The organism is Sporolactobacillus sp. CQH2019, from assembly GCF_028765345.1.
Lineage (GTDB): Bacteria > Bacillota > Bacilli > Bacillales > Sporolactobacillaceae > Sporolactobacillus.
The window spans coordinates 57,672-115,342 of record NZ_JARAJZ010000003.1 but is presented as its reverse complement, the minus strand read 5'-3'; the positions used below and the strand labels follow the sequence as shown (position 1 = coordinate 115,342).

The 57,671-nt window shown below is 48.1% G+C and carries 39 protein-coding genes and 1 other annotated feature; of the genes, 11 read left to right on the top strand and 28 right to left on the bottom strand.

Annotated features, from left to right (window positions below):
- Positions 1 to 395 precede the first annotated feature (395 nt).
- From OYT88_RS05445 to OYT88_RS05430, 4 genes are all read right to left on the bottom strand, one after another.
- Positions 396 to 1,178 carry a glycyl-radical enzyme activating protein gene (locus OYT88_RS05445; RefSeq protein ID WP_274398437.1) on the bottom strand — a complete coding sequence of 261 codons (783 nt, stop codon included), beginning with the start codon at positions 1,176 to 1,178 and terminating at the stop codon, positions 396 to 398.
- A 202-nt stretch (positions 1,179 to 1,380) separates the two neighbouring features.
- Positions 1,381 to 3,678, bottom strand: a complete 2,298-nt coding sequence (locus tag OYT88_RS05440) for a pyruvate formate lyase family protein (protein WP_274398436.1) — start codon at positions 3,676 to 3,678, stop codon at positions 1,381 to 1,383.
- A gap of 143 nt (positions 3,679 to 3,821) precedes the next feature.
- Positions 3,822 to 4,619: a DeoR/GlpR family DNA-binding transcription regulator gene (locus tag OYT88_RS05435; protein WP_274398434.1), complete on the bottom strand. Its 798-nt coding sequence runs from the start codon at positions 4,617 to 4,619 to the stop codon at positions 3,822 to 3,824.
- Between the two features lie 787 nt (positions 4,620 to 5,406).
- A complete protein-coding gene (locus OYT88_RS05430; protein ID WP_274398432.1) occupies positions 5,407 to 7,371 on the bottom strand; it encodes a PTS fructose transporter subunit IIABC in 1,965 nt (654 codons plus the stop codon).
- Positions 7,372 to 7,554: 183 nt separating this feature from the next.
- On the opposite strand from OYT88_RS05430, the gene OYT88_RS05425 reads away from it, so the two are divergent.
- A complete protein-coding gene (locus OYT88_RS05425) occupies positions 7,555 to 9,435 on the top strand; it encodes a BglG family transcription antiterminator (RefSeq protein ID WP_274398430.1) in 1,881 nt (626 codons plus the stop codon).
- Positions 9,436 to 10,238: 803 nt separating this feature from the next.
- Here OYT88_RS05425 and OYT88_RS05420 read toward each other — a convergent pair.
- The 4 genes from OYT88_RS05420 to OYT88_RS05405 form a co-directional block, all read right to left on the bottom strand.
- Positions 10,239 to 11,375: a glycosyltransferase gene (locus OYT88_RS05420; protein WP_274398429.1), complete on the bottom strand. Its 1,137-nt coding sequence runs from the start codon at positions 11,373 to 11,375 to the stop codon at positions 10,239 to 10,241.
- Positions 11,356 to 12,558 (bottom strand): glycosyltransferase family 4 protein, encoded by a 1,203-nt coding sequence (locus OYT88_RS05415; RefSeq protein ID WP_274398428.1) that lies wholly within the window; start codon positions 12,556 to 12,558, stop codon positions 11,356 to 11,358. Before OYT88_RS05415 ends, OYT88_RS05420 begins: the two co-directional genes overlap by 20 nt.
- 333 nt (positions 12,559 to 12,891) lie before the next feature.
- Positions 12,892 to 14,115 (bottom strand): peptidase U32 family protein, encoded by a 1,224-nt coding sequence (locus OYT88_RS05410; protein ID WP_274398427.1) that lies wholly within the window; start codon positions 14,113 to 14,115, stop codon positions 12,892 to 12,894.
- Positions 14,116 to 14,201: 86 nt separating this feature from the next.
- Entirely contained in the window at positions 14,202 to 15,110 is a 909-nt protein-coding gene (locus OYT88_RS05405; RefSeq protein WP_274398750.1) for a peptidase U32 family protein, read from the bottom strand.
- A 174-nt stretch (positions 15,111 to 15,284) separates the two neighbouring features.
- Here OYT88_RS05405 and OYT88_RS05400 point away from each other — a divergent pair, with 174 nt between their 5' ends.
- The 5 genes from OYT88_RS05400 (at position 15,285) to OYT88_RS05380 (ending at position 22,312) form a co-directional block, all read left to right on the top strand.
- Positions 15,285 to 16,157: an NAD(P)-dependent oxidoreductase gene (locus OYT88_RS05400; protein ID WP_274398426.1), complete on the top strand. Its 873-nt coding sequence runs from the start codon at positions 15,285 to 15,287 to the stop codon at positions 16,155 to 16,157.
- 765 nt (positions 16,158 to 16,922) lie between these two features.
- Complete coding sequence (gene gntK, locus OYT88_RS05395; protein ID WP_274398425.1) at positions 16,923 to 18,467, top strand: gluconokinase; 1,545 nt, start codon at positions 16,923 to 16,925, stop codon at positions 18,465 to 18,467.
- Positions 18,468 to 18,537: 70 nt separating this feature from the next.
- Positions 18,538 to 20,175 (top strand): dihydroxy-acid dehydratase, encoded by a 1,638-nt coding sequence (gene ilvD, locus OYT88_RS05390; protein ID WP_274398423.1) that lies wholly within the window; start codon positions 18,538 to 18,540, stop codon positions 20,173 to 20,175.
- Between the two features lie 17 nt (positions 20,176 to 20,192).
- Positions 20,193 to 20,831 (top strand): bifunctional 2-keto-4-hydroxyglutarate aldolase/2-keto-3-deoxy-6-phosphogluconate aldolase, encoded by a 639-nt coding sequence (locus OYT88_RS05385; RefSeq protein ID WP_274398422.1) that lies wholly within the window; start codon positions 20,193 to 20,195, stop codon positions 20,829 to 20,831.
- 152 nt (positions 20,832 to 20,983) lie between these two features.
- Positions 20,984 to 22,312, top strand: a complete 1,329-nt coding sequence (locus OYT88_RS05380) for a GntT/GntP/DsdX family permease (RefSeq protein ID WP_274398421.1) — start codon at positions 20,984 to 20,986, stop codon at positions 22,310 to 22,312.
- A 233-nt stretch (positions 22,313 to 22,545) separates the two neighbouring features.
- On the opposite strand, the gene OYT88_RS05375 is transcribed toward OYT88_RS05380, so the two are convergent.
- The 3 genes from OYT88_RS05375 to manA form a co-directional block, all read right to left on the bottom strand.
- On the bottom strand, positions 22,546 to 22,791 hold the full coding sequence (locus OYT88_RS05375) for a hypothetical protein (RefSeq protein WP_274398418.1): 246 nt from the start codon (positions 22,789 to 22,791) through the stop codon (positions 22,546 to 22,548).
- A gap of 758 nt (positions 22,792 to 23,549) precedes the next feature.
- Entirely contained in the window at positions 23,550 to 24,029 is a 480-nt protein-coding gene (locus OYT88_RS05370) for a carbohydrate kinase family protein (RefSeq protein ID WP_274398417.1), read from the bottom strand.
- A 2-nt stretch (positions 24,030 to 24,031) separates the two neighbouring features.
- Positions 24,032 to 24,988 (bottom strand): mannose-6-phosphate isomerase, class I, encoded by a 957-nt coding sequence (manA, locus tag OYT88_RS05365; protein WP_274398416.1) that lies wholly within the window; start codon positions 24,986 to 24,988, stop codon positions 24,032 to 24,034.
- A gap of 285 nt (positions 24,989 to 25,273) precedes the next feature.
- Here manA and OYT88_RS05360 point away from each other — a divergent pair, with 285 nt between their 5' ends.
- Positions 25,274 to 26,449, top strand: a complete 1,176-nt coding sequence (locus tag OYT88_RS05360; RefSeq protein ID WP_443217492.1) for an amidohydrolase — start codon at positions 25,274 to 25,276, stop codon at positions 26,447 to 26,449.
- A 561-nt stretch (positions 26,450 to 27,010) separates the two neighbouring features.
- On the opposite strand, the gene OYT88_RS05355 is transcribed toward OYT88_RS05360, so the two are convergent.
- From OYT88_RS05355 to OYT88_RS05340, 4 genes are all read right to left on the bottom strand, one after another.
- Positions 27,011 to 27,904: an ROK family protein gene (locus OYT88_RS05355; RefSeq protein WP_274398412.1), complete on the bottom strand. Its 894-nt coding sequence runs from the start codon at positions 27,902 to 27,904 to the stop codon at positions 27,011 to 27,013.
- A gap of 236 nt (positions 27,905 to 28,140) precedes the next feature.
- A complete protein-coding gene (locus OYT88_RS05350) occupies positions 28,141 to 29,430 on the bottom strand; it encodes an MDR family MFS transporter (protein ID WP_274398410.1) in 1,290 nt (429 codons plus the stop codon).
- A 381-nt stretch (positions 29,431 to 29,811) separates the two neighbouring features.
- Entirely contained in the window at positions 29,812 to 30,873 is a 1,062-nt protein-coding gene (locus OYT88_RS05345; protein WP_274398408.1) for an iron-containing alcohol dehydrogenase family protein, read from the bottom strand.
- Positions 30,860 to 31,531 carry an MtnX-like HAD-IB family phosphatase gene (locus OYT88_RS05340; protein ID WP_274398406.1) on the bottom strand — a complete coding sequence of 224 codons (672 nt, stop codon included), beginning with the start codon at positions 31,529 to 31,531 and terminating at the stop codon, positions 30,860 to 30,862. The genes OYT88_RS05345 and OYT88_RS05340 overlap by 14 nt, the downstream gene beginning before the upstream one ends.
- Positions 31,532 to 31,728: 197 nt before the next feature.
- Here OYT88_RS05340 and OYT88_RS05335 point away from each other — a divergent pair, with 197 nt between their 5' ends.
- Complete coding sequence (locus tag OYT88_RS05335) at positions 31,729 to 32,346, top strand: ribosomal eL19 family protein (RefSeq protein ID WP_274398404.1); 618 nt, start codon at positions 31,729 to 31,731, stop codon at positions 32,344 to 32,346.
- 493 nt (positions 32,347 to 32,839) lie between these two features.
- On the opposite strand, the gene OYT88_RS05330 is transcribed toward OYT88_RS05335, so the two are convergent.
- Both OYT88_RS05330 and OYT88_RS05325 read right to left on the bottom strand, forming a co-directional pair.
- Positions 32,840 to 33,409 carry a competence protein ComK gene (locus tag OYT88_RS05330; protein ID WP_274398401.1) on the bottom strand — a complete coding sequence of 190 codons (570 nt, stop codon included), beginning with the start codon at positions 33,407 to 33,409 and terminating at the stop codon, positions 32,840 to 32,842.
- A 361-nt stretch (positions 33,410 to 33,770) separates the two neighbouring features.
- A complete protein-coding gene (locus OYT88_RS05325; protein ID WP_274398400.1) occupies positions 33,771 to 36,125 on the bottom strand; it encodes a YfhO family protein in 2,355 nt (784 codons plus the stop codon).
- A 286-nt stretch (positions 36,126 to 36,411) separates the two neighbouring features.
- On the opposite strand from OYT88_RS05325, the gene OYT88_RS05320 reads away from it, so the two are divergent.
- Together OYT88_RS05320 and OYT88_RS05315 are read left to right on the top strand one after the other, a co-directional pair.
- Positions 36,412 to 37,299, top strand: coding sequence for an aldo/keto reductase (locus tag OYT88_RS05320; RefSeq protein ID WP_274398398.1), 888 nt, complete (start codon positions 36,412 to 36,414; stop codon positions 37,297 to 37,299).
- A gap of 113 nt (positions 37,300 to 37,412) precedes the next feature.
- Positions 37,413 to 38,150: a YdcF family protein gene (locus OYT88_RS05315; RefSeq protein WP_274398397.1), complete on the top strand. Its 738-nt coding sequence runs from the start codon at positions 37,413 to 37,415 to the stop codon at positions 38,148 to 38,150.
- A 140-nt stretch (positions 38,151 to 38,290) separates the two neighbouring features.
- Here OYT88_RS05315 and OYT88_RS05310 read toward each other — a convergent pair whose 3' ends face one another.
- The 9 genes from OYT88_RS05310 to OYT88_RS05270 all read right to left on the bottom strand — a co-directional run bounded on the left by OYT88_RS05310 (position 38,291) and on the right by OYT88_RS05270 (position 51,642).
- Positions 38,291 to 39,121 carry an energy-coupling factor transporter transmembrane component T family protein gene (locus tag OYT88_RS05310; RefSeq protein WP_274398395.1) on the bottom strand — a complete coding sequence of 277 codons (831 nt, stop codon included), beginning with the start codon at positions 39,119 to 39,121 and terminating at the stop codon, positions 38,291 to 38,293.
- On the bottom strand, positions 39,093 to 40,826 hold the full coding sequence (locus OYT88_RS05305; RefSeq protein ID WP_274398394.1) for an ABC transporter ATP-binding protein: 1,734 nt from the start codon (positions 40,824 to 40,826) through the stop codon (positions 39,093 to 39,095). Before OYT88_RS05305 ends, OYT88_RS05310 begins: the two co-directional genes overlap by 29 nt.
- A gap of 42 nt (positions 40,827 to 40,868) precedes the next feature.
- Entirely contained in the window at positions 40,869 to 41,441 is a 573-nt protein-coding gene (locus OYT88_RS05300) for an ECF-type riboflavin transporter substrate-binding protein (protein ID WP_274398393.1), read from the bottom strand.
- Between the two features lie 354 nt (positions 41,442 to 41,795).
- A complete protein-coding gene (locus OYT88_RS05295) occupies positions 41,796 to 42,647 on the bottom strand; it encodes an SAM hydrolase/SAM-dependent halogenase family protein (RefSeq protein ID WP_274398391.1) in 852 nt (283 codons plus the stop codon).
- A 121-nt stretch (positions 42,648 to 42,768) separates the two neighbouring features.
- Positions 42,769 to 43,045 (bottom strand) — a binding site (T-box leader).
- A 115-nt stretch (positions 43,046 to 43,160) separates the two neighbouring features.
- A complete protein-coding gene (locus OYT88_RS05290) occupies positions 43,161 to 43,835 on the bottom strand; it encodes a YczE/YyaS/YitT family protein (protein ID WP_274398389.1) in 675 nt (224 codons plus the stop codon).
- A 460-nt stretch (positions 43,836 to 44,295) separates the two neighbouring features.
- Positions 44,296 to 45,036: a gamma-glutamyl-gamma-aminobutyrate hydrolase family protein gene (locus OYT88_RS05285; RefSeq protein ID WP_274398387.1), complete on the bottom strand. Its 741-nt coding sequence runs from the start codon at positions 45,034 to 45,036 to the stop codon at positions 44,296 to 44,298.
- Positions 45,037 to 45,159: 123 nt separating this feature from the next.
- Positions 45,160 to 46,572 (bottom strand): dipeptidase PepV, encoded by a 1,413-nt coding sequence (gene pepV / locus OYT88_RS05280; protein ID WP_274398386.1) that lies wholly within the window; start codon positions 46,570 to 46,572, stop codon positions 45,160 to 45,162.
- Between the two features lie 915 nt (positions 46,573 to 47,487).
- Complete coding sequence (locus OYT88_RS05275) at positions 47,488 to 48,864, bottom strand: sugar phosphate nucleotidyltransferase (RefSeq protein WP_274398385.1); 1,377 nt, start codon at positions 48,862 to 48,864, stop codon at positions 47,488 to 47,490.
- A 780-nt stretch (positions 48,865 to 49,644) separates the two neighbouring features.
- Entirely contained in the window at positions 49,645 to 51,642 is a 1,998-nt protein-coding gene (locus OYT88_RS05270; RefSeq protein ID WP_274398384.1) for a beta-galactosidase, read from the bottom strand.
- Between the two features lie 244 nt (positions 51,643 to 51,886).
- Between OYT88_RS05270 and OYT88_RS05265 the strand changes: the two genes are divergently transcribed.
- Positions 51,887 to 52,822, top strand: coding sequence for an alpha/beta hydrolase (locus OYT88_RS05265; RefSeq protein WP_274398382.1), 936 nt, complete (start codon positions 51,887 to 51,889; stop codon positions 52,820 to 52,822).
- Between the two features lie 9 nt (positions 52,823 to 52,831).
- On the opposite strand, the gene OYT88_RS05260 is transcribed toward OYT88_RS05265, so the two are convergent.
- A complete protein-coding gene (locus tag OYT88_RS05260) occupies positions 52,832 to 55,318 on the bottom strand; it encodes an excinuclease ABC subunit UvrA (protein WP_274398381.1) in 2,487 nt (828 codons plus the stop codon).
- Positions 55,319 to 56,178: 860 nt separating this feature from the next.
- Positions 56,179 to 57,519, bottom strand: coding sequence for an MFS transporter (locus OYT88_RS05255; RefSeq protein WP_274398380.1), 1,341 nt, complete (start codon positions 57,517 to 57,519; stop codon positions 56,179 to 56,181).
- Positions 57,520 to 57,671: the final 152 nt, after the last annotated feature.

The window sequence follows — 57,671 nt, the reverse complement described above, 5'->3', positions numbered from 1 at the left end:
AATGCGTGTGATCTTTAAATTGGAATAAAGGCCCAATTATTATGTATGCGTTCGCGACAGAATAAGAAACGTTCCTTTATTCAACTATTCAACTAAAAAAAGCATCGGAACAGCCTTTCGTAAATAAGTGAAAAATTCAATGCTTATCAAATCGGCCTCTTGACTCACTTATTCATTAAATTAGTGGTTGAGGACTTGCTGTCGAACGTGGGAATTGAATCTATGCGACAGTTGGCAGTGACTGACGCCTTGTCAACTTCTCTCCATAAATTGTGCTTTTTTAACTACAAAAAAAATACGGTTCAATTCCTGGTAAAGGAACCGAATCCGCTTCTTATTTGTATATTTTATATAACTACTTGCACACAGTAATTTTTTCACAGACACATAAATTCTTATCCAATGTTGCACTCAATACCCATACTTTTAACAATGTCTCTAAATGCGATAAGGTTATCGGGATGTAAAGCCTTAACATTTTTATACTTATACTGACGATTTAAAAATTTATATTTATTTTTGCCGAATTGATGAAAGGGTAAAAGTTCCACAGCATCTACTTTGTGTTCTCTCAAAAACAATGAAAAATGACGAGCATCATTGACTGAATCATTAAAACCAGGAATGATTGGAATTCTCAATATCATATTTTTAAACTGAGATATTGCATAATCTAAATTCTGAATAATTATTTTATTACCAACACCGATTTCTGATCTGTGTTTTTCACTATCATAATGCTTTAAATCCATAATGAGTAAATCAACGTTTCCCAGTAATTTCTTAAAAAGTGGTAATGAGGCATATGCCGATGTCTCACAGGCTGTTGATATGTTATTTTTTTTACATTCTCTTAAAAGATTTACTACAAATGGTGTTTGTAAGAGTACCTCCCCACCAGTTACAGTAACTCCACCCCCGGATTCGTGATAGTAGTCTACATCTTTTAATATGGGAACCATTATTTCAGCGATCGTCAAATATTCTCCAGTAGTAAAATAGGAGTTTTTTGAGTTATCCCACATTTTTTCAGGATGAAGATTTTGAGACTCCGGATTTGCACACCATGAACATCTTAGCGGGCAGCCTTTAAAGAAAACGGATGTTCTGATTCCGGGCCCATCGTGAATGCTGAAGCGCTGGATATTAAAAACACAACCTTTCATAAGGTTCGACATAAGATCCTTCCTAACTCTATGGAGTTAATTATTTTTCGAAATATTCAGTACTCAGGGCAACCAATCCATCTTGCGAAAAGGATTCTGAAATCCCATTAAGCCAATAGTTTGAACTTTGGAAACCGGTCAATTAAAGCAAGCAGAGCGATTCAGTAAGGCGGATCCGTCCCTAACGGGTAAATCGGCTAATCTGCTCTTGTATTTAGGAAATTTCGTCGTCATAAAGCATCCTGCTTAACAGTTCATCCTGAACATCTTTTTCTAGATTTACAAATACCGCGCTAAAACCACTTACTCTAACAATTAAATTAGGATATTTTTCAGGATGCTTTTGCGCATCCTCTAAAACGCCTCTATCAACGACAGTGACCATCAGATGGCAACCTCCCTTCTTAAAATAGGCGTTAAAAAGGCATTGAATAATTTGACGATCCTTATTAAACATGCGCGGTGTAAATTTAATATTTTGTACCGAACCACCATGATATTTTGCATTAAATCGTGATATTGAATTTAGCATCGCTGTCGGGCCGCTTTTATCAGCGCCACCTTGCGGATTGTTGGCAGGATTCATGAATTGTCCGGCGTGGCGTCCATCTAACGATGCTGAAGTTCTTCTTCCCCATTCTGTATTTGTTTGATTATTGCTAATGACAATCAAATAGTACTGCATTCCGTATTCAATACCTCTTTGACGGATTCCTTTAGCAACAAAATCAAATAAATCATTAGCTAAATTATCAGCATCATCCAAATCATTTCCATACTTTTCAACATTCCATAAATCTTGTTGAATATTTTCATAGCCTTTAAAATTATGCACCGCAGCGTTATTTAGTTCTTCCAGCGTATATTTGTGATCTTCAAAGACTAGCTTCTTTATAGCCATTAATGAATCACTGGCATTAATATTGCCATACGTCTCATTTGTCCCGCCTAAATAGCGGATACCGCCGCCCAAGATGGATTTTCCACGATCTATACAATCATCCATAAGAATGCTTGCAAATATAAATGAAACTTCTTTATCCATTGAATCATAACTATAATATTGTGCTTTAATTGATAAATCAAAATAATAATTCAGTACTTGTTTATATTGATCATAAAATTCAATAAAAGTCTTAAATTCCGATAGATTCTTTATCTTAATCGGGCCAGATTTTTTTATACCATCCATCGGATCAATACCTTTATTTAATGTTAAATTCAAGAGCTTTAACAAATTGATTAACGTATTGGGCGTCCCAACACTTTGTCCTTGAATAACAAATTCACCACAGCCGAACGGTACGTATTGTTCGGCTGTTTGACGATCAACACGCATTCCATACATCACCGCCGGAACGTTTACTTCATCATTATACAGTGTAGGGTACGTTGCTCCATCACCAATACTATCGTAAGCAGCGTCAATAATATCTTCAGGTGTATTTTTAGTTATCCTCAGTGTAAATTGAGGTTCGACAAATTTACAATCCCTGGTGACCTGAATTGCAAGACGAGTAAATATATCTGCTGCTTCTGGATGTTTCCGACCATAACCTCCGACAATAATCCGTCCGTTAACGGTTGTACGGCGATTTTCAATCAATGTCCAAAGTGATTTCATATAATTATAGGCATCTTTCATTGTAATCACGCCATTGTCTAAATCATGCTTGAGATATGGCCCTAAGTAATCATCAAGTCGACCATAATTAATGCAGCCAGCTAATAACGCATAGATCCAAATCATTTGCATTGCCTGGTGAAACGTTTTCGGAGGATCACTTCTGATAGCTGCTAAATCTGCCTCGATTAATTTCAATTGGTTCATTCGATGTTTATCGGTACCGACCATCGCATTTTGAACCGATTTCCGCTCATAATCTATGACTTTTTTATAAAGTTTAAATGCTTCAATACAAGCCTTTAAAAATTCATTATTAGAATCAGCCAAAAGCTTTTGACTGACAATATTCTCTAGTCCATTAATTCCATTACTTAGTAATCTCGGATAATCAAGCATCATGCCGCTTAAACGAGCAGTCGCCATTAGCGGAAAATTACAATCAATAAATCGGCCAGTTGTATCCTCCGTTAAAATGTCCCGACAGTATAAGGCCTTAACATCATGATCCTCCCAATACTTATACAATTGATCAACACGTGCCTTTTGCTCTTCAGTTTGCAATTGGTCACGGAACTTTTCCAGTTTATCAAAAACACAATAATGACCGACGCCCCCCAATGAAGTAACGCAGCCAAACCCAATTGGTAAGAAGTCTAATCTTCCGGCAATTAAATCTTGATCCTCAATTCTTCTAAATAGTTGAGGATAAATTACGTTAAGACAGTTAATTTCACGCTTTTCCTTAGAAAGATTCAATGAATCTCGGTGCACTTGAGTATATTGTTCCATGATTTCCAATTGTTCCAGTAAAGATTTTTCACAAGGTAATTTGATACTGACCTCTACGTTTTGAGCACCAACAACATTTTCAACTTTAGTTTTCATATCAACTTCGCTCCTCCTTAACATGATTTAGATACAACCAAAATAATCACTATTATCGGCACATTATTCCAACAATTCGAAATATATTAATCGACAAGTGATTTAATTTTTCAGGAAAAATTTTTCAAAAACGGGCTTTTTTATTAGTTGAAATCCGCAGTTTGATCCGTCGTTTTTATTTCTTTGTTTACTTCAACTATATTCCTGCTTTTTTTAATCCCCTTTGGAAACCGATCAACATATATCGCATCAAATTGTTTGAAATATCCAAATGTACATAATCCAGTCAGATCAAATTTTGATGAATCCACTAACAGATAGGAACATACACTTCTTTCCATTGCAGCCTTTTTTAAAGCTCCCATTTCAAATTCACTTGTATAAACCTCTTGTAATTTTGTGTCGACTCCATTTGCGCCAATAAAAGCATGATCAAATCTAAATTGTTTAATTTGTTCAACTGTAATTGGTCCATAACAAACTTCATATTTAGGATTGTATTCACCGCCAAGCATATAAACATCTGAATTAGTACCGGCAGTTTTCGACAATATCAAGAGATTGTAGGTTACAATTTTAATCTTCTTATTTTGAAGATACTGAATTAAGTAGCTTGGTGTTGTACCAGAATCAATAAAAATTAAATCACCATCATGAACAGCCCCTGCAGCAACACTACAAATGGCTTTTTTTGTTTCAATGTTTTCGTTAATTTTACTAAGAACCGGAGCATCAGTTAAATCGCTCATCGTTTTTTCGAATTTTTTTGCCACGGCACCGCCTCGTTCTCTGGTGATTCTTTTTTTATTTTCCAATATTCTCAAATCTCTTTGGACAGTTGATTTAGAAACCGAGAGTTCTTTTGCTAAATCAATAACACTAATGGAGGGTTGGATTTGTAATCTTTTTAAAATATATAATAGTCGTTCCTTAGCAAGCATAGAGCTTCTTCTCCTTCATTCCCCCCAAAATTGTTTTAAGGAAATTTAAGGCATGGGGATGAGTTTCAAATGATAATTTTTAATTTGCGAAACAAAAATGGTAAAGTTTCTTCTCTTCACTTAGATCATAAACCTTTTATGGCAATACTTCAATTCATTTTACATCATTATTATTCAATTTTAGTCGTTTTTAATCATTTTAATTCATCCCGACTTAGGATCCAGTATAATGATCACGAAAAAGGCGTAGACATTCTAAATTGTGTACTCTTTTTCCGGAGGCCTTTAGAGATTCCGCCATCACCGATTGTTATTTTACCCAAAAGCTTGACTAAAGGCAGAAAAGAATCCCAGCCTCGGCGTGGATAATTGCGGATTCCATAATTCATTGCACTATGTCTTGACAAGTGAACCATAAATGGCAATTTGTAATTCAACATTTGAGAAGTCGATCGTAAAAAGATGACTCGCTATAATAACCATAAAGAGCCTAGATTTCTGAAAAACTACAATAAGATGACCAAAGACTCACTTCAATAAAACTTTTTTAGCTTAGCCAATCTCTTCTATTGATATAATTATGCAAATCGCATCGATCAAAAAATCCAATAATATCAATTTGGGGGATCTTAGTATAAAGGAAAATGAGAATAAAGCGGGAGATCCACGTACGGCTCAGTTAGAGTCTGTTGGTGAACCTCCTTTTAACCACTTAACTGGGAGGTCGGTTCTCATACTTAATCTCAAGATTTTTTATATTTCCTCATTCTATAATGGAGATCCATTCTTATTGAACCTGTTCCAACCCACTCTGCTTAATTGCTGAACTAGTATTAATATCATTAACAGTTTGTTTTTTATGAGACGTAAATAGACGTTTTAGTATTAGATAGGTGCCTGCAGTAACTATCGTTCCCATAAGCATTGCAAACAATGCAAGAAGGGGTTTGTTTACTGCTCCTAAAAGAACAACAATGGGACCACCATGTGCAACTGCATCTGTAATCCCGAACAAAAAGCCTAAAACACATGCAACCACACTGCCAATCATATTCGATGGAATAACAATTAATGGATCAGACGCCGCAAATGGGATTGCGCCTTCCGAGATACCAACAAGACCCATGGCTAATGCAGACTTACCATTCGCAATCGATTCTTTATCAAAATATTTTTTTGCAATGAAGGTCGCTAAACCCATGCCAAGCGGTGCTACAGGGATAGCACATGCCTGAGCGCCCATAAATTGTGTCTGTCCTTCTGCAATGAGACCCACACTAAATAGAAATGCAACTTTTCCAAAGGGGCCACCCATATCAAATCCTTGCATCAATCCGATAACAATACCAAGGATAACGACGCTACCGCCTGATAATCCCGTTAATACTTTATATAGCTCGTTCATAAGTGATGAGATCGGAGCACCAATGATGAAGATAAAGATTGATGCTATAAATAACGTCGCTAAAATTGGAATGATCATAATTGGCATGAGCGGCTCCAAAATTTTCGGAATTGGGGCTTTCTTAATCAACAAAACAAAATAACCAACTAATAAGCCGGCAATAATAGCTCCAATAAAACCGGCCCCTGCCTGTGCATGATAGAAAGAACCATTATTTGCGATCCATCCGCCAATCATACCGGGAGCTAATGCCGCTCGGTCACCAATTGCATATGCGATAAAACCTGCCAAGATAGGAATCATTAATGTGAATCCTGTAACACCAACCTGGTTTACTTCCGCCCAGAAACTCCCTTTTGGGATTTGTAACCCCGCAGGAGTTGGCTTGCCACCAATGGCTAATGAAAGAGCGATAAGCAACCCGCCGACAACCACAAACGGAATCATGTACGAAACGCCGTTCATTAGATATTTATATAAATTAGAGCCACCTTTAACTTTCTCTGTTCTTTGTTTTGGTTGATGTTTATTATTAGCTTTATAAATAGGTGCATCTGGATCCATTGCCTGCTTAAATAAACGATCCGCATGGTCGATTGCATCTTTTGTACCTGCAAAAACTACGTGTTTTCCCTGAAATCGTTCAAGTTCAACCTTTTTATCACTTGCAATAATAATTGCATCCGCAAGTGCTATTTCGTCCGGAGTCGGTTCGTTTTGTACCCCAATTGAGCCATTAGTTTCGACTTTAATGGCAACGCCTAATTCTTTAGCGGTCTTTTTTAACGAACTCTCAGCTAAATACGTATGGGCAATACCAACGGGGCAGCCTGTCACACCAATAAAAAATCGTTGATCTTTGGTTTTTTTTATGTCGATGTTCGTGGGTTCTTTTTTTTCAATTGTTAATAACTGGTAAAGCTCTTTATTAGACTTGGCCGTTAACAAAGATTTTCTGAATTCTTCATCGAGTAGTTTAGCTGTTACCAGAGAAAGTGCTTGTATATGTTCATTATTTGAAAGTTTTTTTGATGCAATTAATACAAAAATAGTTATCGGTTGTTGGTCCGTCTTTTTTGAATCATAGATTCCCCTTCTGCTAATACCAATAGCAATACTTGTCTGTTTCACTGTGTCTGATTTGGCATGAGGCAATGCAACTCCGTGTTCAAATGTTGTTGATAATTCATTTTCTCTTGAGAATACAGCCTTAACAAATTTATCAATGTCGCTAATCCTGTCCTGCTGATAAAGCAGATTTGCTAACTCAGTAATGGCACCTTCCTTCGTGTTCGAATGTAAATCGATTGTTACGAGTTTTTCTGAAAACAAATGTTCTATATTCATTATTTTATCCTCCTACAATCAATTTGTTATCTATTTCACAAATAATATACGTCACAAGCGTAACCGTTTCCATTCAATTATTCTGATTAGTAAATGGCAAAAATATATAATCAGATTTCTAATAGCATCAGCTATAATTAAAGTGGTAGTTCTAATGGCACTGCAAGGGGGATGTAGGAAAAAATGTCAGAAAAGTTGAATAAAGCATTACTCGCGATCTATAAAAAAATAGCTAGTCATCCTAATGCGACTCTAAGAGAGTTAGGTTACACATTTCATAAATCGTCAAGGACGATTCGCCTTTATATTAGAGAAATCAATAACACGATTGATGAACCAGTTCATCAAGTAAAATATTCAAAAAAAAGCGGGTGTTACTATATTAGCAGGCCCATTATCTCAACTAGTCAAAAAGAACAAAAGTCTCTCTTACCAGAAAGAGTTGATGAACGGATTAGTTATTTAACCTACTTCTTTTTAACGAGAAACAACTACGTTAAAGTAAACGACATTGCCGAGATGCTACATGTTAGTCCACAGACAATCACTAATGATTTAAGAAAAGTGAAAAAAGGTCTAAAGAAATATCAATTACATTTCAATAACAAACCTTATTATGGAATTATGATTAGCGGTGATGAAGCGAACATTCGAGAGGCATTAATGGATCTTCTATATTCTGACAGAAGTGAGAATCATTATCTTATACCCCTTATTCCAAAAACTGAAATTACGGCGCTGCGAAGAATCATCGTAGGGAATTTGACGCGAACGCACATTACCGTTCCAGAATGTCAATACGATGCACTTATCTGTCATTTGTGGATTATGGTTCTGCGAACAAAGAATGGAAATTTTTTAGAGAACACTTTCCCGTATGCATCTAATGAAATTAGTGATGCTGCAAAAAATATTATCACAGAAATTGAAAATGAATTTAATATTACTTTCCCCCATGAAGAAAAGCTGCAGCTTAATATACATTTGATGGCAAAACTTTCATTAACAATATTTGATGATCAGCGCATGCTTGATAAAATCATTGTGAAATTTATAACGATTATAGATCAAAAAACGGGACTGAATCTTAAAAGAGATAGTTTATTTAATAAGGATATACAGCTTCATTTTGCGTATTTCTTAGAACGTCTTAAGATAGGTCTTTATAATCGCAATCCGCTTTTAAATGAAATCAAAGAAAAATATGCTTTTGAATTTAACTTAGTGTTGGAAAGTCTCAATCAGGTTTTGGGGGATAGATTTATTGCTGAAGATGAAATTGGTTTTTTAGCTTTACATGTTCGGGGAGCAATTGAGCGAAGTCACAGTACATTTAGTACCAATGTTCCATCCATCATATTAGTTTGTGGTGCTGGGATTGGAACTATCAGATTAATTGAAACGCAACTAATCCATCTGTTTAAAAATAAATTGCAGATCTTTCCAGTCCTGTCAAAATCAGATTTCAAAAAAGAACTGCTTTTGAATCAAGTTGATGGCGTGATTTCCACAACGCCAATAAATACTCTTAAATTACCTACATTATTTGTGAATCCACTGCTGACAGATAATGACATTGATAAAATCCAACAATTTATTAATAATATCAGTGCTTTTAAAATTCAATCTCAAAAAATATTTTGTCCGGATTACTTTAAAATTAGCGTAAATTCTTATAATAACTATCTGGAAGTGGTGCATGATATTTGCACCGATTTAAAACATCATTTAGTTATTAATGATTTATTTGAAAAAGAGATATTAAAACGTGAATTACTATCTTCTACGTTCATTGGACATTATATTGTTATTCCGCATCCATTAAAGTATCGAATTGAACGATCGTTTATTTATGTCAATGTTTTAAAAAACTCAGTTAAATGGATTGATGGTCAGGAAGTAAAATTAATTTTTCTAATAGGAGTGGCAAAAAATGAAATTGATCTTATTCGCAATTTCCATGACCATTTAGCAGGGCTAATTACAAATTCAGCAAAGCTTGATAAATTACTGCAGGTTAAAAACTTTGACGAGTTTATAAAAATATTCTATCTCGAAAAATGATTTAAAACAGCAATTTTTTCCATGGGCTTAGTATTTGCTGTTCGGGTGATTAAAAAAGACTGACCGCCTTTCTTGAAGAAAAATTGCTAAACACTCATTCTATGCAAGTCTTGTATTCTCCGCTTTTGCAGTGTGCAATGTAAAAATTGAACACTTTATTTTCCTATGATGAGGGAAATAAAAAGATTCTTAGCAATAAAAAAGCACCTCAATTTTTGATAAAGTAAATTTAACCCAAAATACTTATCAGTATGAGGTGTTGTCTCATATAAGAGAGCAATAAAAATCAACAATCAATTTTCTAAAAAAACAAAAGCAGGATTGGATGTGGGTGAAACTTTTCCCGGTAGAACTGGTATTGCATTGAACAGTCCCACGGCAACCGCTCTCCTTAGCAAAGATACAATTTATTTGTCTGGCAGCATTTCCTATTTCCGGCACGTCACCGACTAAAAGACCCGTGCGAGGTATTCGAAAACGTTTTGTTCCTTAATGATCATCTGTCTGGAAGGTTCGGTCTGTCAGCTAAGTGCGGGGCACATACAAAAGCGTTCGATTCTCAATAACTCTTCTTTCTACCGAAAAAGGCGGACTGTTTGGCTGTGCAGCAATGGGGACAGTCGGATCCGCATCCCGACTGAACGGGATAATCATCTGATGACGCTGACACTTGATCTTTGGTGCTCATTTTCGGCTCGATTTTCCCCGACTGAACGGGATGCATGGAAGAGCCTCTTTTCACAACACGATCACTTATGATTTCTTATAGTCTCAGCAATGATCGGAAATCAACCTTGCATACTTCATACTGTCTGCATGCTTTTCCGGCCCTCTCCGTTATTCGTCAGAATGGTCCGTGTGTAGATCAGTTCTGTCAGCAGGTAAGAGAGTGTCGACTCCGCACCCTGGTTCCTGTTGAGGCCGTCCGGACGCAGGCCGTCGTAACCGCCGCCTTCGTCGATGTTGGCGGCGGGCACGTGCAGATCGTTTGCTCCGTAAAACCAGGCATGGCATTTTCGAATGATGTCGAGATACTGTTTTTCCGGATGCAGGCTTTTGGCCGCAGCCTCCGATGCAAGCGCCAGCGCCAGCACTTCAAGCGGCTGCTGATCCCACCGGCTCTGCGCCTCGGGTGTGCACCAGCCTTTGTTGCCGATCGGATGGACCGTCCCGTCGGCCGCTGCCATTTTCTCGATCAGGAAGTCCAGCGACTCATGTGCGATCCGCAATGCCTCCTGGTTTCCGGTGACGCGCTGCGACTGCAAGAGCGCCCAGGGCAGCACGCCGTTTCCGTAAGTCATGGCCGCCTCGAACCAGTGCCAGCCGTCTTTTTTATTTTGTACATAGAGATTGATCAGCTTTTTTTCCAGAAGCCAGATTTCCCCGGGCGCCTCGGATTTAATAAAGGTGTCAAAGGAATCCGGCTCATGTTCCTGCTGTGCATGGCGCAGCAATGTGCTTAATGCCGATAATGTATAGGCCTGGCCGCGTGAATGAGTGAGCTGCGGGAGGGCATCCATGCCCTTCCGGAAGATTTCTTTGGCCGCAAAACGGCTGTCGGGGTGCGGCAGGTGAATCGCAGCAACGGCAAGTCCCCACAGCGTCCGGCCCAGGCAGTCATCGGACGGCATCTCCTGTTCTTTGTCCCGATCATAACTGTAATTGTTGTAGAAATGGCCGTCCGGCTGCTGTGTCCAGGAGAGAAACGCGAGGTAGATATGGCTGAGCCGCAATAATTTTTCCTTGTCCTGCGCGCGATTCGCATTCTTACGGCTGTCGAAAAAATGGAACCAGTCCGACGCCGCCCAAAGCGCGCGTGCATTATCGTCCGTCGTGTAGCCTTCGCCGCGGCGCGGAACGCTGCCGATGGCGTGTTCCAGCAATCCGGTGTCATCCGTCATCCGTTCCAGGTGGGTAAACTTAACTGGGATCGGCTGCAATGACATCCGCCTCCGATGACTGTGCGGGTTCTGCCGTCGCCTTCCGGGCCAGCCGGGAAAAAATGCGGTCATAATTTTTGCCGGTCTGCGGCCAGCTCATCATCATGCCGATCCGTTCCATTTTTTTCTGATAGCCGGCCAATAACGATGGATCCTCAAGCATCGTTTCGATTTTCAGCGCCCATGCGGCAAGATCTCCGTACGGGACGAACAATTCCTCGCTGCCCTTCAGCAGATCCTGCGCATAGCGGTACGGCGTGGTCAGGACCGGCCTGCCGAGCCCGATCGCATAGGCCAGCGTTCCGCTCGTGATCTGCTGCAGTCCGGGGTACGGCGTGACGTACAAATCACAGGCCGTGATATATTTTACAAGGTCACGTTCACTGATAAACTTGTCGATCATTAACACATGATCCTGCAGACCGTTCTCGCTGATAATCGATTTCAAATACTTCCGGTAAGACTCTCCTTCCTGCTTTTTAACATTCGGATGTGTCTGGCCGATAATCACGTACAGTACTTCCGGAACCTTTTCCGCAATATGCGGCAGTGCCCGCAGAATCGTCTCGATGCCCTTGCTCCGGCTCAGGAAACCGAATGTCATGACAACTTTCCGATCTGTCCAGCCGAGGGATGCCCTGAAGGACGTCCGGCCGTTTAAATCGGGAAGCGGCGTTCCGTGCGGAATAAAGGTAATTTTATTTTTCGGTATCTGAAAACTTAACGCCAGATCGTTGATCGCTTTGTGATTCATAACAATCAGCCGGGCGCTGCGCTTAGCGATTTCCCGCTGAATCGAAGCGTACGGCTCGACCGGCGACCTGAATACGGTATGGAAAGTCGTAATCAGCGGTTTTTTCAGATGCCGGACCAGCTCAAGAATGTATTCTCCCGCATTTCCTCCGAAGATCCCGAACTCATGCTGGAGCGAAACAACCGATACTGAACTTTTGTTCAGCTTTTCCGCCATTTTTTTATAATCTTCTCTGCGATTCTTATCAATTGTCCATTTTAAAAAACTGTCGCTGGGATTCTCTTCGCCCTTTTCCTTAATCACGACAACCGGGTCGGCCAGTGAATCGCGTTTTGCCTTTTGAACGCTCTGCCTCAGATGGTAGGTGTACGTGGCAATGCCGCATTTTTTCGGTGGATATGTACTAACGTAAGCAACCTGATAACTCATGATTAGTCGCACTCCTTCTAATTACTTAATCTCACTAAGTTTATTCAGGAATTATTTGTTAGCACTCATCATTAACGACTGCTAATATTATAATAGGCTTTTTTTTCAAAAAATTCAAGTTCCCGCCTTGACAGGCGATCGTCCGGGCCTCTGATTCCAAACGAGAATAAGCCTCGAACGCACGCGCCGACTGCGATCCGGGACTCTCTTACTTTTTCTATTGCCGCCCCAAAATGGCGGCGGTTTGCCAAGCAATTCAGCCGTCTGAAGCGCCCGGACGGTTTCCGCCGTCCGGTTCATTCAGTATACAGATGAACTGAAGAAATCCTTCTTTTATTTTTTCCGCATCAAAAAGAAAGGTTCAACCGGCTTGTCGACGGTCATGGTCACCGTCATCATCGGATTGGGAGCCCGGTCGATCGCTTCGCCGTCCTCATTGCGCAAATCATGGACAACCTGCCTGAAATGAACGAAGCCGGGGCCGTAAAATTCAACCTCTTCGCCGACGCCGAAATTGTTGCGCTGCTGAAGCGTGGCGATTTTCGTTCTCGGATCATAACCGAGCACCTGAGCCGCAAAGGTATATTGCGGCATCCGGCGCGGTTTGCCGAACAGCTGCTCCTTCTCAGTCGGCACGTGGTAGTAGAAACCAGTGGAAAGATCGCGCTGGGCGACCTTCCGGATCTCCTCCTCCCAGGCCGGATCGAAGGCGAAATGATCCGGATCGGCGCAATATGTGTCGATCACTTTACGGTATACATTGGAGACGGTTGAAACATAATGGATCGACTTCATCCGCCCTTCGATTTTCAAGCTGTCGACTCCTGCTTCAATCATGTCGGGGATATGGTGCAGCATCGACAGATCGACGGCACTCATCGAGAACGGTTCGGCGCCGCCCGGAACGAGGCTCTTTGCCGCACCGCCGTCTATCTCGAACAGGTCATATTTCCAGCGGCACGACTGGGCGCAGCCGCCGCGATTGGCATCGCGGTTGACCATATGGTTCGACAGCGTACAGCGGCCGGAATAGGCAATACACATCGCCCCGTGAATGAATGCCTCAATTTCGATGTCCGTGCGGCGGCGCATTTCGCGGATCTCCTCAATGCCGACTTCGCGTGCGAGCACAACACGTTCCAGCCCGACCTTTTTCCAGAATTCCAGTGCTTTATAGTTAGTGGCCGACGCCTGAGTCGACAGATGAATCGGCAGGCCCGGCGCTGAAGCAAAACAAACGGTAATCAGCGCCGGATCGGAAGCGATCACCGCATCGACGCCCATGTTTTTCAGTGTCCTGAAAAAATCGCCGGCTCCTTCCGCATCGCCTTCATGGGTCACCATATTGGCGGCAACATACACTTTTGCGCCGCGGCTGTGGGCAAAATCAACGCCCTCCTCCATTTCATCATAAGAAAAATTACCCGCCCTCGAGCGCAGGCCGTATGCCTGCCCGCCGATATAAACCGCGTCGGCGCCGTAGCGAATCGCCATTTTCAATTTTTCCGGATTGCCCGCCGGAGCAAGCAATTCCGGCTTATTCAAGATTGTTCTCATCGTTCTTTCCTCTCATAGATTCTTTCACTTTTTATTATCAGTTTATGGGTAGATTGACGATATTCGGGAAACAGCAGGCCGCTCAGTCAGTTTACATCTTGAGGATTTTTCAGATAAAAACCGGTGCCGAGCGGCCGCGTCTCCGGTTGGAGCGCTCTGAGCCGGTTGCAGAATCCGGCTGCCATGTAACTGCCGGACTCAAGCGCTTTTTTTGCCTCAACAAACAGCTCGGCGATTTTAACAAAAGCCGGCCCGTGCAGCAGGACACCGTCCAGTTTCCACGTATGCAGCCCATTGTCATACAGTTCCTGCAGGCAGGACATCAATGACAGATCTTCCGTTGAAAAAATGTGCGTGCCGTTTTCATCTTCATAAATCGGGTACTGGCTGTCCGGATTTTTCGGATCGCGCAAGTAAAGGCCGCGATCCTTGTCCGCACGTTCGGCAAGCCCCGCATATCTGTAGTAGTTTGTCAGAAGCGGGCGCCCGGACTGATGGATGCAGGTCGGCCCATAAACGAGAACCTCAACGGGTTTATCCAGTCTACTTTGTATTTCTTTAAGTTCGGTGAGCGTCAGTTCGCGCGCAGCAACCGATCCAGCGGCGCCGCGGTTCAGCCAGAAGGCAATCTGCTCCGCCGAAGTGACGAGGGTGCCCGCATCATAAATATACGGGAGCGGCAGACCGAGCTCTTCAAGAATAAAAATAGCGCCCGGATCGCCGGCCGTGATCGCATCCACAGGCATTTCCGCCAGCCTGGAAAGATAGGTCGGCAGCCGATCCATCTGTTCGTTATGCATCAGGCTGTTGCAAGCCACGGTTATTTTTTTGCCGCAGCTGTGAGCCATCCGGGCAATTTTTTCAATTTCATCCGGACCAAGCGGTTTGGGCAGGCAGAGACCGAAAGGGTGCCCGCCGACGTGCAGCGTATCGACGCCGGCATCGAGAAGAGCCGCTGCCTGTTCCGGCGATTCTGCCGTTGCAATGATATTGATCACGAAATAACCTCCGTATGTTCCTTATTTCATCCTAAATTATAACATGCCGTGCCGCAATTTGAAGACTCTTCCCGAACGGCTATTCTTTTTGCGGGCCGCTGCTTTGCGCTATCCTTGAAGTTGAAGTAAAATTTCTTTGAATGCAGAAATCCGCGAAAAGAGGAGAATCAGATGATTGGTTTTATTGGTATCGGAATCATGGGCAGCCGAATGGCAGGCCGTCTTCTGGCCGCAGGAAAGCCGCTTGTTGTTCACAACCGGACGAAAGAAAAGGCAGATCCGCTGATCGGGAAAGGGGCAAAGTGGGCGGACTCGCCGCGTGCAGTCGGAGAACAGGCAGACATTGTTTTTACAATGCTCGCAGATCCTGAAGCCGTCGACGCCGTCGCTTACGGTGAAAACGGACTGCTGAACGGGCTGAACCCGGGCAGCCTGTGGATTGACAGCAGTACGATCAATCCGGCCCATTCCGTTCGGCTTGCAAAGGACGCTGCGGAAAAAGACGTGCGTTTTCTCGACGCGCCGGTTGCCGGATCGACCGGCCCCGCTGAAAAAGGTGAACTGATTTTCTTTGTCGGCGGTTCGGCCAAAGACGTTGAAGAAGCGCGGCCGCTGCTCAGCATTATGGGTAAAGACATTCAGCATAAAGGAGCGAACGGTCAGGGCACCGCGATGAAACTTGTCAATAACCTGATGCTCGGCCAGACGGTCGCCGCCTTCTCGGAAGCCGTGGCGTTCGGCGAAAGCCTCGGACTCGATAAAAAGGGACTGATTCATTCTTTGCTTGAAGGGCCGACCGCCGCCCCGATCCTTCATTTCAAACAGCACAAAGTTCTGGACGGAGACTTCGAAAAGGCGGATTTTAAAGTAGCCAGCATTTACAAAGACATGGAACTGGCTGCCGAGGAAGCTTACACGCACAATTTTGCGCTGCCGATTTCTAATACGGTCAAATCGCTTTACGGCCTTCTGAAGCAAAAGGGCATGGGCGAGTACGACTTCGCTTCTCTCTATAAATTTTTGAAAAACGATTCGAACCGCTAAGATGGGAAAAGCGCAAAAATCAGCTACAGCAAAGGCACCGGCGGAAAATCCTTTTAAAAATGAAGAGCACGAAAAGAGGGTCAGATCCTCCCGAAATCATCTACGGATGAAATCATCCGTTGGTCTTGGGAGGATCCTTTTGTAACTGAAGCATTCGATTAAAGAAAGCGCGTAGAATTCTTGGCTATTTTATGAATTTTTCTTCGTTTTTTTTTCAAAAATAGCACCGGATCTTGTTATGGCAGAATTGCTGCTGATCGGCAGCGTATGATCGGTTCGGCAGACGGTCTTGACAGCACCCGATGAATTGATTACGATATAGCTGTAAAAAGAAAGGGTTTTCAGAAAGACGCAGTCGGGAAGTGGAAAGCTGCCATTTCTCCTTTTTTTGAAGCCTAACTTGTCGACAAGTATACTGAAACAATTACATGATGAAGAGGAGCGGATTAAAAAAACGGCACTTACTCCGGGCGGCAGGACTGCTGCTGTAAGGCCGCTATTCATCTCTTAAAGATTTATGCCGGTCATTGCTTATGATCGGGAGAAACCGATACCGGACAAAAACGTATTTACCGGAAAGCCGCCGCAGCACTGGGCAATAAATGCCATGGCCGTATTCGTATAAATCGGCTTACCTTTTATCATGGCAAAGCCTTAGGTTTGTCCTTCTGTACGGCTATGTTGTCGACAGGTAGACAGCAAAATGAAAACGTTTAATTAGGTACCGGTTTCATGATCTTACTTTACTAAAGAAGAGGATAAATTATGGGAAAATCATACATGATGGGTGTCGACATCGGCACGACCAGTACGAAAGCCGTTCTCTATGAATTGGACGGCACCATCGTTGCGCACGCGGACAGCAGTTATCCGCTCTACACACCGGACGCTTTCACTGCAGAACAGGATCCGGAGGAATTGTTTGCAGCAACGATCTCAGTCATTCACGATGCCGTTGAAAAAAGCAAAGCGGCTCCGGGCATGATTCGCTTTGTCTCGTTCAGCTGTGCCATGCACAGCGTTATTCCCGTCGATAGGGACGGAGAGCCCTTAATGCGCTGCATGACCTGGGCGGATAATCGCAGCATCGATTGGTGCGGCCGCTTAAAAACAGATCTGGGCGGGCATGAGATCTATATGAGAACCGGAACCCCGATTCATCCGATGTCGCCGTTGCCGAAATTGCTTTGGATGAAACATGAACGTGCGGATCTTTTTAATCAGGCTGAAAAATTCATTTCGATTAAAGAATATATTTTTCATAAATTGTTCCACAAATATGTCGTCGATTACTCAATCGCTTCCTGTACCGGACTGCTTGATATGCATCGTCTGAATTGGGATCAGGGAGTATTGAAGTTGATCGGCATCACAGAGGAACGGCTGTCTGAACCGGTTCCGACGACACGGATCCTGACCGGTATCGACCCGGTGTACGCCGAACAAATGGGGCTTAATCGGGAAACCCCGTTTGTGATCGGCGCCAGTGACGGTGTACTGTCCAATCTAGGCGTGGACGCTATTGATCCGGGTATTGTCGCCGTCACGATCGGAACAAGCGGCGCGATCCGGACCGTTGTGGACAAACCGTCCGCAGATCCTAAAGAACGCCTCTTCTGCTATGAACTGACGGAGGACAAATGGGTCGTCGGCGGGCCCGTCAATAACGGAGGCGGCGTCCTGCGATGGGCCAGGGATGAATTTGCGGCATCGGAAGTGGAAACAGCCAAACGGCTCGGGATCAGCCCCTACGACGTGCTGACACGCATGGCCGCCCGGGTCAAGCCGGGATCGGACGGCCTGATTTTTCAGCCTTATTTCAGCGGCGAACGGGCTCCGCTCTGGAATCCGAACGCCCGCGGCGCCTTCTTCGGACTGACCCTGCACCATCAGAAACAGCATATGATACGCGCCGTGCTCGAAGGAATTATCTTTAATCTCTATAGTGTCATGCTGGCGATGAGAGAAAGGACGGGAGAGCCGAAGCAGATCCAGGCAACGGGCGGTTTCGCCCGTTCACAACTGTGGCGGCAGATGATGGCCGACATCTTCGCACAGCCGGTGAACGTACCGGAAAGCTTCGAAAGTTCATGTCTCGGCGCGGCCGTTCTCGGTCTCTATGCAACCGGGGAGGTCCGCGATCTCAATGTTGTTTCCGGGATGGTCGGGTCCGTTCACAGCCATCGGCCGATAACGGAAAATGTTGAAGTCTATGAAAGACTGTTTCCCATTTTTCTGCGGCTCTCCAGAAAGCTGGATGATGAATGGAACGATATCGCCGCATTCCAGCGCTCTCAATTCAGCGATTAAAAGGTTTTTGGAACATGGAAACATATCGGCTTTATTTATAAAAAAAATTTTTAAACAGGAGGACTCCATTATGATCCAAAATCGGCTGTCGAAAATCAAGCCTTATACGCGGGCTATATTAAAAGGGCATCTCTGTTCGAGCGGTGTGCCGTACGAAATGATGGACCGCCCGATTATTGCCGTTGCGAACTCCTGGAATGAAATTGTGCCGGGACATGTTCATCTGAGGCAGCTGGCGGAACATGTTAAAAAAGGCGTCATTGAGGCAGGCGGCTATCCGCTTGAATTTAATACCATTGCGGTTTGCGACGGCATTGCCCAGGGACATGACGGCATGAAATATTCTCTTCCCAGTCGCGATGTGATTGCCGACAGCGTTGAAACGATGATCCGTGCGCACGAGATTTTTGACGGAATGGTCATGCTCAGTTCCTGTGACAAGATTGTTCCCGGCATGCTCATGAGTGCGGCCCGCCTGAATCTTCCGAGTCTTGTTGTCCTCGGCGGGGTCATGCCCAATTCTATTAAACCCAAGGAGTCAAAGGCAGCCCGGCAGGAGTTCCTTGCCGGAAAGCTGGACGAAAAAGGACTGGTTTCCGTTACCCGCAAGTATTACCCGTGCGCCGGTGTCTGCCCGTTTCTTGGAACCGCCAACACGATGCAGGGACTGTCGGAAGCGCTGGGAATGGCTCTTCCTGGTACATCATGGATGAGAGCGCTCTCCGACGAACAGCTGGCCGCCGCCGAGACGGCGGGGCGCCAGATTGTCGATCTTGTGAAGAAAAACATCCGGGCAAGAGACATTATGACGAGAAAAGCTTTTGAAAATGCCATCTCCGTTTTGCTGGCCATGGGCGGATCCTTGAATGCATGTCTTCATCTCCCGGCAATCGCCGGCGAGGAAGGACTGGACCTGCCTCTGGATACATTCGACAGAATCAGCCGGAAAGTCCCCTTTATCGCTGCAGTGACGCCGAACAATAATAACTTTACGACCAATGATCTGCAGCGTGCCGGCGGAATCCCGGCATTGATGAAAGAACTGGCTCCCCTCCTTCAGTTGGACAGCCTGACAGTCACCGGCCGGCCGGCAGCGGAGAATATTGCCGGAACCAGAGTGCTGGACCGTGAAATCATCCATCCGCTCGATCATCCGCTCGAATCGGAAGGAGGCATCGCGGTTTTAAAAGGCAACCTCGCCGAACAAGGGGCTTTGGTCAAACAATCCGCTATCCCCGATGAACTGATGACTTTTTCAGGGCGGGCTTTAGTATTTAATTCGGAAGAGCAGTTTCAGGAAGCGTATACAGCCGGAAAAATTGCCGAGAATCAAGTCGTTGTGATCCGTTATGAGGGGCCCAAAGGAGGGCCCGGCATGCGCGAATTGCACCGCTGTACGGAAATTCTTGCCAGATATAAAAAGATTGCACTCATTACAGACGGACGCTTTTCGGGTGCTTCGGCCGGACTGTCGATTGGCTATATGAGCCCCGAAGCAGCCGAAGGAGGGACGCTGGCGCTGGTCCAGGACGGAGACCGGATTGATATCGATGTGTCCAAACGTTCCATTTCACTAAAAGTGACCGCAGACGAATTATCGCACAGAAAAGAAAAACTGGCTCAATTGACAAAAAAGGCAAGCAAATTTCTTAAACTTTACGCTTCCAGTACCGCATCGGCTGCTCGCGGTGCCGTACGGACGATCTGATCGGAGAGGGTGGAAACATGCTTAAAAAATATGAAGTGCTGAAAAAATTACATCAGGGCCGGATCGTCGCTGTCGTCAGGGGCAGCGGCGCAGATGATGCTGTCGGTATATCCGAAGCATGTATCGAAGGCGGGATAAACAGCATCGAGGTCGCTTTTACAACGCCGAATTGTCTGCAGGCATTTCAGACATTAGCCGAAGGAAAAAGCGGCGCACTGATCGGCGCCGGCACGGTTTTAGATGCTGAGACTGCAAGATTATCCATTTTATACGGTGCATCATTCGTAGTCAGCCCTAATTTTTCAAAAGATATCAGTGAAATCTGCAATCTTTATTCAGTCCCCTATCTTCCGGGCTGTTTCACTGTGACGGAAATGACTGAAGCGCTGAAGTCAGGTGCCGATGTCGTCAAAGTCTTTCCCGGGAGTACAGCCGGATCAGGATTTATTAAAAGTATCCGGGGCCCTCTGCCCAATCTCAACCTTATGCCGACAGGCGGCATTAATCTGGAAAATATCAATGATTGGCTGGATCAAGGCAGCTTTGCGGTCGGCGTAGGCAGTGTGCTGACAAAAGGATCTAGAAAGGGCGACTATCGCCGGGTTAAGGAAAATGCGCAGCGGTTCGTTTCAAAAGTAAACGCATACCTCAGCTGAGGAAGTATTTTCAAAGCCGGCTTTATTCGGCAGCCGCGCAGATCGGGAGTTTTGCAAGCTGAAACATTCAAGCAGGCTGCACACGAATAAGCGAAAACCCGCAATGGTTTATCTTTTCGAAAAAAATAATAAATGGGAAAGTGATGGTTGCCGTGAACAGCGTATACTTAATTTCAATCACTATATTGGCAATTGCTCTGGTCATTGTCGGCGTTACCTGGTTCAAATGGCATGCTTTCATCAGTCTGTCGGTGGCAAGTCTGTTATTAGGCATAGCCGCCGGATTGCCGATAACTAAAATCGCTGCGGATTATGAAACGGGCGTAGGCGGGATTCTCGGCTCCCTCCTCGGCATTCTCGCCCTGGGAACGATCCTTGGCAAAATGATGTCGGAATCAGGAGCAGGCGTTCAGATTTCTCAATTTTTTACCCATGCATTCGGTGAACGCAATCTGCCGTGGGCGACCTTCTTTGCCGGCCTAATTATCAGTATTCCTGTGTTTTTTGAAGTTGGATTGGTCATACTGCTTCCCTTGGTTATTGCGATTCAGAAAACGACGAAGAAGAATCTGCTACTCATTGCAATTCCGATGGTTGCCGCGCTCTCAATTTCACACGGCATCGTTCCTCCGCATCCCGGGGCAATGGCAGCAATCGGTATCTTCCACGCCGATGTCGGCCAGGTCCTGGTCTACTCATTGCTTGTCGCTCTGCCGGCCGGCATCATCGGCGGTCCTCTGTTCGCTTACTACATAAGTAAGCGCGTACAGCCCGAATCGGAGCCGAAGGTTGTAGCGGCCAATGTTTCGGCCGAAACTTACCCATCAACAGGCGTCTCCTTCTTTACGATCCTCCTGCCGATCATCTTAATGATCGGGACAGTTATTGTTCCTTTCATCTCAATGCCTGCATGGCTGGCTAATCTGCTGAACTTCCTCGGCAACCCGCTGATTGCTCTGTTGATCTCTGTATTTGTCGCTTATTATCTATTAGGGATCAGGCAAGGGATGAGCAGAAAATTGATCAGCACGTTAACCGGCGATTCGCTGGGGCCGTTAGCCTCGATTATGATGATCATCGGTGCCGGCGGAGCGTTCAAACAGATTTTAATTTCTTCCGGGGTCGGGAATGCCATTGCCCAATTGGCGACCAGCTGGCAATTATCCCCGCTTGTCATGGCATTCGTCGTCGCCGGTCTGATTCGAATAGCCACAGGCTCCGCTACCGTGGCGCTGACGACGGCGGCCGGTATCGTCGATCCGATCGTCCAGCACATGACGGGCGTCAACCTTCCGCTCCTGGTAATCGCTACAGGAGCCGGCTCGCTGATGTTCTCTCATGTGAATGACGCCGGTTTCTGGCTCGTCAAAGAGTACTTAGGACTGTCAATCAAACAGACATTCAAGACATGGACCGTACTTGAAACACTGCTGTCCTTTGCCGCCTTTGCTATCGTCATGGTCGTCAGCGCTTTTGTCTGACCGGCTTTTAAGAGCCTAATAGAAAAGCTGCTCCGTCCGCCGGTTCATTCGAATTCACTGTAAAAAAGATACTTTAAAGATAAACCATTCCAATACCGATTGATTTTATCGACCGTGATGCAAGGTTTTTAGTGCACGCAAGACAGCCTGCTGCCCGGACCCATTGGCAAATGAGCCGGTCATGACGGCCTGCAAGAGCTGCTTCTTCGAACTGTGTGCAAATGTTTTAAGAGTTAGCCATGTGCAAGGTTTTTCGGAAATCGCCGCAAAAACCTTGCACCATTTTTTTGTAAAATAATCCCGTTCAAAAAAACTGCCCTATGCGCAACTCTCAGCGCGGATTTATCGGTCGGCGGCGGAGCTTTATCGGTCATCATCGCAGGTTTATCGATCACTATTGCTCGTTTATCGGTCGGTGTTGAGGTTTTATCGGTCATCATTGCTAGTTTATCGATCATTGGCGCCGGTTTATCGGTCATCGGCGCCGGTTTATCGATCGGCGCGGCAATCTATCGACACCGAACAGAATTTATGAACCCGTCGCAGAGATCGGCGCTTAACAGGATTTATCGGTCGGCAGCAAAGTTTTATCGGTCATCATTGCAGTTTTATCGATCACTATTGCTCGTTTATCGGTCGGTGTTGAGGTTTTATCGGTCATCATTGCTAGTTTATCGATCATTATCATTAGTTTATCGGTCATTGGCGCTGGTTTATCGATCGGCGCGGCAATCTATCGACACCGAACAGAATTTATGAACCCGTCGCAGAGATCGGCGCTTAACAGGATTTATCGGTCGGCAGCAAAGTTTTATCGGTCATCATTGCAGGTTTATCGATCACTATCGCTAGTTTATCGGTCAGTGCTGAAGTTTTATCAGTCATTATCGCTAGTTTATCGGTCGGTGCTGAGGTTTTATCGGTCATCGGCGCTGGTTTTTCGACCGGCGCGGCAATCTACCGACACCGAACAGAATTTATGAACCCGTTGCAGAGATCGGCGCTCGGCAGGATTTATCAGCAGTACACAGAGCCGCATCTATAAACCATCACGATCAGTCGGCCTGTCAGAAGTGATAGAGGAATACGATGCATGCAACGAACTCCGCCTCCGAATCGGGATGGATATTTTTCAGGTCCGTAAAAATTATCAGCCATTTAAAAAAATGATTCCCCCGGATTGGCAGAATCATTCTTATCAGAATCATTTTATTTATTCTTTTTGCCGCGTTTTTGTTCATCCGTTCTTTCTTCTATAAGGAATTACCTTGGAACGGTTTTTCAGGAACCGATGTGAAACGGACCCGATCAGTTCCGCCGTCCTCCTGATTTTTTCCGGAAAGCTCATCATTGGCACCGGATCCAGTATAACCTGGATGTGATGTTTTTTCGCCAGTCCTGCCGCATGGATGATTGCGCCGATCTCGACATTCAGCAGCAGCAACATCATGTCGCAGCGGGCGATCCGCTTTTCTGCAGCATCGATGTCTTTTACCTCCACTTTTCCGTTTGTCCCATGTACTTGGACAATCCGAATTCCCTGCTCGGTCAGCAGACTGGTCGCCAGTGCATGAGCAGGCAGGGGATCTGGCCCGGAAAGGAGGACATTTCCGGCAACTTCCGACCTATGTCCGCTCTGAACGATGGCATCCGGAACCCGATCCAGGCAGCCGATGACGGCGATTGCCGGTTTCTTTTTCCGTGCTCGTCCTCTCATTGTCAGACAGGATTCGAGACGATCAGATCCAGTGTTCCGGTCAGTGACAATGTTTCCGCCGATGATGGCACAATCAGATGATCGCCTTTTTTCAACGAATAATGTTCGTCTCCGATCAGGAGCGAACCTTCCCCGTTCAGCACGCTCATCAGGAGAAACGGCCAGTTCTTCCGAATTGGGCCGGCATGGCCGCGTATTTCCCAGTGGGATACGGCAAAATAATTTTCTCGCAGCAGTTCCGTGAATTTGGCCTCTGCCTCCTGGCGCACGCGGTAAGTCAGTTCCGGATCGACATGCGGACAATTGGCCACTTCAATCGACTGCTCAATATGCAGCTCGCGCCGCTTGCCGTCTTTTCCCGGCCGATCGTAATCATAGACGCGGTACGTCGTATCCGAACTCTGCTGGGTTTCGAGAATCAGGCAGCCGCTGCAGATCGCATGAATCGTTCCGCTCGGTACATAGAAGAAGTCACCCGGTTTGACTTTTACGCGGCGCAGCAGACTGTTCCATTTTTTCTCGTCTACGGCTTTCCTGAACGCCTCGCGCGACGGGGCTGTGTGTCCGTATACGATTTCCGAATTCTCATCGCAGTCGATAATGTACCAGCATTCCGTCTTGCCGAACGGGACATGCTCCTTCGCCCGGGCATAGGCGTCGTTCGGATGGACCTGTACGGACAGGTCGGCTTTGGCGTCAAGAATCTTCGTCAGCAGCGGAAAAGCATCTCCCTGGTAATTATCAAAAAGTTCCCTGTGGGCGGCCCAGGCTTCAGCCAGAGTTTTTCCTGCCAGCTTACCGTTTTTAATCACTGCAGGGCCGTTCGGATGTGCCGATATGCCCCAGCATTCTCCTGTCGTCTCGCTTGGAATCTGATATCCGAACTGATCCCGCAGCCGGGTACCGCCCCAGATTTTCTCATGAAGCGCCGGCTGCAGAAAAAGCGGTGTTTTGTCCATAACATTTCCTTCTCCCGTTGTATCTCAAAAATTTCTTTTTCTATTATAACATTCTTGCATGTGAGCAGGCGGCCGTGTTTGTGACAGGAAAAAGTAAGAAAGTCCGGTAAAGCTGCTAAAAATAGCGGTTTACGGTTTATGCATATAACAGCTCTCTAAAAATCCCCCGAATTCAATTTATAAAAGTTCGATCGATTTGCTAAAAACGGCCTGTTAAAATACACTAATATCAATTGCTCATATCAATGTCCGAGAGGCTAAAAGACAAATTCACTTTTTGAAAGGATGACGACGATGACGCTTCCCGATAAACCGGTTTGCGATGCGGCTGTTCAAGGAAAAATAAGCGAATTTTTCGATTATTTGCATATACATGCCGAAATCAGCATGAAAGAAACGAAAACAACGGAATGGATTAAGAAACGGCTCGACGCGCTCGGATGCCGTACTCAGACCTTTTCCGACTGCCCGGGCGTGATCGGTGAAATCGGCTCCGGAAAACCTGTTGTTGCGATCCGGGCAGACATGGATGCCCTCTGGCAGGAAGTCGGCGGAACGTTCCGGGCAAACCATTCCTGCGGCCATGACGCCCACATGAGCATCGTATTAGGAGTCGTCATGCTTCTGAAAAAATACCGGCCGACATCGGGCGGAACGATCCGTTTCGTTTTTCAGCCCGGCGAGGAGACCGGCGAAGGCGCCCGGGCCATGATTGCCCGCGGTGTCATGAGCGACGCCGATTATCTATTCGGGGTCCATCTCCGCCCGAACGAAGAGATTGCCGACGGGCGGGCGGAACCGGCAATTCTTCACGGTGCCTGCAAAACGATCAGCGCAGTGATTGAAGGCGAGGACGCCCATGCCGCGCGGCCGCATCTTGGCAAAAACGCGATCGAGGCCGCCTCGGCAATCATCGAGGGGCTGGGGCACATCCATATGAATCCCATGATCCCGAGTACAGTTAAAATGACAACGCTCCACTCCGGAACAGCGTCGAATATTATCCCCGGCCACGCGGAATTTACGCTGGATGTGCGAGCGCAGACAAACGAAGCAATGGCCGGACTGACCGAACAGGTGCGGCGTGTCATCCGCTCCGTTGCCGATGCCTTTTTAGTCCGGATTAAAATCAGTACCTCGCCCGGATGCATCAGCGCGCTCTATCATCCGGAAGCTATCGGCATTATGTCCGGCGCGATCACGGATATTCTGGGCAAAGGCCGGCTTGAACAGCCGCACCGTTCAAGCGGCGGAGATGATTTCCATCAGTATGCGTTCAACCTTCCGAATCTGAAAACGACGATGCTGGGTCTCGGATGCGGACTGAAACCCGGCCTTCACCATCCGCAGATGACGTTCAACCGGGAGGCGATGTTCTCCGGGAGCTCTATTCTCACGGCGGCCGCGCTGCGCACTTTAGAAAAGAACGGAAACATCGATCACTGCTTTCCGGCGGATTAAAAATGCCGAAAGTCAAGAGACGGAGCCGGCTGCAACTATTGAGCGTTTTAAGATTCATAGATTTTTCCAGCAAATATATACTGAAGAACACATCGAGTGTCCCTCATATCCGAGAGCTTGGATCCGCCGTCCATCGGAAGGCAATGGTTAACAGCGCGCTTTACCGGCTTAGATGGGTGGGATGAATAATCATCAAAAGGCAAATGGTCCGGTCCGTATCCGGGCAGGGACCTGCTTCTATTTTTTCAGCAGCTCGCCGTTCGTGTAAGGTATTCAGTTCACTATTTAATTCAGCAGCCATTAAAAAGGTTAAAATCTGTATGTTCATGGGCATTGTTTCAGTTTACTGCTAAACCAATCGGCAATGTACTTGCAAAAAGACCGATCCAAAATTCCCGAGCTGATGATTAACCATGGCCTATGAAATAAAACAGCCCGGCTCACTGCGGTGAAAAATCGATGTCCGGCCGACGAGGCGTCCGCCCAGCTTACATCGTCCCATGAAACCAAAAATCCGGCCGCCTGAGATTGAAGGACAGCCGGATTTCTCAATGCATTTATTCACGCCCGGGCAACCCGGCTCTCCGTGAACGCCTGTCTTGCCAGAATGAGCGCACCCGTAATGCCCGCGTTATCCCCCAGAGCCGGCGGTACCACATATTCGTCCAGATGTTCTTTCAATTCAGGAAGATCAAGATAACCGCCGAGAAGTTCCTGAAGCCTGATGCGGATCATCGGGAACAGCAGTTTCTGTTTCATCACTCCGCCGCCCATGACAATCCGTTCCGGTGAAAGAATCAGAATGTACTGCATCAGTGCCTGTGCCAGGTATTCCGCTTCTAATTTCCAGACTTTCAGATCATTTTTCAATTCGGACGCAGGTTTCCCCCATCTCGCTTCGAGAGCGGGGCCGGAAGCGAGCCCTTCCAGGCAGTCGCCGTGATAAGGACAGATGCCTTCAAACTTATCTTCCGGAGACCTGCGCAGCAGCACGTGGCCCATTTCCGGATGGGACAGGCCCTGCAGCAATTGATGATTGGTGACCAGTCCGGCCCCGATACCGGTGCCCACAGTGATGTAAAGGCAGCCGTCCAGCCCCTTTGCCGCTCCCCGATATAATTCACCGAGTGCCGCTCCGTTTACATCGGTACTGAAACCGACCGGAACATGCAGCGCCTCTTTCACGGTTCGGACAAGCGGGTAATCGGTCCATGCCAGCTTCGGCGTCGACATAATGCAGCCGTAGGTCGCGCTGTCTTTATTCAGGTCAATCGGCCCGAAAGATCCGATCCCCAAAGATTCGATTTTAAAATTCCGGAAAAACTGAATCACTTTAGGTATCGTCGCATCCGGATCTTCCGTCGCGACCCTTTCCCGCGCATAAATTTTTCCGTCCTCATCGCCAATCGCACAAACAAATTTTGTGCCGCCGGCCTCAATTCCCCCAAAATACATGATCATCGCATCCAATCTAATAGAATCTTTGTAAGCGCTGTCTAACTTTCATTATAACAAAATATTGGAAACAGGGTAACGACAATTTTGATAATTTATGTTATTTTTCGTATGGAAATCATGAGTCAAAACATTTATTTTCATACTTTTCATAATTTAACAATTTAAAGCAAAAACAGTTTCATAGGATTCCTGATCGGCCAAAATCGGCCCGGCCGCCGACGTCCGTGTTCTTTCTATTTTCCGACCACAATCCGGTTTTGATCGCTTTTTTGATGAAACAATGAAAAAACAAGCCCGTAAATGCCCATGCCTGAAAAAGCGAGTGCGGCAAGGATGAGAAAAGTCCAGGAATAGCCGAGCCAGACCGTCATCGGAATCGCCAGCGGAGCAATGGTCCGGCCCAGCGAAAACCGCAGGGCCGAAGCCGCAAAATACTGGGCGCGCAGTTCCTCAGGAGCAAGTCTGGCAACAAAACTGTCCTGTACGCCGACTGTCATCAGCTCAGCCCATGAAAACAGTACGATCGCAAGCAGCAGCAGCCAGGCATTTACTGTCGAACCGATCAGGATGATCGCCGCCCCATAGCAGAAAGAGGAGCCCATGAACACGCTGCTTTCCCTGAATTTCGTCATCCATTTCGTGACGATGACGGTAAAAAGTGCCACGCACAGCCCGTTCGTCGACACCATCAGGCTGAAAAGGCCTTTCCCGTCGACGCTGAGCACCCAGTCCCCGATCGTGATCAATGTCTGCTTCGGAACATTGCCGGTTGTGTAGACGGCTATGACCAGATCCAGCTGCATAAAGGTCTGGGCAACCAGAATGCCGGCCAGTATGTAAAGCAGGAACACGCGGTCCTTGAAAATCACCCGATAATCGCCCAACTGATTCTTGAGATACTCTGTCCAGTGCCCGGAATGCTGCAGCTGAGCCGTGCTTCCTCCGGAAACAGGCGCCGTCTCATGAATCCACCGTTTAAGTACATAGACGAGAGCCGCACTGACAGCGGTACAAACTGAAAGAAAGGCGAACCGGTCGTTAAAAAAGAAAATACCGCCCAGTAACGGACCGATGACGACCGCCACATTGATCGATGTATAAAAAATCGCAAATACATGGGCACGATATTTCTCGGGCACAACATCGGCAATCATCGCATGACTGGCCGGCCAGTAAAGCTGGCCGAACAGACCGAGCAGAGAAAAACTGATAAACGTGATCAGCGGCGAAACGATCCAGGGCGAGTTCGCCGCCGCAAAAAAAGCAAAACAGACCGCCTGCCCGACCGCCGAGAAAACCATCATCTTCTTTCTCCCGAAATGATCGGCGCAGTAACCGCCGAACAAGCCGATAACCGTACCGAAAACCTGCGAAAGAACGAGCAGCAGCCCCGCCGTTCCCTGTCCGAAAGTGGCCGAAAAATAGATCGCCATAAAAGGAAAATACATCCAGTATAAGATATTGAAAATGCCTTCTCCAATCAGACGGACTTTCAGATTAATGTCCCAGTCTTTCCATTTCATAAAAATTCACCCGCCCTTTTTTCCGTGAATCATCATTGGGCACATCCGAGAGCACAAAAAAAATCTGCAGTGAACACGGCAACAGCATGCCCACTACAGATTTTGCTTACAGTCCGTAATTGCATAGCCGCAACTGCCCCATGATGATTGGCTGTCGAAACGAAAAAGCGCACCCTTCATGCGTTTATTTCGTTATTCGTAAAAAACCCCATCATAAGCAGCTACGACCATTTTATAAAACCTCATTTTCTTCGGTTAAATGAAAATCACTTTTCCGGTTTCCATTATATCCCGCTTTTCAACATTTGGCAATGAGCCTTGCGAGAGGGGAGGGCTCCACGTTTTGAGCGGCCCTGCTTTCCCCTGCTCTCCGCCCTGTTCCTACCTGAGCACTTCCTGCAGAATCGGATCGTCATGCAGGATTTGATGCGCTAGTTTCCGGTACTCCGGCACGTGCAGATACGTATAGCGCATCGGTTTGATCTCAGGCGCCTTGTCGATCGCCCTGTCAAAATCGGACAGAGTCATCCCGAGTGTCTTTGCATAATTGAAAAATCCGGTACCCTTCAGCACTTTCGTTATTCGTTCATAACGATGATTCTGGACTTTGCTCATGAGGTAGGAAGCGACGCCGACCTGCACGCCGTGCAGCTGCGGGCGGGCGGAACAGATGTCGAGCGCATGCGAAATCAGGTGTTCGCTCCCGCTTGTCGGCGCGCTGTTTCCGGCAATCTCCATCGAAATGCCGGCCATCGTCAGTGAATCGACCAGTTCCTTCAGAAACAGATCGTCCCTGATCGTACCGAAATCTGTCCGGACAAAACTGTTGACCGCCTTCTTTGACAGCATCAGCGCACAATCGTCCACTCTCGTCTTTCCGCTCTTCTCCTCAAAGATCCAGTCTTCGGCCGCGGTGATCTTTGAAACGAGATCGCCGACGCCTGAATAGATGAAACACTCCGGTGCACTTTTGATCACATCGATATCAATAATAATGCCGTAGGGCATCTTCGCGTGCACGGAAATGCGCCGTCCGTGAATGGTCAGCGATGTGTTCGAACTCGAAAAACCGTCGTTCGATGTCGAAGTCGGAACACTGATGAACGGCCATTTGCGCAGCAAAGCCGTATATTTCGCGGCATCAAGCGCCTTCCCGCCGCCGATGCCGATCACCGCTTCCGTCTGAAACGGGAGCTGAAAGGCCCGATCAACGACGCCGTCGATATCAATATCCGTGATCTCTGTCGTCATCAAAACCTCGATACCGTTTTTTTCAAGAGAGGCGAACACTTTATCCCCGAGAAGATCAGTCAGACCCTGCCCGAAAAAAATCACGGCCTTTTTAAAACGGTGCCGCTTCAGCAGCCCGCCGATGCGGGCCATGTTTCCTTTTTTCACATCCAGAAGGGTCGGTACGACGATCTGATGATTAGCGGCTTCCATTGTTCAGAACCTCCTCATGATCCAGTAAATAGTCCTCAACATCCTTAAAGCTGCGGATCGGCACATACGGATGATGCCCGGCATCGAGCAGACCCTGCAGTTTTCCTTTAGCAAACGCCGTATCGGCCAGTTCGGCCGCCTGCAGATCCGGTCTGCTGTCTCCCGCAAAATAAACAGTATCGTAATCCCTGATTAAATCACGGGCCAGCTTCGCTTTATCGATACCGTACATCTCCGAGTAGTAACGTCCGTTCGGGTCAACCTTCAACTGAATGCCCCGGTTTGCGTAGATCCCCGGATTAGAATAAATCTTGACGCCGTGGACGCCATAATGACTGAAAATCCGCTTTATATAATAATCCGTTCCCGCACTGATTACGACAAAGTCGCCGCCCGCCCTTTGAACGTGTTCAATGACCTTCTTTGCGTCCGGATCGAACGGAATTTTCAGGATGTCTTCCTCGATTCCGGCCTGATCCCGATTGATCGCTCCGAATAAACGGGTCAGAAAATTAAGATCTGTCGTCACTTTACTGTCCCAATCCGCGTAAAGTTGCTCGCTGTCCTTTTGAAAATATTGATCAATAATGACATGAAAAAAATCTTTGCCCGTGAGGGTCCCGTCAAAGTCCGAAAGAAAAAGGAAAGCTTTTGTCATACAATAATTCTCCCTTTATCATTTCTGTTGTATCACAGATTCAGTATAACAGAATGCTCCGTGTCCGACGGCTGCTGCAAACGCAACCAATATGTCAAAGTTCTGAAACAAATGAGATCCGCTTTTTTAGGCCGGGTCCCCTCTTCGGCCGCCGCATTTTATCGCCAAACGGAGCGGCATTCAAAGATTATGCTAATATGCGGGAGAAACACCCAAATCGGCCGATTTCAGATTTCCTTCCGGCCGATTCCGGCATTCTATCGGCCGTTTCCTGCTCCCTTCCGGCCGATTCCGGCATTCCATCGGCCATTTCCTACTCCCTTCCGGCCGATTCCGGCATTCCATCGGCCGTTTCCTACTCCCTTCCGGCCGATTCCGGCATTCTATCGGCCAAATTCTGCTCCCTTCCGGCCAAATCCGGCACTCTATCGGCCGTTTCCTGCTCCCTTCCGGCCAAATCCGGCACTCTATCGGCCGTTTCCTACTCCCTTCCGGCCGATTCCGGCATTCTATCGGCCGTTTCCTGCTCCCTTCCGGCCGATTCCGGCATTCTATCGGCCGTTTCCTGCTCCCTTCCGGCCGATTCCGGCATTCTATCGGCCAAATTCTACTCCCTTCCGGCCAAATCCGGCACTCTATCGGCCGTTTCCTGCTCCCTTCCGGCTAAATCCGGCACTTCTGGAGAAGCGGTTCAAGCCATACCGTTCAGACACGGGCGCTTCCTCGGCTTATCATTTTTAGAAATGGTGTTCCGGATGAAAGAAAACCTTATCTTTGAAAGATCGGCCGTGGCCGTTATGACATCCTTAGTATGAATTTAAAAAACTTTTTTACACGCCGGGCGAACGGAAAATCCGCCTGCTTCTCGGCTGTTTCCGCTCCGCTGTTCCAAGCAGTCCTCATGGTCGCGCTTAACCGGATGTTCAACCTTCATAATCAGCATCGGCTACATCGAATGCCCTCAGGCAATTGAAGATACTTGTATCTGCTCCCATACCGGCCCGGTCCTCCAAACGGATCCTTGCTGCCCGCTTTCCCTCCCGCCGAGAACCGGCCTGGATGAGGCGGCACTAAGCCGTCCTGCGGGTTTTCTTTACCTGAAAAAATTCTTCTCAATACTCCCTTAAGATAACGGCCACGTCCCATACCGGGACCATTATTTTGTGCGTGCGGAAGGGTGAACAACCCGGGCGCTGCAGAATTCTCCTGGGCTGTTCGAGCTTGGCGCCATTTGAAGGAAGAATCCATCGGCGGCAGCAAATGCGTTTATTCGGCCTGTTCGGAGCCCGTCACCATTTGAAAAGTACTTTATTCAACGGCCGGAGTTTTTTCGCAAATCGAATAAGTCCCCCGTTCATTGATGATCAGATGCTCGGCAGAACTTATCTCCAACATTTCAGGATACTCATTTGCGGACCGCCGGGGTGCCATCCGTTCACAGAGCTGATAGCGGAACTGCGCCGCTCTCATCAGTTTGCTTTGAAAAACATTCAGCTGGACCGGAACCGGGATCTTGCGGCCGTTCATCAGATGGACCATGACATGCCTCTCACCGCACTTTCTCCAATCCCTGATATGTGTGTGCGAAAGCCAGACACATTCCCGTCTTGCTTCTGACATTAACGGGAAGAAGTAGAGGCCGAGCTCGCTGCAGATGCAGATCGGCGGCATGCTTTTGTAACCCATGGAAACCGCCCCCTTTTTTCTTCCGCTGAAGGTAGAGCCGAAATAACCGCATGAATAATGGAGCACCTGATAAGGCGTCTGCGGAAGCGAAAGGATTCGCTCCTCTTCAATAACCCATGTCTGCAGGCTGCCGTCCGGGCTATCGTACGGCAGTAAAGCCATCGTTTTCTGACTGATAATATACTGATCCATTCTACCCATCCTTTTCATTTTTGGTTGGTCAATCCGCTCTTTCGACCGGATCTGGAAGTAAACGCCTGAGGCCTGCCGTGCTTCATGCCCGTTTCAGGCGGCATTCATCCGCATGGATCCGCACGTGTCGATTTTTGGACGAGCATTCAGAGAAATTGCTTGGAAAAAGGAACCGCCGCAGGAGGGAAAAGCTTGGATTCGGCGATTATCGTGAAGATAAAAAATAAAGCTTTCAGAGTGGGCAAAGAATTTTTATTCTTTATTGTAAAGAAAATACCATAATTTTCAATTCTTTTCAATCGTTGATCACCGAAAAATCCAGCCGTTCAAAAAAAATTCAAATATGAACGAATCTTCCCTTTTAACTCAATGTTCGTCCCGGAGGGGTCTTACCAAACGGATTCGACAGCCGCTCGCTGAATTTTTTTCCTCCGTAAATCCACCCTGCCCACAGGACAAGCGATAGAAGAGAAATGAAAATTCCGGCGGTCAGACCGGGCGTCTGATAAGTAAAGCGGATCGTATTGTTCCCTTCATTTACCGGAACGATCATAAATCCATCCGTGTTGAGAATTTGCACGGGCTGCCCGTTGACGGTCGCACTCCAGCCTTGATCATATGGAACACTGAAGAAGGCGTACTTTTCGGAATCGGTACGAATTTTTGAAGTGAAGCCGTGCTGGTCGCGGTGAAAATAAGTGGACGCCTCGCTTGCCCGTGCCCGTACATCCTGAAGATAATTTCCGCTTTCAATCGAGTTCAGCTGAGAAATGGGAATCGGCAGCAAAAAGTTCTTCACCCGGCTGACTTCCGAAGGAGACAGAACCACGGCTTTAAGCAGTGCCAGATGCCGGTCTTCCGCCGGGATCATGTTGAACTGTTTGGTTGTCATGTAATAGTCGTACGTAAATCCGATCGGCAGCACGTTTTTATTTTCATAAACATAGACGGTATTTGTTCCATTATTAAATTGCGCGTAGAGATAGCCGTTTTTATCCTGGACCGTATCGATGTAAAATCGTTCGGAGAGCAGCGGCTGAAGGCCGAAATAGCTGTCGGGAATAATCGTCTTGACTTCACGCGGGTCGTCGAGAGATCTGTAAAAATTAAAAATCGAGCCGTTGACCATGCTCGTAAATGAATTTACGGTCGGCGTATTGGAAACCATCGGCAGATTCGATCCGTCATCGCTGATTCCCACCCGATAATCCTCGCTTTTCGGCAGAACCGCGTTCAGAAACCGGGCCGTTTTTATCAGCGTATTATAGATATCGCTTCCCGACTGATAGCTGTAAACACTGTTCGTGACTTCAATATTGAATAATCCCAGTCCGCCCGAAAATAGAACGAGCACCGCCGTCGTCACGAGCGTCCAGTATTTTGTGCTTTTAAAGCGCCCGATCAGATAGTAGGTGCCCGCCAGGCCGGCCAGAGTGACACTCAGATAGAAAAGGAAAAGATCCGGACGAAAGACAGCGCTTTTTTCACTCGGGCTCCATGGATAAAAGAACAGAAAAACGGCAAGCAAAGCCGTGGCACCGGCTGTGATCAGCCACCCCTTTCTGATACTTCTGATGCTGATCTCGTTTCTTTTTTCAAGGACGACAGCCGACATTAGTGCCATAATCAGAACCGGCATATAGAACCAGCGGGCATAGTAGGAGGCGTTCAGTACGTAGAACAGGCTGTTCAGGAGCGGTATGCAGGCCATGATCAAAGACAGGAGCGTAATCCGCGACATCCAGTTTTTCCGTTCTCCGATCATCATCGCGATCACCAGAACCGGCCCGAACAGCGGCAGGTACGCACCGCTGGAAGTAAAATCCGAATCATAAATGGCGGACTGGTACGGCATCAGATCGGCCGGCATCAGGAACGCCTTAATAATTTCCAGATAGCGGGCTCCGTCAAACGTTAAAGCGCTCGGTCCGTAAAGGAAAGCATTCAAGCGCGGGTTCTGGACAGTAAAAAGAACGGCAGGAAGAAAAAGAAAGCAGGCCATGCCTAAACCGACAGCCCCCTCGAGCAGACATTTAGGAAGCGCCCGTATGTATTTTCGAATATCTTCAGCCAAAAACCGTATACAGAAATAGAGAATCAGAAAGACAAGCTCGCCCATGAAAAAGAAAAAATTCAATGTGGCGTTCAGCGCGACCGCTGCCGCAAACCAGCCGTGCTTTCGGTCCTCTACTAATTTATCCATGCCTGCCAGCAGCAGAGGAAAAAACGCAATTACATCCTGAAAGTGATTGAACATCAGATTGACGACGGAAAAGCCGGAAAAGGCGTAGAGCAAGGCGCCCATTGCCGCATAATGCTTATCGGATACATAACGTTTCATATATCCGAACGCGGTCATTCCCGCAACGCAGTATTTCAGCATCAGCATCGGACCGATAATGTACGGAAAAAAAGAAGCGGGAAAAAGCAGGCTGAGCCAGAAAAAAGGGCTGCCCAGCGTATAAAAGCTGTAAGAACCGATAAAATTACTTCCAAGATCCGTTGCCCAGCTCCAAAATATATCTCCGTGCTTAATCGAGCTGTTGCTGAGCATGTTAAACGGGATCTGCTGATAATTAAAATCGCCCACAAGCGTAAACAGGCCCTTATTGATGATAATGGAAGGAAGAAACATCAGTCCGGAAGTCAGCAGACAAAGCAAAAACACTTTGGTGTAATCAGATTGAAAGGTCTTTTTCAGTACGGAAACGGCCATGGCCGACAGGCTCCTCCTTCATCCGTGCGGCAAATATTCAAAATAAGTTCTATTCTTATTATGCATGACCGGGCTGTTTTTTGAAACAAATTTCAGCCCGAATCAAAAATCCGCGCCCGTTATCTATGTCTGTTACATATCATTCGAACGGCGCACAGCGAATATGAATCTCAAAATACCGCAAAATCTTTGGCTTCGGGAAAATATCATGCGATAATAAACGGGAAAGTTCTGAAATAAAGTTTAGCGGAGATGATTCATCCTGATTAAAATAAGCGACAGGGAAATGGAAACCGTCAGACAGCAGGTAAGCAGCTGCACCGTCACGCTGACAGACGGGACAACGGTTCCGGCAATCGGCCAAGGAACATGGCATATGGGCGATGTCCCATCCAAAAGGAATACTGAAATTGAAGCACTCAGACTGGGGATCCGGCTCGGAATGACGCTGATCGATACTGCCGAGCTTTACGGCTATGGAAAATCCGAGCGGGTCGTCAGCGAGGCAATCAGCGGACTTCGCGATCAGGTTTTTCTTGTCAGTAAAGCTCTGCCCAGCCATGGCGATCCGAAAAGCCTGGCCGCTGCGTGCGAGAACAGCCTCCGCAGGCTCGGGACCGACCATCTGGATCTCTACCTGCTTCACTGGAAAGGCACCGTCCCGATTGAAGAAACCATTGAAGGAATGGAAACATTAAAGAAAAACGGAAAAATTTTGCGCTGGGGCGTGTCGAACTTCGACAGGGCAGACATGGAAAACATGTGGAGCAGAACGAACGGATCCAACTGCGCAGCCAATCAGGTCCTGTACCATCTGGGATCACGCGGCATCGAAGTGGATCTGCTCCAGTGGCAAAAAGAACAGCACATGCCGGTCATGGCTTACTGCCCGCTCGCTGAAGCAGGCTCGCTCAAGAAACGGCTTTTAACAGATCCGGCAGTGTCCGGCATCGCGGCTGCTCACGGGATCACGCCGCTGCAGCTGCTGCTCGCCTGGTGCATCCGCCGCCGTGCCGGATCGGAACGCGTCATTGCTATTCCGAAAGCCGGACAGCCGGAACATGTCCTGGAAAATGCCCGGGCCGCAGCCGTCATCCTTTCCGATGCCGAGCAGGCCGCGCTGGATCGGGCCTTCCCCCGCCCATCGCGCAAAGTCCCGCTGGACATTGTATAATAGGCATATCCCCTGAGCTCAGCTCTTAAATGAAACAGCAAGATGCATGATTATGGCAAGGCGATCGGAGACTTACCGCAGTCTTTCCGCATGCCCGAAAAGAGGAGCCTTTTATGGAATATATCATTAAATTCGTTTATGGATTCATTCTGCCGCCCGGGCTGTTTGTGACTCTGCTCGTTATTTTGAGCATACGGATCCGGCGGCATCGCCCTGTTGCCATTATCACAGGGAGTCTGGCTGTTCTCCTTTATCTCTCCTACATACCGATTACGGGCGATCTGCTCCTTCATCCGCTCGAAAACGCTTATCAGCCGCCTTCTCACCCAAGTGGAGACGTCATCGTCATGCTCGGCGGCGGGGCGACCCCGGACACCCCCGATATCAACGGAAAGGGACAATTATCCGGCGACGCGGCAAATCGTCTTTTAACGACTTTCCGATTATATAAATTAACCGGCCTGCCGATTATCTTATCAGGAGGAAAAGTCTTCCCGGACAGCGGCATTGAGGCAGATATCGCCAAACGGCAGCTGATCGCTTTAGGCGTCCCCGGAAATAAAATCATGACGGAAAACAAAAGTATCACGACCACGCAAAATGCCCGAAATACGAAAGCGGTCATGCGTACCCATCGGCTTAATCGCCCTATCCTCGTCACTTCCGCATTTCATATGCGCCGGGCCGTGATGAATTTTAATAAAACAGGCGTGCAGGTCCAGCCTTATCCGACGGACTATCTGACCAGCCGCAGACTGTCCGTCTATCCGATGCAATTTGTCCCTTCGGAGGGCTCCGCAACTTCTACGGCCGTGAAGGAATATATAGGGATCCTGGCCCTGTATTTCTGACGTCCGTCTGCCTGTATGCGATCCGTAAAAATTGACAGACAAAAAAGCCCGTCAACGGCTATTCTATGGCACCGGCCTCATCACTCAGCGGAAGCAAAAGACGCCTCCGAAAAACTTTCGAAGACGTTCTTTTGTGCCATTTATTTAAACGGGTTATAAAAACGGCCGCCCTGCTGAAAAGCAAGCATCAGCGAAAGAATAAACAGCATCGCACAAAATCCGATGGCCGCATAATCGCGTGCAGTAAACGACTGTGCTCTGTACCAGGTTCTCTTTTTCTTCTTGCCGAAGCCGCGCAGCATCATGCCGTTGCTGATCACTTCGATACGGTCAAGGCTTGAGAAGATTAACGGAATAACAATGGCCGCTCCATTTTTCATTCTTTTCCGGAACTTCGTTTTTTTTGAAAGATCAATCCCCCTTGCCTGTTGCGCCAGAGCAATTTCGCGATAGTCGCGCTGAATATCGGGAATGTAACGGAGCGTGATTGCGATAGCGTAGGCGATCCGGTAACTGATGCCGATCTTATTCACCGACGCAGCAAATTCGCTTGGATTCGTCGTCACAATAAAAAGCAGGGCGAACGGGATGACACTGAAATACTTCAGCGTAATATTGAATTCGTAAAAAAACTGTTCCATAGTGAGCGAATAGTGTCCGGGCAGCTGCAAAATCACATGTTTCGTACTGTAAATTCCGACTCCCTGCTGAGGCGCAAAAGCAAAAATAGCCAGATCATTGAGCAACAGAAAAAGAAGAATAAATGTCAGAATAAACGAAACTTCGCGAAATCGGATTCCGGACAGTTTAAAAACCGCGAGACCTGTGATCAGCATAGCGAGCAAAATTCTCGTATCATAAGTGCTCATTCCGACGACGGACAAAATTATAAAACAGACAAGCTTTGCGGCGCCTGTCAGCCGGTGAATCGGAGACGGCCGGTCAATAAAACTCAGCATTCGCATGTCCATAATGCGAGCGCTCCTCTCTTTCTTCAACAATGAACCGTTCCACAAAATCAGGCGGATCAGGGAAACCTATCCGCTCCGCAAGACGGAAAAGCGAGGTCGTCTTTAAGCCGGCCCGTGCGGCCGTTTCGGGATCGGATAGCAGTTGTGACGGGGATCGGTCGGCAATTTTTACACCGTCCGTCATGACAATGGCCCGATCTGTATATTCAAGCAGGAGATGCATGTCGTGAGTAATCATAACGATGGTCATGCCCTGATTGTTCAGCTGATCCAGAAATCGCATGATCTCTGTGTAATGTCTGTAATCCTGCCCTGCTGTCGGTTCATCAAGAATCAGGATATCCGGCCGGAGGACAAGAATAGAAGCAATGGTTACCCGCTTTTTCTGCCCAAAGCTGAGTGCGGAGACCGGCCAGTGTCTGAATGGATACAGGCCGCAGATTTTCAACGTCTCATAGACCCGCTCTTCGATTTTCCGCGGGTCCGTCCCGCGAATCCTAAGGCCGAACGCCACTTCATCGAAAATCATCTGCTGCGAAATCATCTGATTCGGGCTCTGCATGACAAGACCGATATGTTCGGACCGTTCTTTAATCGTCCAGTCTTTCATATCGCTGCCCTGAAAGAAAAGACTGCCGGACATAGGTTTTTCCAAACCACAAATCAATTTCGTCAGCGTCGATTTCCCCGCTCCGTTCTTTCCCACGATACCGATTCTTTCTCCCTTCCCGATTGAAAAGGAAACATCACGTAAAACCGGTAGACCGGTTTTATACTGAAAGGACACCTGACTGAGATTTAAAGCAGAAGCAGCAGCCGCTTTATCTTCATCGCGACCTTTCGCCTGCGCCCATGAAACAAGCGGTTTCCGGATAACGGAAAGATCCAGCGTCTCAATGTGCTCCGGATGCAGATCCGGCGTTACCGCGATGCCTGCCTTTTTCAGAGCGGAAAGATAAAGCGGCTCCCGGACCCCGTTTTTTCTCAGAACTTCCGAGGCAAGCAGTTTATTGGGCGGGGCATCTGCCACAATTCTTCCTTCCGATAGGACGATTACGCGATCAACATCGATTTCCAGCACATCTTCGAGACGATGCTCAATGATAACAACCGTGATGCCGCTTACCCGATGAATGCGGTCGATCAGCTGCATCGTCTGTTTTCCGGCCGCGGGATCCAGATTGGCAAGCGGTTCATCAAAAAGAAGAAGGCGGACAGGGTCAACCAAAACTCCGGCAAGCGACACCCTCTGCTTCTGCCCGCCTGACAGATCATGCGGCGACCGGTCAAGAAAAGCGTTCATTCCTACCCGAACCGCAGCCGTGCGAACCCTTTCCTTCATCTCTTCTTGAGCGACGGCATCGTTTTCCAGCGCAAATGCAATATCTTCTCCGACCGTCAGCCCGATAAATTGGGCATCCGTATCCTGGAGGACGGTCCCCACTGTTTTTGAGAGATCAAACAGGCTCCGGTCTCTTGTCTCATGCCCCATTACTTTAACCGATCCTTGCATTTCTCCCTTGTAAGAATTCGGAATCAGTCCATTCATGCAGTTTCCAAGCGTACTTTTCCCACATCCGGACGGACCGGCAATCAGTGCGATCTCCCCTTCAAAAATATCAAGATTCAGATCATGCAATGTAGGACTTTCCTGACTGACGTACTTGTAACTGAAGTTTTTAAATGAAACAATGGCTTTTTTCATAAGAATTCCTGACGTTTTTTCATAGATTTCACAGGTTGGAAATCACGCTTCTTTCTTAAGGCTCCCCTTTTTCGTTTGTGTTTTTGCATAAATCCAGATAAGCAATGTCCCGAAAATTCCGACAGTCACGATATCAAGGATCCCGGCAACAAATCCTTGAAGGAAGACTTTATTTGCCGGTTCACTATAAATAACGATATCAAGAACCGGCGCGATCAGAAACCATCCGACGGCCTGAGTCATTACCTGAGTGGCATTGAAGATCACAACCGATTTCCAATCAAAAATGCCTTCGGTTATTTTCAAACGGCTGCTAATTAAACCGAACCCTACGCCGACTAACGTCGAAACAATGACCCAGCTCCACCAGACTGATCCATATTGAAGGGCATCACCCAGCGAATGACCGATCAGGCCAATCAGTCCGCCGGCTACAGGTCCGTAAATGACCGCTATTAATGCAAGAAAAATGTATGAAAGCTGAATGGTTGTGTTCGGCACAATACCGGCAGGAATTGAAATATAGCGTAGGATAATAAAAATTGCAGCCCCGATGCCGATCGCGACAATCGTTCGGATGGATAACAGTTCCTTACTGCTTTTAGCTTTTACCATTTTTGTCAGCACTTCCTTCTCTTAAAATGAATGAATAAGTTCTAAAAAGGCCATTTGCGGGATACAGCTGTTTTAATGCGGAGCACGGGGACTCTTTCAGCCGGGGAAAACCGCCATTCCTAAATCATCCGTTCCTGCCGGTCATTTGATTATTCCGAATCATGTGTTCCCCCGATAACTTTACTCAGCAGCGGGCCTGGGAACGGCAGGCGATCGCGATTTTCTTTATTGTTGCAGTACCACCTCCTAAAAGTTATTCCGGAAAACTGTTAAAAAAGCTGTTTATCCCGTTTCCGCAGCATCACCTCCTTAAAGGCTGTTTTTCAAATAAACGGATCAACGGAAATTGGGGGCCTAAAACTGCCCTTGTATTTTCCTGAATGAAATGTGCCAGTTCGATCCCGTTCCGATGCTGTAAGCTTTGGCAAATGATCCCTGATTGATGGCGATTCCCATGTTTTGAAGAGAATTGACGTAGATCAGCGGCTCGCCGATCGCGACGGCGGCAAATGAACGGGCGAACGCCATCGTATTTTCATAAATATTCCGGGTATCGTTTCTGATGCTGACTTCAAGCCGCTCGCCTTGACGCACGTTGAGCTGGTGAAACAGGCCATGGCCGATGTTGGTCCAGAGATTGCCGAAACGCACGTCCAGCACATCAATCATTCCGGCGACACGGTTTTCTTTTTTGAAAGGCGGAACGATCGGCAGTTCGACAACCGAATCGGCCGGAACACGTTTTCCGAAATGATCGAAGTCAATGAGACCGGACGCCAGACGCGCCCCCGTATAGGCGTAAATGTCGCGGCCGAAAAATGTATAGGATTCTCCGGTATTCGGCAGTTTGTTAGCCTTTTCATCAAAGACACGCGCGCTTTCGATCCCGTCCATTTTTTTGATGTGTGTCAGAGTCCCGTTGTCCGGCGTGATGATATACTGGCCGCGCCGCGTTCTGGCTATAACGCTCCGCCGCGTCGATCCGACGCCCGGGTCGACGACCGAAACAAACACCGTTCCTCCAGGCCAATAGTCCACCGCCTGCCGCAGCCGGTACGACGCTTCCCACACGTTGTACTGAGGGATATCATGTGTCAGATCAAAAATCTTCAGCGTCGGATCCACCGTATTCGCTACCCCGTACATCGCACAGACAGCCCCGTCGACTAATCCGAAATCCGTTTGAAAAACCAGTGCTTTGCTCATTCCGTTCACCTTTCTTTATGAGTTTTCGTGCCGAACGACCGCCGGAATGTTCTGCAGCATGCCGTGCGATCCTTCCGCTCCGTTTCTGCCCGCACAAAAAAACCCCGTCCTTAACTTATTATGAAAGGACGAGGTTTTATTCACGTGGTACCACCTTTATTCACCGGCTATTCACATCGCCGGCCTCAGCGAGTACGGAAGCAGCCCGAGGCGCATTCGTATACTCCGGTTTTGATAACAAGAACCTTAACTTGTCGCGGCTTACTTCGTCTGGAAATACACTGTTCGGCAGCGCAGCTCGGAGGCCATGTTCGAAAGCCGTCTTTTGCTCCCTTGCACCGAACGGAGCTCTCTGCAGAAAAGCCGGACTCTCTACTTCTTCTCTTCATCGCTTTTATTTATGCGTTCTTAAAACTTATTTCAGTTATAATCCTATTCTTCCCAAAAATCAAGATATAAAATCGCTCTAAAAATGACGTTCCCCACCGAGCGCGGAACATGGCCTCAATGAGATCACGGATGTCGTACACTGTGCACTCGGCCCAATCTGTGGAAGCTGAATGTCCTTTTCCGATCCAGATTGAAACGGATCGTCTTATCAAATAAAAGAATGAAGTAGCCCATGCAAAGAAAACTGATGGCTGTTCCGAGACTGATTCCGATCAGACGATGGCGGATGATGCCTGCTGCCAGCCCGAATAAAAGCGGGACGCCAAGCGAGATCCGCTGCGCGAGCACGACATTTCCGTGAAGATATTTATCACGCAAAATCTTCAGCAGGTCATCAAACGGATGGAGGACAAGATTAACCCGAAAATAGATCGACAGCGCGGCAGCGATGCACATCACGCCGATGACGCAAACGGCGATCCGGAGAAAAAGGCCGTTGATAGCGATAGACTGCATAACAAACAGCCAGCCGTCGATCACATAGCCGAACGAAAGGACATAAAGAAAATTATATACGTCCTTCATCCGATTCCAGCGCCGGCGCAGCAAATCGTCCGCAATCAAAGCGATAAAACCGATAATAATCAGTGCATTGCCGACCGTTATTCCAAGCATGTCGGACAGATTAAGCCCCGCGGCTGTCCAGGGTGCGGAACCCAGGGCGGCCTTGACGGTCAGGGCATTCCCAAAAGCATTCAGCAACACCGACAGGCACAGCAGAACAATTCCTTTTGCCATCTAATCGATAAGCCCCCAAAATTTATTAAACTTTTTTCCATTGTATGAGCGGACAAAGAGACGGTTACCGGTATCTGCCCCCTCAGCAGGAAGGCTGCGTACGGCGGTTTTCCTCCATTCGTTATACATCACCCGCACCCGGATTGCACAATTTCTGCTCCGATTCGATTCCTCAAAGAGCACGGATCTGACCAATTGGCAAGGAAAATCATTTTCTTTTCATGCAACAATCATTCTATCAGCCTGCCGGAAAAAGTCACGACTTTTTTATAAATTTTTTTCAGCAGCCTGCACTTGGCCGCCCATCCCTGCGGATTACCGCCCGTCTATGCTCTCTTCGGGGGAAAACGCCGATTATTCCTGCAATCGTGAAAAAAAGTGCACCGCCGTAAAACCGAAAACAGATCAAAATTCTAGGCAGGGGATCCCGACTGGCCTCGATGTCTGCCGGACGCCCATCTCAGACCGTTTTTTCTTTAATCCGGGCACATTTTTCAACAAAGCAGCGGAATAAGTGATTCATTAACGCATCTCCGCCTGCCGCCATCGATTCCGGATGCCATTGAATGCCCAGAATCCGGTCATTATTTACATGTTCGGCCGCCTCAATGATCCCGTCGGGGGCGAAAGCAACTGCCCGAAGCTCGGCAGCCAGCGTTTTGATCGCCTGGTGATGCAGACTGTTGACATACAGCGTCTTCCTGCCGTTCAGCAGAGTAAAAAGGCGGCTGTCTTCCAGCACCCGCACGCTGTGGCTCGTTTTCGTCCGCGGCACTTTCTGAGTATGCTGCAAAGCCTGTTTCATTTCGGAAGGGAGATCCTGAATCAGTGTCCCGCCGAATGCGACATTCATGACCTGGAGGCCGCGGCAAATCCCGAATACCGGTTTGCCTGCTGCGATCACCCTTCTCATAAGAAGCAGTTCGGATGCATCCCGTTCCGTATCAAATGCATAGATCTGCGGAGACGGCGACTCCCCATAAAATCTCGGATCGACATCGCTGCCGCCGCTGAAAAGGAATCCGTCGCACAGGCCCTCATAGTTCTCAGTCACGTTATCCGGAGCAATCGGCAGAATGATCGGAACAGCTCCCGCCGAAATCAGCGACTTTACATAATCTTCATGAGTATAGGGGCCCTGAACAAAATCATTTTTCTTCATAAATCCACAGGTAACACCGACGATCGGCCGGTCACTCATAGTCCATCTCTCCCACTTCCATAAAAAGCTTTTAGCAACAATATAGTGGACTTTTTATGCAGCGTCAATTAGGAAACATATTTATCCCATTAGAATACTGAGCTTTTCGGGATTCATTCAAAATCATTTATCGAGATTGCCAAGCTCATACATCGCATCTGCATAGATGGCTGCAGCCAGCAGCAGATCGTCTACTCTCACATGTTCATCAACCTGATGGCCGGTATATGGATAATTCGGCATGCAGGCGCCGAAAGCCACTCCCGCGTCAAGATACTGGGCGTAGGTCCCGCCTCCCGAAGTCAGCAGTTTAACATTCTTTTCCCCGGTATGATCTTCATATACTTGCTTCAGGATCTGCACGCCGCGATGCTTCGGATCCACATACAGCGGTTTTTCTGTCCCAAGTTCGCCGACAGACAGGCCCAGTTTCTCAACGGACGCCGTCAGTGTCCCGGCAATCTGATCAAGCGGAGCCTTGATCGGGCAGCGGATATCCAGTGAGATGGTGCCGCCGCCTGCCTGATTGTACCGCACAAGACCTGCATTGACCGTCAGCTCACCGGAAATATCGTCTCGGAAGGCAATGCCCAGCCGTTTGCCGGCAAAATCGCCGCTCAGCGTTTCGGCAAGAAAAGCGATAAACGCTCTTTCAGAATGGGAAAACGGAAGATCAGCAAGCGCTCCGGCAAGCAGAAAAGCCGCGTTCACACCGTTCGCCGGCTCCGATCCGTGCGCCGATTTCCCCTTGACCGTCAGCTTCAGGCCGTTCGCCTGTGTTTCGACTGAAAAAGCAATTTGTTTTTCTTTCAAATAATTTTGAGCGGCAGCCAGCCATTTTTCGGCTTCCGCCCCGGTCAGCACGGCATAGGCGTAATCCGGAACCATGTTGACCCGCTCGCCGGAATAAAAAGCGGACAGATGCACCGGCGCCGCCTCCTCCTTCGCCGCCAGATCAATGCGTATGTGGATCCGCCCCTTCTCGGCAAAAATCAGCGGAAACTCGGCATCCGGCGCAAAACCGAACAGAGACATCGGTTCAAGTTCATTGTATTTAACCATGCACGCACAGCCGCTCTCTTCATCGGTACCAATCACCAGGCGGATCCTGTTTTTAATCGGCAGCCCCGAATCTCTCAAGGATTTCAGCGCGTAATACGCCGCCATTGTCGGTCCTTTATCATCAATCGCGCCGCGGGCGTAAAGCGTGCCGTTTTCCACGTAGCCCGAAAAAGGATCATGCGCCCATTTGCCGGTCGCCGGAACCACATCGACATGCCCGAGGACGGCAATATAATCCTCCGCGTCTTCAGGACCGTATTCAATGAACCCCGCGTAGCCCTGCAGGTTCTTTGTCCTGAAACCGTCGCGCTTTCCAAGCTCCAGCATTTTTTCCAGAGCTTCAAGCGGCCCGGGCCCGAATGGTGCACCTTCCTTGGCTGCCGCGGCATCCTTTGTACTTTTAATCGCCAGCAGCGACCCCAGATCATCGAGAAAATCTTTTTTATCAAATGTAGCTTTGACAGTACCGCTCATGATTAACGCATCCTTTAGCAAAAATTTACGATATTTCCTGATATAGAAACATTCTAGCACAAAAATTTTATCAGAGGAAAGCGCCGATCCCGGTAAAGCCTGTGAAAGATATGTGAAGCGTCAGCCGACACCCCTGGGCAAAAGTGAATGAAACCGTGCCGATTTATCCAGGACCCACGGCAACGATCAACAGCTTAACAGCCGATAAAGCGCGGCGACGGTCGATAAAACTTCGACGACGACCGATAAACTTGGCCCAACGACCGTTAAAGCGAACTTGGCCGATAGACTCGCGAATCCCGTCGGTAAAAGTCCATATTCGGCTGGTAGACCCGCGAATCCCGCCGGTAGAACCCCATATTTGGCCGGTAAACCTGCAAATCTCGCCGGTAGAGCCGCAATTCCCGCCGTAAAAGCCCATATTCGGCCGGTAAACCTGCAATTCCCGCCGGTAAAAGCCCATATTCGGCCGGTAGAAGCCCTAACTTTGAATTCCGGCAACGGCCGATAAAGCCGCGAGAAATGTCGTTCAGCAGTAGATTCGACCGGGGGGCGTTGTTTTACCGAACGATCGCCCGCCGTGACCGCATCGCTCCAAGCGAAAGCGCCTTTTTAAAGTAAAAGTTCTCCTTTACTCTCTGCCGGCGGCCGATCATCCTCCCAAAAGTGCTATCGCCCCGGCAGATGGACTTTTCCCGCTGAGCGGCAATTGATCGCGCAACCCGCCGTTTTAGACCCGCCGGCAGTTACCCTGGGCAGCACGGCTTACAGTCTCTGCTGCACGGCCCGCAGCAAATTTTCGCCGTCAAGCAAAGCGGCCGTCAATCCCGGGCGCGTAAAACAAAAAGCGCTGCAACCGGATCATGCAGCGCTTTCTCTCTTCTCGATCATTGTTCCTTCCAATCGTCCGCCGGCTCAGCTTCTGATGAAGGAACAGTTTTCCACAATTTCTTCCCACTTCATATATTTTCGCTTGATATCTTCTTCGATCAGCTGACTGCCTATCTGAACCTCGATCAGCTCCATCGGATCATCCGCTTTGATCGCGTGCATTGTTTCAGCGGGGACGATCACAACATCCCCCGGCTTGATCGGACGAATAACGCCGTTCGCCGCATACTGCCCGCACCCCTTCACAACCGTCCAGACTTCCTGGCGCATGTGATGGCAGTGATAACTGATGTTTTCCCCTGGCTTGATCTTGATTTTTTTCGTCAGTACTTCCTCTTCGTCTTTTTCATAGCTTGTATAATCCAGCACCCTGTATGAACCCCAGTGCCGTTCCTCATACATCGGCCGCTGGTCGAATCCTTTCATAACCTCTTTGATCCTCGGGCTCTGCTCTTTGTCCGAAACAAGAATCCCGTCCGGGCTGACGGCGACAACCGCATTGGAAATGCCGAGTACCGTGACCGGAAGATCCAGTTCATTGATCAGGTGCGTGTTCTCCGAATCTTGGCTGATAATCCCCTTGCCGATCTGATTCGTCGCCATCTCTTCGGTCAGCGTACTCCAGGTACCCAGGTCTTTCCAGAATCCGTCATACGGCAGGGCAACAATATTCTTCGCTTTTTCCACGACGGCATAATCGAAGCTGATTTTCGGCAGCCTGTTAAATTGTTTCAGCAGCTCATCATAGTGAACGGGCAGGTTCAGGGCTGCAAGTTTTGAGATCATATAATCGAGTTTGAAGGCAAATACACCGCAGTTCCACAGAGCAGACTCGGCGATCAGCTTTCGGGCCTGTTCTTCTTCCGGCTTTTCCGTAAAATGATCAACCTGTATATAGTCGTGATTTTCCTTCTTTACAGGCACGATGTATCCGTACTTTTCCGATGGGTAGGTCGGTTTAACCCCCATCAGCGCCAAATCGGCATTTGTACGGTCAAGCAGCTTTTCCAGATCCTGAATCCGTCTGAAAAACGCCGTATCCACATAAGGATCGACCGGCAGTACCGCCACCACATCGTCAAGGCTTGCTCCCGTACGTGTATACAGATATGAAGCAGCGAGGGCGATGGCCGGGAACGTATCCCGCCTCTCAGGCTCGACAATCAGCGGTACATCCCGGCCAAGCTGATTCTGAAGCATCTCCACCTGGCTCCGGCCCGTTGCAATCACGGTTGAACCGGCAAGCCCGACTTCGCAAAGCTGTCCGTAGACCCGCTGAACCATGGACGACAAACGCTCCTGATGATTTTCAAGTACCCTTAGAAATTGTTTAGAACGCGCATCGTTGGACAATGGCCACAGCCGTTTTCCCGATCCGCCGGATAAAAGTACCAAACGCATATTGACCTCTTCCTCTCCCTATCCAATACCTATACCATTATACAGGCAGTACCCTATTAGTCCTATTATGACATGGAGGCCGGAGGATAATCAATATGGTATCCCGTGACAACGCCCCGAAGAGATTCAGTGTCAGAAGCCCCTGGAAAAATTCTGTAAAAATGATACAGGATTTTTTTAATGATCATCGGAAAATGTTTTCACATGGCTGCGCGATCATTTTTTACGTCTTAAAAGGCCTGAAACCTGCATTTCTGTGTTTTTATACCAAAGTCATGAAAAATCCTGATGTTGAGGCATTTTTTAAGCAATAGCAACTGTACTGTACCAACAAAGCAGGAGGAGTTTAGCTCGGAGACCTTGTTGATGCGGGTCACCTTGTTATAATTTTTCGGGAATCCGGCCTGAAAAGGGCTGCTTTTGGATTGGCCCAGTCAAAAATCAGGCAGGGAGCGGGAACACTGTACAGGGTGTGTGCAGGCATTAGAGCCTGCGCGCACACATTCAGTCGGCCTTATAAAATGCCGCATTTTTGTCGTATTCATACCCGTTTTACAGAAGAACATTGGGACCCGTCTTCCGCCACCGGTTTTTCGGCATACTCCCGATTGTATGCTATGTTTGAACACGCCCTTGTTTAGATCGATTAATCATACGAAATCCCATATCCCATTTTGACGTGTCCACTATTTAGGCAAACTTTATAACAGCTATTTCAGCGGATTCATGACTCGTTTGTTTCAGATCCGCATAAACGGCGGGATACGCCGGTCCCGCAGATTACGGATTGAACGTTTCTTTTAAAACTTTTACGTCTCTCGCGGCCAGCGTTATCAGCTGTTTTTCGCGAGTTCCTGTCAGCAGATCTTCATATTCTCCTTCAAGCACAAACCGCTTTTCCTGATCCGTATGGTTAAGAATAAAATAATATCCTGCTGTTTTACTTTCCCTGACTGTTACTTCCACGCCTTCGGGAACAGCCATCGGCGGCGCCAGCCGAACATCTGCAACAATGCCGCGGATCAGCTTTTTTAAATAGGCTTCTTCGGGATCGGTGCCGACATAAAAAGCACGTCCGTTGCCGTAGACATGTTCCGTCACGGCCGGCATCCCCGCCAGATAGCCTTCTTTAAAACGGGCAAGCACCTGGGCCTCTTTTAAATGAATCACTTCTTCCCAGATCCGAATCGCCGCGTCGCCCCACGGTGTCGCGATCCGATGGCTCTGCCCTTTCTTCATCGGAGCAAACTCCTCCACGTAGATACCCAGTGCATCTTTATAGGCACCCGGATAGCCGCCGAGATAAATCCGGTCCTCTTTATCGACGATACCGCTGAAGAAATTAGTCACAAAGGTCCCGCCGCTCTGCACAAAATCCCTGACACGATCGCCAAAAGTCCGGGAGACCTGATAACTTGCCGGTGCGAAGACAATTTTATAGTGTTTCAGGTCTTCATCCGGAGAAATAAAGTCAACGGCGATATTCAGCTGATGCAGCACGCGGTAGTAATCGATCAGCTGATCGGGGTATTTTACCAGATTAGAAGGTTTAGAATCCAGTTCAAGTGCCCACCAGTTTTCCCAGTCAAAAACAATGGCCGCTTCGGCGCGGAATTTCGTTCCCACAAGTTCTCTGCATTTTTTCAATTCCTGGCCCAGTTCAACAATTTCCCGGAAAACACGGCTGTTCTGATCATTGGAGTGCGGCACCATGCCGCTGTGAAACTTTTCCGCGCCGCCCTGAGAAGCGCGCCATTGAAAGAACATGATCCCGTCCGCACCGTGAGCAACCGCTTCATAGCTCCAGAGACGCATCTGTCCCGGCGTCTTGACCGCGTTCTGCCCGCGCCAGTTGACCGCGCCCGGTGCCTGCTCCATCAGCAGGAAGGGCTGCTTTTTCAAGCTTCTTGTCAGGTCGTGGGCCATGAAATGCAGGTAGGGAGTCTCTTCATAAGGATCGGGATAAGCATCCCACGTCACCAGATCCATTTCCTTCGCCCATTTAAATCCGTTAACCGGTTTGTGCAGCCCCATCAGATTCGTCATCACCGGAATCTGCGGTGTATATTGTCTGATGACATCGCGCTCTGCCTTGAAGAGACTTAAGATAGAATCATTCATAAAACGTCTGTAATCCAGCTGCTGGTTGGGATTATGATGCGTCGGCATTTTCCCGGGAAGGTTAATCTCTTCCCAGTCATAATAGCGCTGGCTCCAGAAATCGGTCGACCAGCTTCTGTTTAAGGCAGCAATCGACCGATACTTTTCCCGCAGCCAGGTCCGAAAGGCCGCACGGCATGTGCCGCAGTAGCATTCAAAAACATGGCAGCCGAACTCATTATTAACGTGCCACATCGCAAGTGCGGGATGGTCGCGGTAGCGCCGCGCAATCTGATCGACGAGTGCCCGGGCCAGCCGCCTGTAATCGCGGCTGTTCGGGCAATAATGCTGGCGCGACCCCGGCAGCAGATGCACACCGTTGATGTCAACCGGAAGCGACTGCGGATATTTCCGGGCCAGCCATGCCGGCGGCGCTGCTGTAGCGGTAGCCAGATCGGCGGCGATATGATTGTCTGCCAGCATATCCATGATTTTATCCAGCGTGCTGAAGTCATAGATGTCCTCATCCGGCTGCAAGAGCGCCCAGCTGAAAATATTCACGCTGACGTAATTGACACCGGCTTTCTTCATCAGGCGCATATCTTCTCGCCATACCGATTCATCCCATTGCTCCGGATTATAATCCCCGCCGTAATAAAAGTTGAGCTGTTTTTTCATATGACTCCCCTCCCTGATACAAAGCGTCGAACATTATATTGATCAATGCAATGAAACTTCCGACCGGCAGATTTTTTCATAAACAGCATTAAAATAGACCGCGACCTCAATTTGACTTCTATGATACGGAAGATGTTATTGTCATGCATGTACATGGTCCCGAATCATTTTACAAGTTAAAGAATAGCTGTTTTCTACCGCAAAATATCAGTAGATAAAAAAAGTGCACATCGGAGGAATACAAATGAAGCCTGCAGCCAAATTTTTATTAACTTCAACGGCGGGCGCTGCCGGAGCACTGGCCGCCGTCGGTGTATATTTATCAAACAAAATTATGTACTACAAAAAAAGTACGGAAGAAAAAATTATCGAGTCGGAAACAAAAACGCACCGCTTTTTTTCTATGCGCGACTTCGAAGCTCAGAACAAGGAAGTCATTTCGTTTGAATCGCCGTTCGGCTATCGCATTCACGGCTATTATATCCCCGCCTATCCTTCAGGTTCAAAAAAATTCATGATTTTCTGCCACGGGGTGACCGTCAGCCTGCTGACTTCCATCAAGTACGCCAAACTGTTTCTCAACCGCGGTTTCAACGTTGTCCTCTATGATGAACGCCGCCACGGCCGGACAGGCGGCAGGACCAGCAGCTACGGCTATTATGAAAAAGACGACCTTGCCGCAGTTGTCCGCTGGGTCCATCAGCGGTTCGGCGAAGACATTCTGCTCGGCATTCACGGCGAATCAATGGGGGCGGCAACATTGCTTCAGTACGCCGGCCTTGTGGAGGACAGCGCCGATTTTTATATTGCCGACTGCCCTTTTTCCGATTTTACCGATGAGCTTCGCTATCTGCTGAAAAACGACTATCATCTGCCTGAATGGCCGATTCTGCCTGTCACTGCACTGTTCCTGAGGCTCCGGGACGGCTACAGCCTGAGCCGCGTTTCGCCGCTTCTCGGCGTGCCGAATATTAAGCATCCCGTTCTCTTTATCCACAGTAAAAATGACCCGTTCATACCGGCCGGAATGACCGAGAAACTCTATCAGGCCAAAGCAGATAAGAAGCAGCTGTTCATCGCTGAAAACGGCGGCCACGCCTGCTCCTATTCGGATAATCCGGAAGCTTATGAGAAAGTGCTCGACCGCTTTCTCAAGGAATATGTGCCTGAGATGGCATGAATGCGCCGTTTATATCGACCCATGTCCCGCTAAAAACTTTCCGGTCATACTTTTCGGATGGGCTGCTATCTGAGCAGGCGTGCCGGCGGCGATAATTTCCCCGCCGTCCGGACCGCCGCCGGGACCGATGTCAATGACATAATCGGCGCTCGCGATCATATCCGGATCATGATCGATAAACAAAATCGTGGACCCGTTCGACAGCAGCCGGTTAAGCACGCCGAGCAAAGTCTCTACGTCCTTCGGATGAAGACCGGTGCTCGGCTCATCAAGCACATAGAGTGTATCCGGGCGGCTGTGCCGCAGCTCCCCCGCAAGCTTGATCCGCTGAGCCTCACCCCCGGACAATCCGGGAGTGGGTTCCCCAAGGCGCAGATAGCCGAGGCCGACATCATGAAGCATTTTCAGTCCGGAGGCAAGGGCGGGAACATCCGCAAAAAAGGCAAGTGCCTCATCGACATTCATCCGCAGGACATCCGCAATCGATTTCTCTTTATATGCCACTTCCAGTGTCTCTTTTTTGTAGCGTGTGCCTCCGCATTGCGGACACTGCACCCGTTCCTCCGGAAGATACTGCATATCAAGCGACATTTCGCCCCGTCCCTCACACGCATCGCAGCGTCCGCCCGCTACATTGAACGAAAACCGGCTGGCCGCCCAGCCTCGCCGGAGGGCGGCGGCAGTCGAAGCAAAGAGAGATCTGATGTCGTCAAACAGCCCCGTATACGTGGCGGGCGTTGAACGCGAGTTGCGTCCGATCGGAGTCGAATCCACCGTCAGCACACGCCTGATTTTCTCCCAGCCCGACAGCCGGCCGATACAATCCGGCAGATTCCTGCCTGATAAAGCCGATCGGACAGCCGGCACCAGGCTCTCCAAAACAAGCGCCGTTTTTCCCGCTCCGGAAACGCCGGTCACGGCAGTCATCCGATTCAACGGAAACCTTGCCGAAACATCATGCAGATTATGAAGGTTCACACCCGAAATGGCTAAGAAATTTTCTTTATCGAGCGGAAGGGGCCGGCGGGCGCGGACCGATCGTTTCCCGGACAGATAGGCCCCCGTCAATGAAGCGGCATTCGCCGCAAGTTGATCAGGCGTTCCTGAGGCGACTAAAGCCCCTCCGTCTTCTCCCGCTCCCGGACCCATTTCTATGACATAATCCGAATCGCGTATAATTTCCATATTGTGATCAACAACGACCAGGCTGTTCCCGTTCTCTACCATACGGTGCATGATCTTCTGCAGGCCGACAACATTGGCCGGATGAAGGCCGATAGACGGTTCGTCCAGAATGTAAAGAATACCTGTCGAACGGGCTGCCGCCGTTTCCGTCAGTTCGAGCCGCTGCCGTTCTCCCGTCGACAGCGTCGCTCCGGACCGATCCAGAGTCAGGTAGCCGACGCCCAGCTCCAGCAGCGGGGCAATCTCATGGCGCAATTTGTCCGTCAGCCGGGCGGCAACGGATTGCACGGAGACAGGGACGCTTTCGGGCACCTCCTCTGCAAACCGATCCATCTCAAGCAGGGAAAGAGCCGACGCCTCGGCAATGTTTTTCCCGGATAGTGTGGTTCTGAGCGCTTCCGGGCGCAGACGCGTCCCGCCGCAAACATCGCACGGCCGAACAGTGAGGAATTTCTTCATTCTTGCATATCTGATTTGATGTTTATCGTTCGCCAGCGCCTGTCTGACTGCATCGACAGCATTATCATAGACAAAGGTGATCGGATATTCATCACCCGTTTCCCGGTTGTGAAAAATCAGCGGCCGTTTCGTCCTTTTGCCGTCAAGGACGATCTTCCGCTCTTTTTCCGACAGATCTTTCCAGGGAACATTCGTCCGCACACCGAGCTGAGCCGCTATTCTGACAAGATAGCCGCGGCCGGCGGCACGCCAGGAAGCAACCGCCCCCTGTTGCAGCGTGCGTTCCGGATCCGGAACGACGAGCGAGCGGTCCACTTCGGACCGTTCACCCAATCCGCCGCATACGGGACACGCGCCGAGCGCCGAATTGAATGAAAAAGATTCCGCGCTCGGAAGCGTAAAGCGGACCCCGCATACCGGACAAATCACTTCTTCTCTGAGAATCGACTCTAATACCGGCGGCACTTGATGACCGTTCGGACAGCGATGTGTCCCGATCCGGGAAAAAATCAGCCTCAGCAGATTGTAAATCTCGGTGATCGTCCCGACCGTACTGCGCCGGCCGGGAATCGGCGGACGCTGCCGCAGCGCAAGTGCCGGCGGCAGGAAGTCGATTCGTTCAACTGCCGGCCGTTCCGCCTGATGAATTTTCCGTCTTGTAAACGCAGACAGGCCTTCCAGATAACGCCGGCTTCCCTCGGCATAAAGCACCCCCATCGCAAGCGACGACTTCCCCGATCCGGAGACGCCGGCAATCGTCACCAGCTTTCTCAGCGGTACATGCAGTGAGATATTCTTCAGATTGTTTGTGCGGGCTCCGTATATATCAATGCTTTCAGGTTGATTGTCCATCGATTGCTTCATCACTTTTCGTTGCAGGATTTAAAAAAGCCGCGTGTATTCAAACATTTGCCATCGAAACCGAAGATGCGGACCCTTTAAGGCGGCGTGAGGGCCGTGAGTGTCCGGCTGCAGCGATTGCGGCGGCAATATAGAAGCGAAGGCTCAGCAAAAGCCGCGAGCATCCAGCCGGTTGAAACCAGACTTGAAGATGGGGGCCGTGTGTATCCGGTCAGTCGAAACCCCCTGTTTCCTTATTTTATCACTCTCATTTTCTTTTTAAATTCACATGCCGTCCGGTTCATTTGCGTCTTTTAAATTTCTAATGAATGGTACGAGCCACCGGGAAAAGGCTCTTTTTTTTACGAATCACAGACTCGCATTATTGTAAAAGATTTTTTCATCTGGCCGAAAAAAGTAAAATGATGTCGATACCCAATATTGACGGACACTCTTCTCCACCCCTGCACCCTCATTTCCGGGAAGCCTCTGAACAAAGCGACTGAACGGATCCCTGACAGCTCGACTGAGCAGCGGCACATTTGTCCGAACTATGAAATCCCGAAATTCTCAGGAAAGTGAAGGCACGGACCACTTAATTTAGGCAGGGCGATGATCTTCAGTTGTTGATTCGTTATTGAACTTCAGGACAGCCAAGCTTTTCTTAGAATGAAGTTTATCCGTCTTACTTACGGCAAAAATCGGAGCGGCCTGAAAAAACCGCTCCGATACTAGATAAAACTCTTTGATTGCAACAGCTAAAACACTGCCGCCGACGGTTTCCGGAACAAAGGCGCAGTTTCCCCGGATTTCACGTGATCGGCAGTTTCTATTGGCACCGTTTACACTTTCTTTTACGAAATATTTTCTATCTATTCTTCATCATTCGGAAAGGATATCGGATTCATTTCCGTGACGACGTGTTTATCGATTGACAATTGGCTGTTATCATCCAAAGAATCCTCATTTGTTTTAGTGCTTTTGACGATGATCGTGAAGATCACAGCAAGGATGAGTGAGATAGCCATAAACATGTAGGACGCGGAAAAGCCTCCGGTCACCCCGTTAAGAAATCCTACGAAATAGGCCCCGACAAACGATCCCAGAGCCCCCATGCTGTTGACCAGTGCCATTGCACCGCCTGCCACGTTCCTCGGCAGCAGTTCTGGAACGATGGCAAAGAACGGTCCGTATGGCGCATACATAGCCCCGCCGGCGACAACCATCAGCGTGAACGACAGCCAGAAACTGGACGGCCCGACAAGATAGGATGCGTAGAAAGCAACAGCACCGATAAGTAGAAACGGCCAGACAAACGCTTTCCTTTTCAGCAGTTTATCTGAGAAATAGGAAGCGACAACCATCAGAACGGCTGCCAGAAGGTAGGGCAATGAAGACAGCCAGCCCGTTTCAACAATGTTGATATGCGGTGCCGCTTTGATAATCGACGGCAGCCACATGACAAATCCATACACGCCAATGCTCCAGAAAAAGTACTGCAGGCAAAGGTAAACAACCGCTTTCTGTTTGAAAGCCTCCCTGAAATTCGGCACAGCTTTAAAACCTTTCTGCTCTTTAATCAACTCATCGTTCAGAACCCTTTTCTCACTGTCTTTCAGCCAACGTGCCTGATTTGGCTTGTCATCCACTAATTTCCACCAGATAAACGCCCATATGATGGAGGGAAAGCCTTCAAGAATGAACATCCAGCGCCAGCCCAGACTGTTCAGAAGATATCCGGACACAACAGACATCCAGAGTATGGTAATCGGATTGCCTAAAATCAAAAATGTATTTGCACGTGAACGCTCTTCATTCGTAAACCAGTGACTTAAGAAAATTAACATGGCGGGCATAATGGCTGCTTCGACAATACCAAGAAGAAAACGTATGGCGAAGAGCATGTAAATGTTCGTCACGACACCGATCAGGCTGCCAAGGATGCCCCAGATAATCAGTGACCAGAAAACCAGCTTCTTTGCACTGCGCTTTTCCGCATATCCGGCGCTTGGCACCTGGAAAAAGAAATAGCCGAGAAAGAACAATGCTCCAAGGAGAGAAGTCATACCTGCTGTAATATTCAAATCTTTCGCCATGCCCGATGCAGCCCCAAAACTATAATTGGCCCGATCCAAATAGGCAAGGCTGTAAGTGATAAAAACAACGGGTATCAATCGGAACCATCGGACGGGCGGCAATGAATTCGCTTTCATTTCAATCTGCCTCTTTCCCTAAAATTGTTTAATGACCAGACATATGCTGAGCTTTTCAAGATACGCAAAATATGACCTGACATCTGAAAGGATCTTTCCAACTTATCCCTGCAATCTGTCTCCGGCATGGAAGCGATAATGTTTTTATTTTT

Coding starts and splice junctions, on each gene's coding strand:
- ilvD (WP_274398423.1), top strand. CDS start 18,538: ATGATCCAAAATCGGCTGTCGAAAATCAAGCCTTATACGCGGGCTATA.
- OYT88_RS05275 (WP_274398385.1), bottom strand. CDS start 48,864: ATGCGTTTGGTACTTTTATCCGGCGGATCGGGAAAACGGCTGTGGCCA.
- OYT88_RS05255 (WP_274398380.1), bottom strand. CDS start 57,519: ATGAAAGCGAATTCATTGCCGCCCGTCCGATGGTTCCGATTGATACCC.
- OYT88_RS05295 (WP_274398391.1), bottom strand. CDS start 42,647: ATGAGCAAAGCACTGGTTTTTCAAACGGATTTCGGATTAGTCGACGGG.
- OYT88_RS05370 (WP_274398417.1), bottom strand. CDS start 24,029: ATGAGAGGACGAGCACGGAAAAAGAAACCGGCAATCGCCGTCATCGGC.
- OYT88_RS05285 (WP_274398387.1), bottom strand. CDS start 45,036: ATGAGTGACCGGCCGATCGTCGGTGTTACCTGTGGATTTATGAAGAAA.
- OYT88_RS05320 (WP_274398398.1), top strand. CDS start 36,412: ATGGAAACCGTCAGACAGCAGGTAAGCAGCTGCACCGTCACGCTGACA.
- OYT88_RS05340 (WP_274398406.1), bottom strand. CDS start 31,531: ATGACAAAAGCTTTCCTTTTTCTTTCGGACTTTGACGGGACCCTCACG.
- OYT88_RS05330 (WP_274398401.1), bottom strand. CDS start 33,409: ATGGATCAGTATATTATCAGTCAGAAAACGATGGCTTTACTGCCGTAC.
- OYT88_RS05270 (WP_274398384.1), bottom strand. CDS start 51,642: ATGAAAAAACAGCTCAACTTTTATTACGGCGGGGATTATAATCCGGAG.
- OYT88_RS05350 (WP_274398410.1), bottom strand. CDS start 29,430: ATGAAATGGAAAGACTGGGACATTAATCTGAAAGTCCGTCTGATTGGA.
- OYT88_RS05400 (WP_274398426.1), top strand. CDS start 15,285: ATGATTGGTTTTATTGGTATCGGAATCATGGGCAGCCGAATGGCAGGC.
- OYT88_RS05310 (WP_274398395.1), bottom strand. CDS start 39,121: ATGGACATGCGAATGCTGAGTTTTATTGACCGGCCGTCTCCGATTCAC.
- OYT88_RS05290 (WP_274398389.1), bottom strand. CDS start 43,835: ATGGCAAAAGGAATTGTTCTGCTGTGCCTGTCGGTGTTGCTGAATGCT.
- OYT88_RS05305 (WP_274398394.1), bottom strand. CDS start 40,826: ATGAAAAAAGCCATTGTTTCATTTAAAAACTTCAGTTACAAGTACGTC.
- OYT88_RS05385 (WP_274398422.1), top strand. CDS start 20,193: ATGCTTAAAAAATATGAAGTGCTGAAAAAATTACATCAGGGCCGGATC.
- OYT88_RS05435 (WP_274398434.1), bottom strand. CDS start 4,619: ATGCTTGCTAAGGAACGACTATTATATATTTTAAAAAGATTACAAATC.
- pepV (WP_274398386.1), bottom strand. CDS start 46,572: ATGAGCGGTACTGTCAAAGCTACATTTGATAAAAAAGATTTTCTCGAT.
- OYT88_RS05410 (WP_274398427.1), bottom strand. CDS start 14,115: ATGAGAACAATCTTGAATAAGCCGGAATTGCTTGCTCCGGCGGGCAAT.
- OYT88_RS05300 (WP_274398393.1), bottom strand. CDS start 41,441: ATGGTAAAAGCTAAAAGCAGTAAGGAACTGTTATCCATCCGAACGATT.
- gntK (WP_274398425.1), top strand. CDS start 16,923: ATGGGAAAATCATACATGATGGGTGTCGACATCGGCACGACCAGTACG.
- OYT88_RS05345 (WP_274398408.1), bottom strand. CDS start 30,873: ATGGAAGCCGCTAATCATCAGATCGTCGTACCGACCCTTCTGGATGTG.
- OYT88_RS05315 (WP_274398397.1), top strand. CDS start 37,413: ATGGAATATATCATTAAATTCGTTTATGGATTCATTCTGCCGCCCGGG.
- OYT88_RS05360 (WP_443217492.1), top strand. CDS start 25,274: ATGACGACGATGACGCTTCCCGATAAACCGGTTTGCGATGCGGCTGTT.
- OYT88_RS05325 (WP_274398400.1), bottom strand. CDS start 36,125: ATGGCCGTTTCCGTACTGAAAAAGACCTTTCAATCTGATTACACCAAA.
- OYT88_RS05260 (WP_274398381.1), bottom strand. CDS start 55,318: ATGGACAATCAACCTGAAAGCATTGATATATACGGAGCCCGCACAAAC.
- OYT88_RS05415 (WP_274398428.1), bottom strand. CDS start 12,558: ATGAGTTATCAGGTTGCTTACGTTAGTACATATCCACCGAAAAAATGC.
- OYT88_RS05440 (WP_274398436.1), bottom strand. CDS start 3,678: ATGAAAACTAAAGTTGAAAATGTTGTTGGTGCTCAAAACGTAGAGGTC.
- OYT88_RS05425 (WP_274398430.1), top strand. CDS start 7,555: ATGTCAGAAAAGTTGAATAAAGCATTACTCGCGATCTATAAAAAAATA.
- OYT88_RS05265 (WP_274398382.1), top strand. CDS start 51,887: ATGAAGCCTGCAGCCAAATTTTTATTAACTTCAACGGCGGGCGCTGCC.
- OYT88_RS05430 (WP_274398432.1), bottom strand. CDS start 7,371: ATGAATATAGAACATTTGTTTTCAGAAAAACTCGTAACAATCGATTTA.
- OYT88_RS05375 (WP_274398418.1), bottom strand. CDS start 22,791: ATGACCGATAAACCGGCGCCAATGATCGATAAACTAGCAATGATGACC.
- OYT88_RS05355 (WP_274398412.1), bottom strand. CDS start 27,904: ATGTATTTTGGGGGAATTGAGGCCGGCGGCACAAAATTTGTTTGTGCG.
- OYT88_RS05335 (WP_274398404.1), top strand. CDS start 31,729: ATGCGGGAGAAACACCCAAATCGGCCGATTTCAGATTTCCTTCCGGCC.
- manA (WP_274398416.1), bottom strand. CDS start 24,988: ATGGACAAAACACCGCTTTTTCTGCAGCCGGCGCTTCATGAGAAAATC.
- OYT88_RS05445 (WP_274398437.1), bottom strand. CDS start 1,178: ATGTCGAACCTTATGAAAGGTTGTGTTTTTAATATCCAGCGCTTCAGC.